Source organism: Streptomyces sp. NPDC089919, assembly GCF_040684615.1.
GTDB lineage: Bacteria > Actinomycetota > Actinomycetes > Streptomycetales > Streptomycetaceae > Streptomyces.
In genome coordinates, this window is sequence record NZ_JBFBGK010000067.1 from 1 (window position 1) to 47,272 (window position 47,272).

At 72.0% G+C, this 47,272-nt stretch carries 28 protein-coding genes, 3 tRNA genes and 1 pseudogene; 17 read left to right on the forward strand and 15 right to left on the reverse strand.

From position 1 onward, the window contains the following. Positions 1-94 precede the first annotated feature (94 nt). Positions 95-730, reverse strand: a pseudogene (locus AB0O40_RS24450) (FAD-dependent oxidoreductase); the annotation flags it as partial. 168 nt (positions 731-898) lie between these two features. On the opposite strand from AB0O40_RS24450, the gene AB0O40_RS24455 reads away from it, so the two are divergent. From AB0O40_RS24455 to AB0O40_RS24470, 4 genes are all read left to right on the forward strand, one after another. Further along, positions 899-2,215: a ferredoxin reductase family protein gene (locus tag AB0O40_RS24455; protein WP_365045529.1), complete on the forward strand. Its 1,317-nt coding sequence runs from the start codon at positions 899-901 to the stop codon at positions 2,213-2,215. Between the two features lie 300 nt (positions 2,216-2,515). Next, positions 2,516-3,301 (forward strand): TSUP family transporter, encoded by a 786-nt coding sequence (locus tag AB0O40_RS24460; protein WP_365045532.1) that lies wholly within the window; start codon positions 2,516-2,518, stop codon positions 3,299-3,301. Between the two features lie 261 nt (positions 3,302-3,562). Further along, positions 3,563-4,150 (forward strand): hypothetical protein, encoded by a 588-nt coding sequence (locus tag AB0O40_RS24465; protein ID WP_365045534.1) that lies wholly within the window; start codon positions 3,563-3,565, stop codon positions 4,148-4,150. Positions 4,151-4,249: 99 nt separating this feature from the next. Continuing rightward, positions 4,250-4,876: a class F sortase gene (locus AB0O40_RS24470; RefSeq protein ID WP_365045537.1), complete on the forward strand. Its 627-nt coding sequence runs from the start codon at positions 4,250-4,252 to the stop codon at positions 4,874-4,876. A 340-nt stretch (positions 4,877-5,216) separates the two neighbouring features. Here the strand turns inward: AB0O40_RS24470 and AB0O40_RS24475 are convergent, their stop codons facing one another. After that, positions 5,217-6,515 (reverse strand): HAMP domain-containing sensor histidine kinase, encoded by a 1,299-nt coding sequence (locus AB0O40_RS24475; protein ID WP_365045540.1) that lies wholly within the window; start codon positions 6,513-6,515, stop codon positions 5,217-5,219. Positions 6,516-6,520: 5 nt separating this feature from the next. Further along, positions 6,521-7,246: a hypothetical protein gene (locus tag AB0O40_RS24480; protein ID WP_365045542.1), complete on the reverse strand. Its 726-nt coding sequence runs from the start codon at positions 7,244-7,246 to the stop codon at positions 6,521-6,523. A 266-nt stretch (positions 7,247-7,512) separates the two neighbouring features. On the opposite strand from AB0O40_RS24480, the gene AB0O40_RS24485 reads away from it, so the two are divergent. Further along, positions 7,513-7,932: a gamma-glutamylcyclotransferase family protein gene (locus AB0O40_RS24485; protein WP_365045545.1), complete on the forward strand. Its 420-nt coding sequence runs from the start codon at positions 7,513-7,515 to the stop codon at positions 7,930-7,932. A 78-nt stretch (positions 7,933-8,010) separates the two neighbouring features. Here AB0O40_RS24485 and AB0O40_RS24490 read toward each other — a convergent pair whose 3' ends face one another. The 3 genes from AB0O40_RS24490 to AB0O40_RS24500 all read right to left on the reverse strand — a co-directional run bounded on the left by AB0O40_RS24490 (position 8,011) and on the right by AB0O40_RS24500 (position 11,665). Further along, positions 8,011-10,137: a molybdopterin oxidoreductase family protein gene (locus AB0O40_RS24490; RefSeq protein ID WP_365045547.1), complete on the reverse strand. Its 2,127-nt coding sequence runs from the start codon at positions 10,135-10,137 to the stop codon at positions 8,011-8,013. A 101-nt stretch (positions 10,138-10,238) separates the two neighbouring features. Continuing rightward, positions 10,239-11,006, reverse strand: coding sequence for a glucose 1-dehydrogenase (locus tag AB0O40_RS24495; RefSeq protein WP_365045550.1), 768 nt, complete (start codon positions 11,004-11,006; stop codon positions 10,239-10,241). A 44-nt stretch (positions 11,007-11,050) separates the two neighbouring features. Then, entirely contained in the window at positions 11,051-11,665 is a 615-nt protein-coding gene (locus AB0O40_RS24500) for an ElyC/SanA/YdcF family protein (RefSeq protein ID WP_365045597.1), read from the reverse strand. Between the two features lie 382 nt (positions 11,666-12,047). On the opposite strand from AB0O40_RS24500, the gene AB0O40_RS24505 reads away from it, so the two are divergent. From AB0O40_RS24505 to AB0O40_RS24525, 5 genes are all read left to right on the forward strand, one after another. Continuing rightward, positions 12,048-12,770, forward strand: coding sequence for a CbiX/SirB N-terminal domain-containing protein (locus AB0O40_RS24505; RefSeq protein WP_365045553.1), 723 nt, complete (start codon positions 12,048-12,050; stop codon positions 12,768-12,770). Positions 12,771-12,815: 45 nt separating this feature from the next. Continuing rightward, positions 12,816-14,156 (forward strand): deoxyguanosinetriphosphate triphosphohydrolase, encoded by a 1,341-nt coding sequence (locus AB0O40_RS24510; protein ID WP_365045555.1) that lies wholly within the window; start codon positions 12,816-12,818, stop codon positions 14,154-14,156. An 88-nt stretch (positions 14,157-14,244) separates the two neighbouring features. Next, positions 14,245-15,534 carry an FAD-dependent oxidoreductase gene (locus tag AB0O40_RS24515; protein WP_365045558.1) on the forward strand — a complete coding sequence of 430 codons (1,290 nt, stop codon included), beginning with the start codon at positions 14,245-14,247 and terminating at the stop codon, positions 15,532-15,534. 34 nt (positions 15,535-15,568) lie between these two features. Next, positions 15,569-17,464, forward strand: coding sequence for a DNA primase (dnaG, locus tag AB0O40_RS24520; RefSeq protein ID WP_365045561.1), 1,896 nt, complete (start codon positions 15,569-15,571; stop codon positions 17,462-17,464). 192 nt (positions 17,465-17,656) lie between these two features. Continuing rightward, the gene (locus AB0O40_RS24525; RefSeq protein ID WP_365045564.1) at positions 17,657-18,778 is read left to right on the forward strand and encodes an RNA polymerase sigma factor; all 1,122 of its coding nucleotides are present in this window, start codon (positions 17,657-17,659) and stop codon (positions 18,776-18,778) included. A gap of 59 nt (positions 18,779-18,837) precedes the next feature. Here AB0O40_RS24525 and AB0O40_RS24530 read toward each other — a convergent pair whose 3' ends face one another. From AB0O40_RS24530 to AB0O40_RS24545, 4 genes are all read right to left on the reverse strand, one after another. Next, positions 18,838-20,760: an ABC transporter ATP-binding protein gene (locus AB0O40_RS24530; RefSeq protein WP_365045567.1), complete on the reverse strand. Its 1,923-nt coding sequence runs from the start codon at positions 20,758-20,760 to the stop codon at positions 18,838-18,840. After that, complete coding sequence (locus AB0O40_RS24535; protein ID WP_365045569.1) at positions 20,757-22,490, reverse strand: ABC transporter ATP-binding protein; 1,734 nt, start codon at positions 22,488-22,490, stop codon at positions 20,757-20,759. The genes AB0O40_RS24530 and AB0O40_RS24535 overlap by 4 nt, the downstream gene beginning before the upstream one ends. Before the next feature lie 143 nt (positions 22,491-22,633). Next, positions 22,634-24,085: an FGGY family carbohydrate kinase gene (locus AB0O40_RS24540; RefSeq protein ID WP_365045572.1), complete on the reverse strand. Its 1,452-nt coding sequence runs from the start codon at positions 24,083-24,085 to the stop codon at positions 22,634-22,636. A gap of 30 nt (positions 24,086-24,115) precedes the next feature. Continuing rightward, positions 24,116-24,391: a YtxH domain-containing protein gene (locus AB0O40_RS24545; protein WP_365045575.1), complete on the reverse strand. Its 276-nt coding sequence runs from the start codon at positions 24,389-24,391 to the stop codon at positions 24,116-24,118. A 203-nt stretch (positions 24,392-24,594) separates the two neighbouring features. Here AB0O40_RS24545 and AB0O40_RS24550 point away from each other — a divergent pair. The 3 genes from AB0O40_RS24550 to AB0O40_RS24560 all read left to right on the forward strand — a co-directional run bounded on the left by AB0O40_RS24550 (position 24,595) and on the right by AB0O40_RS24560 (position 25,010). After that, a tRNA-Asn gene (locus AB0O40_RS24550) sits at positions 24,595-24,667 on the forward strand. A gap of 5 nt (positions 24,668-24,672) precedes the next feature. Beyond that, positions 24,673-24,748, forward strand: a tRNA-Asn gene (locus AB0O40_RS24555). A gap of 185 nt (positions 24,749-24,933) precedes the next feature. Then, positions 24,934-25,010, forward strand: a tRNA-Ile gene (locus tag AB0O40_RS24560). A 2,069-nt stretch (positions 25,011-27,079) separates the two neighbouring features. Here the strand turns inward: AB0O40_RS24560 and AB0O40_RS24565 are convergent. Together AB0O40_RS24565 and AB0O40_RS24570 are read right to left on the reverse strand one after the other, a co-directional pair. Continuing rightward, a complete protein-coding gene (locus AB0O40_RS24565) occupies positions 27,080-27,343 on the reverse strand; it encodes a hypothetical protein (RefSeq protein ID WP_365045577.1) in 264 nt (87 codons plus the stop codon). A gap of 13 nt (positions 27,344-27,356) precedes the next feature. Beyond that, positions 27,357-34,076, reverse strand: a complete 6,720-nt coding sequence (locus tag AB0O40_RS24570; RefSeq protein ID WP_365045579.1) for a polymorphic toxin-type HINT domain-containing protein — start codon at positions 34,074-34,076, stop codon at positions 27,357-27,359. Positions 34,077-34,529: 453 nt separating this feature from the next. On the opposite strand from AB0O40_RS24570, the gene AB0O40_RS24575 reads away from it, so the two are divergent. The 3 genes from AB0O40_RS24575 (at position 34,530) to AB0O40_RS24585 (ending at position 40,829) form a co-directional block, all read left to right on the forward strand. Next, positions 34,530-37,886 (forward strand): VCBS repeat-containing protein, encoded by a 3,357-nt coding sequence (locus tag AB0O40_RS24575; protein ID WP_365045582.1) that lies wholly within the window; start codon positions 34,530-34,532, stop codon positions 37,884-37,886. Positions 37,887-38,152: 266 nt separating this feature from the next. Then, positions 38,153-39,691 carry a VCBS repeat-containing protein gene (locus AB0O40_RS24580; RefSeq protein WP_365045584.1) on the forward strand — a complete coding sequence of 513 codons (1,539 nt, stop codon included), beginning with the start codon at positions 38,153-38,155 and terminating at the stop codon, positions 39,689-39,691. Positions 39,692-40,217: 526 nt separating this feature from the next. Beyond that, positions 40,218-40,829 (forward strand): dihydrofolate reductase family protein, encoded by a 612-nt coding sequence (locus tag AB0O40_RS24585; protein WP_365045586.1) that lies wholly within the window; start codon positions 40,218-40,220, stop codon positions 40,827-40,829. On the opposite strand, the gene serS is transcribed toward AB0O40_RS24585, so the two are convergent. The 3 genes from serS to AB0O40_RS24600 all read right to left on the reverse strand — a co-directional run bounded on the left by serS (position 40,826) and on the right by AB0O40_RS24600 (position 45,399). Further along, positions 40,826-42,118, reverse strand: coding sequence for a serine--tRNA ligase (gene serS, locus AB0O40_RS24590; RefSeq protein ID WP_365045589.1), 1,293 nt, complete (start codon positions 42,116-42,118; stop codon positions 40,826-40,828). The genes AB0O40_RS24585 and serS overlap by 4 nt on opposite strands. Positions 42,119-42,272: 154 nt before the next feature. Then, a complete protein-coding gene (gene metG / locus AB0O40_RS24595; protein WP_365045592.1) occupies positions 42,273-43,985 on the reverse strand; it encodes a methionine--tRNA ligase in 1,713 nt (570 codons plus the stop codon). Positions 43,986-44,277: 292 nt separating this feature from the next. Beyond that, on the reverse strand, positions 44,278-45,399 hold the full coding sequence (locus AB0O40_RS24600) for a glutamate--cysteine ligase (protein WP_365045594.1): 1,122 nt from the start codon (positions 45,397-45,399) through the stop codon (positions 44,278-44,280). 305 nt (positions 45,400-45,704) lie between these two features. On the opposite strand from AB0O40_RS24600, the gene AB0O40_RS24605 reads away from it, so the two are divergent. Next, positions 45,705-47,051: an MFS transporter gene (locus AB0O40_RS24605; RefSeq protein WP_365045600.1), complete on the forward strand. Its 1,347-nt coding sequence runs from the start codon at positions 45,705-45,707 to the stop codon at positions 47,049-47,051. Positions 47,052-47,272 lie beyond the last annotated feature (221 nt).

Consider the following 47,272-nt stretch of genomic DNA (forward strand, 5'->3'; position numbering starts at 1 on the left):
GCCCGCCGCGACGCCCTCACCCGCCGCATATGGCGCTTGAGGCGCGGGGTCCGGGGCGGAGCCCCGGGGAGCCCGGCCCCGCAGGGCTCGTCACCAGGCCGCGGACCCGGCATTCCGTGTGCGTTTCGACGCCGAGCGTGGACAGGTGCGCGGCGACCAAGGACGAGGATTCGTCGTCGAGTTGGCGTTCCATCAGGCGGGTTCCCTGCGTGGCCAGGACCACCTGCGCCCCCCGCGCGGCCAGCGCCCGCGCCGCGGAGACGCCGAGCAGGCCGCCGCCGATCACCACGGCCCGCAGCCCCGGCCGCACCGCCGCCGACAGGGCCAGGCAGTCGTCCATGGTGCGGAAGGCGTGCACGCCCTCGGGCAGTTCCCGCCCGCCGGGCTCGAACAGGCCCCGCAGCGGCGGCAGTACCGGGTTGGAGCCGGTGGCCAGCACCAGCCGGTCGTACCGCAGCAGTGCGCCGTCGTCGCAGTGCACCGCCCGGGCCGCCCGGTCGATCCGCACCGCCCGCACCCCGCGCCGCAGCCGCGCCCCCGCGGCCGGCAGGGCCGCGACCTCCGGGGCGTACCGGCCCGCGAGGATCTCGGCCAGCAGCACCCGGTTGTAGGGCGGGTGGCTCTCCTCGCCCAGGACGGTCACCTCCGTGCCGGGCGGGCCGGACAGCCGCTGGGCCAGCCGGAGCCCGGCCAGTCCGGCGCCGATCACCACCACACGTTCCGAGGTCATGCGAGGAGCGTGCGGCCCCGCTGTTTCCCGCCCGCATCGCCTCTGTTTCCCGCGGGGAACGCTGCCCTCCCGGCCTCCGGGCCCGCCGTGTGAGGCCCGCTTTAAGGCTTCCTCAAGCGGTCCTTAAAGATCACCGCACCCCCGCTGACCTGCCCTAGCGTGCCCGTCATGACCTCCGGACCCGAGCGCCCCGCCCGACTCCTGCGGGCCGGTGTGCTCGCCGGCGCCGGTGCGGTGGTCGTCCTGTGGGGCGTCCAGGTGCACCCCTCGGCCCGCCTCGACGCGCTCTTCGCGACCGCCGCCCACCTCACCGGCCTGCTGGCCGGCTACGGCGTGCTGGTGATGCTCTTCCTGATGGCCCGGGTGCCCGCCGTGGAGCACGGGGTGGGGGCGGACCGGCTGGCCCGGTGGCACGCGGCCGGCGGCCGCTGGGTGCTGGCCTGCTGCGCCGGGCACGCCCTGTTCGCCCTGTGCGGGTACGCCGTGCACACCGGGCTGGACGTGCTGCGGGCCGCCGGCGGCCTGCTGGGCTATCCGGCGCTGGCCGCGGCCGCCGGCGGCGCCGGGCTGCTGGCCGTACTGGCCGGCTGCTCGGCCCGCGCGGTGCGCCGGCGGATCCCGCACGAGGCCTGGCGGGCGGTGCACCTGCTCGGCTACCCGGCGGTGGCGCTGGGCTTCGCGCACCAGCTCGCCGGACCCGACCTGGCCCCGGTCACCGCGGTGGCCTGGTGCTGGACGCTGGCGCACACCGCGGTCGCCGTGCTGCTGCTCTGGTACCGGGCGGTGGTGCCGGTACGCCAGGCCCTGCGGCACGGGCTGCGGGTGGCGCAGGTGCGGTACGAGGGGCCCGGGGTGGCCTCCGTGACGGTCCGCGGCGAGGGGCTGGCCGAACTGCGGGCCGAGTCCGGGCAGTTCCTGCGCTGGCGGTTCCTGTGCCGGGGGCTGTGGCACACCGCGCTGCCCTTCTCGCTGTCCGCCCCGGTCCGGGACGACACCCTGCGGATCACCGTCAAGGGACTGGGCGCCCACTCGCGGCGGGTGCGGCGGCTGCGGCCCGGCACCCGGGTGCTGGCCACCGGCCCCTTCGGGGCGCTGACCGCCCGCCGCCGGACCCGCCCCAAGGTGCTGCTGATCGCCGGCGGGGTGGGCGTCACCCCGCTGCGGGCGCTTTTCGAGACCCTGCCCGGCGGCCCGGGGGAACTGACCCTGCTCTACCGGGCGGGCGACGAGGGGGCGCTGGTGCTGCGGGAGGAGCTGGAGGCGGTGGCCGTCGCCCGCGGCGCGGGACTGCACTACCTGCTGGGGCCCTCGGACGCGGCCTACGACCCGCTGGCCCCGCAGGCGCTGCGGGAGCTGGTGCCGGACCTGGCCGCGCACGACGTCTACCTGTGCGGGCCGCCGGCGATGGCGGCCGCGACCACCGCCTCGCTGCTGCGGGCGGGGGTCCCGGCCGACCGCATCCACAGCGAGTGCTTCACCTTCTGACCCGGCTCGCGTCCCGGACCGCCCCGGAGCGGCCGTCTTCCCCGAGGAGTACCGGCATGGCCCGTCACCGCCGACCCGCCCGCGTCCGGGCCGTCGTCACCGCCGTCCGGGGCCTGCCCCCGGGCCGCCGCTTGGCCGCCGGGCTGGCCCTGGCCAGCGCGCTGGCCGCGACCGGGCTCACCGCCACCGTCGCGCCGGCCGCCCCGGCGGCCCCGGACCGGACCGGCGAAAGCTCAAGCACAGCGCAAATCCCCGGCGATCGATGGACGGTGCACGGAAACCCTCCGTAGGGTCCTGACCATGCCCGACATATCGCTGACCATGATCGTTGTGCTCTGCCTGGCGGCGGCCGGGGCGGGCTGGGTGGACGCCGTGGTCGGCGGTGGCGGGCTGATCCAGCTCCCCATGCTGATGCTCGGCCTGCCCGCGCACCTGGCCCCCACCTACGCGCTGGCCACCAACAAGGCCGTCAGCATCGTCGGCACCACCGGCGCGGCCGTCACCTACGTCCGCAAGACCCCGGTGGACGTGAAGCTCTCCGTCCGCATCGGCCTGGCCGCACTCCTCGGCTCGATGGGCGGGGCGCTGCTGGCCGGCGGCATCAGCAAGGACGTACTGCGCCCGGCGATCATCGTGGTGCTCGTGCTGGTGGCCGGCTTCGTGATCTTCCGGCCGGGCTTCGGCACCGCCCCGGCCACCGGCCCGGTCTCCCGGCAGCGGATCCTGCTGGCCATCGCGCTCGCCGGGCTCGGCATCGGCTTCTACGACGGTCTCTTCGGCCCGGGCACCGGCACCTTCCTGGTGCTGGCGCTGACCGCGCTGCTCCACCTCGACCTGGTCACCGCCTCCGCCACCACCAAGATCGTCAACGTCTGCACCAACCTCGGCGCGCTCGCGATGTTCTCGTACCAGGGCTTCGTGCTCTGGCAGCTGGCCGGGCTGATGGCCCTCTTCAACCTGACGGGCGGGATGCTCGGGGCGCGGATGGCCCTCAAGAAGGGCAGCGGCTTCGTCCGCGGCGTGCTGCTCACCGTGGTCTGCGTCCTGGTCGTCAAGCTGGGCATGGACCAGTGGATGGCGGCCTGACCGGGCTCCGGGGCGTGCGGTCTGACCGGCCCTCGGTACGTGCGGTCTGACCGGCCCTCGGTACGTGCGGCCGGGTGCCCCTCCCTCACCCGGATAGCCTGCCCGCACCCAAACGGCGGCACAGAGCCTCCGACCCCCTCCCTGACCTGCGAAGACCCCCATCCGCCGACCCGCCGCCCCAGCCCCCCGCACCCCCCTCGGAAGGCGCCCCGGCCCCCGTCGGCTTTTCCTCGGAGTGACACCCGCGCCCCGAGGAGCGACATGCGCACCCCCCGCACCGGATTCCTGCTCGCCACCGCCCTGCTCGGCGCCGCCCTGCTGGGCCCCGTCGGGGCCGCCGCGGCCGAGGAGTTCGCCGACCTGGAGATCGTCCCCGGCTCCGCCGCCCCTGGCGCCACCATCACCGTCAACACCACCGCCTGCGGCCGCGACGGCACCGCGGACGGCGACGCCACCACCGTCGGCGGCGGCCGCTTCCGGCTCGCGCCCACCACGCACAAAGAAGACGTGGTGGGGCAGTTCCGGGTCGCCCCGGACACCCCGCCCGGGACCTACGCCATCGGCGCGACCTGCACCAACGGCAAGTTCGCCACCGGCGACCTGACCGTCACCGGCCGGGAGCAGCCGCCGGACCGCTCCGGCACCGGTCGGGAGCACCCCGGCGACCGTCCCGGCGAGCACCCCGGCACCGGCCGGGAGCCGCGGGGCCATGTCGCCACCGGCGTCGGCGGCGGCACCACCACCGAGTCCAACCCCGTCAAGATCGCGGCAGGCGCGGCCCTCCTGGCCGTCGCGGCCGTCGGCGGTGTACGGGTCCTGCGTCGCCGGGCGAGCGGCACGCGGACCTAGCCCGCCCCCCCGTCGCCCGGCCCCGCGGATCCCCCCTCCGCGATGCCGGGCGACGGTCCGTCCTCAGGCCGAGTACGACACCAGCGAGGGGGCCGGTCCATGCGCCGTGATCCACGCACCGCCGGTCGCGGCGGGCTGCTCGCCATCGTCGCCTGCACCGGCATCTGGCTGATCGGCAGCGGATCCGCCGAGCAGATCGCCCCGCCCCAGCCCGCGGCCGCCGAGGCCCGGGCCGCGCAGGCCGACTTCGGCCGGTCGCTCACCCCGCTGCCCGCCTCCGCCCCGCTGCGCATCCGGATCCCCTCGATCGGGGTGGACGCCCCGCTCGCCGGGCTGGGCCTGCGCCGGGACGGCGGGCTGGAGGTGCCGCCGCCCGAGCGGCGCGACCTGGCCGGCTGGTACCGGGACGGGACCCCGCCCGGCTCGGTCGGCACCGCGGTCGTCGCCGGGCACGTGGACAACGCCCAGGGCCGGTCGGTCTTCTACGACCTCGGCGCGGTGCGCCGGGGCGCGGCGGTCGAGGTGACCCGGCGGGACGGCCGCACCGCCGTGTTCACCGTGCACGCGGTGGAGGTCTACGACGCCCGCCGCTTCCCGGACGCCCGGGTGTACGGACCCGCCCCGCGCGCCGAGCTCCGCGTCATCACCTGCGGCGGCGGCTTCTCCCAGCGGACCGGGTACAAGGGGAACGTGGTGGTGTTCGCTCATTTGACGGGTACGTACTGAGGTCGGGCTCGGGGGGCTTCGGGGCGGGCGGTCGGGGTGTGCGGGTCCCCGCCGCTTGAGCGGCTGTGGCTGTGGCTGTCAGGCCCTGTGGCAGGACCAACCCTGGGACTTCGCGGCTTCGCCGTCGCCTGCGGCGATCCCAGGCCCGGTCCCGCCGCCGGACCAGCCTGCCACGACCCGTCAAGCGGCTACCCCGCACATCCCGACCGCCCGCTGCCACGCGTAACGGGTTGGGCTGGGAGCGGCCCGGGTCCGGCTGCCGCGGGGGCGTCGAGCGGGTGCGCCGCGCATCCCGACCGCTTGCGGGCACGGCGTACAGGGGACGAGGGCCCGGGCTCCGTCAGGCCGTGGGGAGGGTCAACTCCGCTCGGGCGCCGCCCTCCGGGGGGTTGGTCAGTTCCAGGCGGGCGCCGACCACGGCGGCCTGGCCCTGGGCGATGGTGAGGCCCAGGCCGGTGCCCTGGCCGCGCTCGGTGGCGCCGGTCAGGAAGCGCTGGGGGCCCTCGCGCAGGAGGTTCGCGGGGTAGCCCGGGCCCCGGTCGGCGACCGCGACCGTCGCGCCGGAGACCACGACCTCGACCTCGCCCCGTCCGTGCCGTTCTGCGTTGACCAGCAGGTTGGTCAGGATGCGCTCCAGGCGGCGGGAGTCGGTGCGCACGGGGGTCGCGCTGGCTTCGCCGGTCATGCGTACCGGGACGCCCGCGCGCGCCACCACGGACGCCACGAGCGGGCCCAGGGCCCCGACCTCCAGGACGGCTTCCTCCCGCCGGGCGTCCAGCCGGGCGACCTCCAGCAGGTCCTCGGTCAGCGTGCGCAGGGCCGCGACCCGGTCCCGGACCAGCTCGGTGGGGCGGCCCGCGGGCAGCAGTTCGGCCGCGGTGTGCAGGCCCGTCAGCGGGGTGCGCAGTTCGTGCGCCACGTCCGCGGTGAAGCGCTGCTCGGCCTCCAGCCGCCGCTGCAGGGTGGCCGCCATGGTGTCGACGGCGCGGGAGAGTTCGGCCACCTCGTCGCGGCCGCCGGGGGTCTCCGGGGCGCCGATCCGGGCGTCGAGCTCGCCCTGGCTGATCCGCCGGGCCGTCTCCGCGGCCGTCCGCAGGTCCTTGCTGAGCCGGCCGGCCAGCCAGGCGCCGCCCAGTGCCGCCAGGGTCACCACGCCGGCCCCGGAGGCGATCAACTGGCGGTCCAGCTCGGCCAGCTCCGCCCGCTGGGCCGCCAGCGGCTGCTTGACGGACAGGACCTGCCGGCCGCCGATCGGGCGGGCCGCCCAGACCGCCGGATCCGCTCCGTCCAGTCGCAGGTAGGTGGTGCGGGAGCCGTTCAGCGCCGCCTCGCGGAGCTCGGCCGGCAGCGCCGGGTCGTCGATCGCGGCCTGCGCCTCGTTGCTCGTACCGGGGTCCAGCCGGCCGGTCACCTCGTACAGCTGGCGGACCCGGATCAGCTGGTCCCGGGCGTGGTCGCGGGCGGCGGCCACCACCTGTTCGGTGCGCGCCTGGTGGATCAGCGCGCCGATGGCCACCGCGACCAGCGCGCAGCCCACCGCGAGCAGCACCGCGATCTTCCAGCGCAGCCCCAGCCCCCGGAGCAGGGCCCGGCCGGGCGCCAGGAAGCGTCCGCAGCGCGGCCGGCGGCCGGGCGGCACGGGCCTCACCGGCCGGCCCCGGGCGTGCGGGAGGACCCAGGGCGGGCCGGCCCGGAGGGGCCGCCGGTCGGCTCGGTCCGGTCCGGGACGTGCTTGCCGTACCGCTTCTCGTCGCTGAACACCGACAGCCGTACGCCGTCCCAGCGGTAGCGCACCGCCTGCTCCGCCCCGTCCGACGCGGCGGTGCGCACCAGCAGGTCGCAGCCCAGGGTCTCCACGGCCACCTGCCGCCCGGAGGTGTAGAGGACCGGCACCACCCGGTCGCCGACCGCCCGGTAGACGGCCACCGCCGACCGGCCGCTCTCCAGGTCCGCACCGATGATCAGCTCGGGCCGTCCGTCGCCGGTCAGGTCGCGCAGCACCGCCGGCCGGATCCCGGCCCGCCCGGGCCCGGTGATCTTCCCGCGCGCCGCGAACGGCTTCATCCGCCGGTCCGCCCCGACCACCTTCATGGGGTCCAGCTCCGCCAGGCCGCCGGCGGGCACCCGCGGGGCGTCGGGCAGCGGCTCGGGCGCCGGCTGCCGGGTGGCGACCTCGGCCCCGGGGGAGTGGGCGTCGCGGCCGTCCCAGGCGGGCCACAGGTGCTCGGGCCGGGGCTGGGCGGAGACGGCGGGCGCGGGCTCGCCGCGGCCCAGCCCGCCGGGTGAGGCGCAGCCGGCGGCCAGTACGGCGGCGGCCAGCACGGCGGCCCCGGCCAGGGCCGGGAGCGGGCGGCGGGGAGAAGGGATCATGAGGGGCGCCGGAGGGTAGGGGGAGGGGGGTTCCGGCCGGGGCGGGACCGGGGCGATCATCGGTGGGCGGCGCCCGTCACGGGGCGCCGGGCGGCCGGGTGACCGCCGTGGGCACGACGCCGTGGGAGTGCCGGGGCCGTCCGTCCGGCAGGCCCGGCCTCCCGTTGTAACCGAGGGAGGTACCCAGTGACATCGGTCGATCGGCCAGTCCCGCAGACCGGCCCGCCCGGGCCCCCGGTCGCGGCCACGGCGCGGGTGGGCGCCCCGTGAGCGAGCCGGAGCTGCCCTTCTTCGCCTACGGGACGCTGCGCCCGGGTGCGTACAACCACGATCGCTACCTGGCCGGCCGGACCGCCGACGAGGAGCCCGCCCGGCTGGCGGACGTGGTGCTGTACGAGGGGCCCGGGTACCCGTACGCCGTGGAGCTGGCGGGCTCCGAGGTGGCCGGGACGCTGATCACCCCGGCGGCGGGCCGGTACCGCGAGGTGCTGGACGTACTGGACCGGCTGGAGGAGTACTACGGGCCCGGGCGCCCGTTCAACGTCTACGAGCGGGTCACCTGCCGGGCGGTCCGGGCGGACGGCACGGCCGTGGCGGCCTGGGTGTACCTGGCCGCGGCCCCGGTCGCCCGGCGGCTGCGGGCCACCGGGCGGCAGATCGCCAGCGGGGACTGGTTCGTGCGGTAGCCCCGGCGGATGCGCGGCGGGCCGGGCCGGGGGCGGGGCCGGGCGGCTCAGCGGGCCTCCGGCACCGGCTCCGGCGGCTCAGCCGGCCTCCTCCACCGGCTCCACCCGGACCGCGCAGACCTTGAACTCCGGCATCCGGGAGACCGGGTCGAGCGCCGGGTTGGTCAGGCTGTTGGCGCGCCCCTCGCCGGGCCAGTGGAAGGGCATGAAGACCGTGTCGGCCCGGATGGCGTCGGTGATCCGGGCCGGCGCCACCGCCCGGCCGCGCCGGGAGACCACCGCCAGCGGCCGGCCCTCCACCGCCCCGATCCGCTCGGCCAGCCGCGGGTGCAGCTCCACGAAGGGCCCCGGCGCCGCCCGGTTGAGCTCGGCCACCCGGCGGGTCTGGGCGCCGGACTGGTACTGGGCCACCACCCGGCCGGTGGTCAGCAGCAGCGGGTACGCGGCGTCCGGCAGTTCGGCGGCGTCCCGGTGCGCCACGGGCACGAAGCGGGCCCGGCCGTCCTCGGTGGCGAAGCGGTCGAGGAAGAGCCGGGGGGTGCCCGGGTGGTCCGGGGCGGGGCAGGGCCAGAAGACTCCGTCCTCGCGCTCGATCCGGCCGTAGTCGATGCCGGCGTAGTCGGCCGGGCCGCCCGCCGAGGCGCGGCCCAGCTCGGCGAAGACCTCCGCCGGGTCGGTGGGGAACTTCTTCTCCAGGCCGCCGCCGGGCTCCGGGTCCAGCCGGGCGGCCAGGGCGTTCAGGACCTCCAGGTCGCTGCGCACCCCGGGCGGGGGAGTGAGCGCCCGGCGGCGCAGCAGCACCCGGCCCTCCAGGTTGGTGGTGGTGCCGGTCTCCTCCGCCCACTGGGTGACCGGCAGGACCACGTCGGCCAGGGCCGCGGTCTCGGAGAGGACCACGTCGGCGACGGCGAGGAAGTCCAGTGACCGCAGCCGCTCCTCGACGTGGGCGGCGTGCGGGGCGGAGACCACCGGGTTGGAGCCCATGAGGAGGAGGGCGCGGGGTCCGGTGGCGGTGCCGAGGGCGTCGAGGAGTTCGTAGGCGCTGCGGCCGGGGCCGGGCAGGGTCTGCGGGTCCACGCCCCAGACCTCGGCGACGTGCGCGCGGGCCGCCGGGTCGGTGAGCTTGCGGTAGCCGGGCAGCTGGTCGGCCTTCTGGCCGTGCTCCCGGCCGCCCTGGCCGTTGCCCTGGCCGGTGAGGCAGCCGTAGCCGGAGAGCGGCCGGCCGGCCCGGCCGGTGGCCAGGCACAGGTTGATCCAGGCGCCGACGGTGTCGGTGCCCTTGGACTGCTGCTCGGGGCCGCGGGCGGTGAGGACCATGGCGGACTCGGGGGTGCAGAAGAGCCGGACCGCCTCGCGGAGCCGGGGGACCGGCACACCGGTGACCCGCTCGACCAGCTCGGGCCAGTGGGCCATCGCGGCGGCGCGGGTCTCGGCCCAGCCGGTGGTGCGGGCGGCGATGAACTCCTCGTCGGTACGGCCCTCCGCGACGACGAGGTGCAGCAGGCCGAGGGCGAGCGCGAGGTCGGTGCCCGGGCGGGGGGCCAGGTGCAGGTCGGCCTGCTCCGCGGTGCGGGTGCGGCGCGGGTCGACGACGATCAGCGTGCCGCCGTTCTCCTTGAGCTCGGTGAGGTAGCGCAGGGCGGGCGGCATGGTCTCGGCCAGGTTGGAGCCGACGAGGATCACGCAGCCGGTGCGGGGCAGGTCCGCGAGGGGGAAGGGCAGTCCCCGGTCGAGGCCGAAGGCCCGCTGGTGGGCGGCGGCGGCCGAGGACATGCAGAAGCGGCCGTTGTAGTCGATCTGGGAGGTGCCGAGCACGATCCGGGCGAACTTGCCCAGTGCGTAGGCCTTTTCGTTGGTCAGTCCGCCGCCGCCGAAGACCCCCACCGCGTCCGGGCCGTGGCCGGTCCGGACGCGGGCGAGGCCGTCGGCGACGGCGTCCAGGGCCTCCTCCCAGGTGGCCGGCTCCAGCGCTCCCGTGGCGTGGGTGCGGATCAGGGGCGTGGTCAGCCGGACCCGGTCGGAGAGCACCGCGGGTGCCGTGCGGCCCTTCCCGCACAGCGCCCCCCGGTTGACCGGGAAGTCCGGCCGTTCCACCACGGTGATCCCGCTGCCGTCGGCGGCGTCGGGCGCCGTTGCCAGACGCATGCCGCACTGGAGTGCGCAGTACGGGCAGTGGGTCGGGGTGGAACCGGGATCGGTGCGCATGCCCCCAGCGTCCGCCGCCCGTGTTTCCCCCGCCCCCGCCCCGCGTTACACCCCCGGTACACCGACCTCCCCGCCGCCCCGCCCCCACCGGTGAGGCCGGCTCACCGGTCCGTCGCCCGTTTCGCCGGTGGGCCGGCCGTCCAGCCGCCGTCCACGGCCAGTTCGGCGCCCGTGATGTAGGAGGCGGCGTCCGAGAGGAGGAAGACGACGGCGGGGGCGACCTCCGGTGGGGTGCCGACCCGGCCCATCGGGGCGCCGGGGAAGCCGCCCTCGCCCGCCCGGACGCCGGTGGGCTCGGTCATGGGGGTGAGCGTCATCCCGGGATGGACGGAGTTGACCCGGATCCCGGCCTCGGCCAGCTCCACCGCACCGATCTTCGACAGCCCCCGCACGCCCCACTTCGCGGCTCCGTACCCCGCGGTGCGGGCCAGACCGGTGAGGCCGGCCGCGGAGGAGACGTTGACGATCGACCCGCCCCCGCCGGCCCGCAGCAGCGGGACGGCCGCCTTGATCCCGAGGAAGACGCCGACCAGGTTCACTTCCACCACCCGGCGGAAGTGCTCGGCGCTCTCCAGCTCCAGCATCCGGCCGGTGGCGATCCCGGCGTTGTTGACCAGGCCGTCGAGCCGGCCGAACTCGGCCAGGGCGTGGTCCAGGACCGCCTGCCAGTCGTCCTCGCTGGTGACGTCGTGCCGCATGAAGCGGGCCCGCCCGCCCAGTCCGGCGGCGGTGGCCGCGCCCTCCGCCTCGAGCACGTCGGTGACCAGCACCCGGCCGCCCGCCGCGACCACCGCCGCAGCGGTGGCCGCCCCCAGCCCCCGGGCCCCGCCCGTGACGACCACGACCTTGCCGTCCAGCTCCACCGTCACTCCCTCCGCCCCTGCCAATGTGACTGATCGTCATATTGGCATCGTCAGTGCGGGGATGCGGCCAGGATCCGGGATATGCCGGGCTCCTTCGGGCCCAGGAAGTGCGGGTCCGGCTGGAAGGCGGCGTCCAGGGCGGCCTTGCCGGCGGCGAAGACCTCCCGGACCCCGCCGTAGTACCAGGTCGCGTCGTGCTGGTCGTCCACCCCCACGCCGTACGCGTCGATGCCCGCGGCCCCGCAGAGCGCCACCGCGCGGTGGATGTGGAAGCTCTGGCTCACCAGCACCGCGCGCTTCACGTCGAAGATCCGCCGGGCCCGCACGCAGGAGTCCCAGGTGTCGAAGCCGGCGTAGTCGCTGACGATCCGCGCGTCGGGCACCCCCTGGCCCTTGAGGTAGGTCCGCATCGCGTCGGGTTCGTCGTACTCCACCCGGCTGTTGTCGCCGGTGACCAGCACGGCCCGGACCCGCCCGGTGCGGTAGAGCTCGGCGGCCGCCTCCAGCCGGCGCGCCAGGTAGGGCGTCGGCCGGCCCCGCCACAGCCCCGCCCCGAAGACCACCGCCACGTCCGCCGCCGGCGCGGTGGCCGTGCTCCGCAGCCGGTCCGCCGCCGCCACCCGCGTCCAGGTCGCCGGCAGCAGCGCCAGGACGCACAGCACCATCAGTGCCTGGACCGCCCTGCGGCGCCCCCGCACCGTCCTCGTCCACTTCCACACAGCCGCCCCCCGGAAGGCTCCGGCCCGCTCCCCTCGCGCGGGACCCGTCGCAAGATCGGACGAGCGGAGGCCCCGCGCAGTTCCGCGACCGGCCCCTTTCACTCGTACGAATGATCGGGTGAGCAGCCGGAAAACACCCGTCACCCCCGCGCAACGGCCCGGCAATCTGAGCCCTCCAGGATCGGTCCATGACGGAACAGGTGCACCCTTCCGCATTCCCGGTCCTGCCCCCGACCCTCCCGTTCGACAGTGCGGCCGAGCTCTTCGGCCGCATCACCGTCCAGCTGGGCAGCCAGCTCGACGGCCTGCGCCCACCCGGAGCCCGCCCATGCAGCAGCCCGTCCTCGTCGCCGTCGCCCACGGCAGCCGCGACCCGCGCGCCCTGCGCACCGCCCGTGCCCTCCTCGAGCGGGTCGCGGAGCTGAGGCCCCGCCTGACCCTGCGGCTCGGCCACGTCGAACTGGCCGAGCCGCTGCTCGACGACACCCTGCGCGAACTCACCGGCGAGGCCGTGCTCGTCCCGCTGCTCCTGGGCCGCGGGTACCACGTCAAGCACGACCTGCCCGCGGCCGCCGCCCGCGCCCCCCACCTGCGGGTGCGCATCGCCGCCCCGCTCGGGCCGCACCCGCTGCTCGTCGAGGCCCTGCGCGAGCGCCTGCTGGAGGCCGGCTGGTCGGCCGGCGACGCGGTGGTCCTGGCCGCCGCCGGCTCCCGCGACCCCGAGTCCGCCGCCGACGCCCGCCGCACCGCCGCCCAGCTCGCCGAGCGCCTGGGCGGGGTGCCCGTCATCCCCGGCTACGCCTCGGCCGCCGAGCCGGCCGTCCCCGACGCGGTGCGCGCCCTGACCGCCCGCGGCCACCGCACCTTCACGGCCTCGTACTTCACCGCCCCCGGCCGGTTCGCCGGCCAGGCCGCCGCCGCGTCCCCCGGGTCGGCCGCCGGCCCGTTGGGCGACCACCCGGCGCTCGCCCGCCTCGTCCTGCACCGCTACGACCGGGCGCTGGCCCTGCCGTACGTCGCCGCCCGCCCCGCGGAACTCGCGGTCGCCTGACCGGACTGATCCCGGATTGTCGGTCGGTCCGGTTACCGTCGTGGCATGGAAGGCACCGCGTACGACCCGGCCACCCACCCCACCGACCCGCCGCCCGCCGCGCCCGAGGCCTACGGCCCGGCCGACACCGACCGCTGGGCCGCCGAGCCCGACAAGCGCCCCGGCCGCACCGCCTTCCAGCGCGACCGCGCCCGCGTGCTGCACTCCGCCGCGCTGCGCCGGCTCGCCGGCAAGACCCAGGTCGTCACCCCCGGCACCCGCTCGCAGGACTGGGACGCCAGCCCCCGCACCCGCCTGACCCACTCCCTGGAGTGCGCCCAGGTGGGCCGGGAGCTCGGCGCCGCCCTCGGCTGTGACCCGGACCTCGTCGAGACCGCCTGCCTCGCCCACGACATGGGCCACCCGCCCTTCGGGCACAACGGCGAAGAAGTGCTCAACGACTTCGCCAAGGACTGCGGCGGCTTCGAGGGCAACGCCCAGTCGCTGCGGCTGCTCGCCCGCCTCGAGCCCAAGAGGTTCGTCCCCGATCCGGCCACCGGCCGGCCCGTCAGCGTCGGCCTCAACCTGACCCGCGCCGCGCTGGACGCCGCCACCAAGTACCCCTGGCCGCGCGGCGCCCACCCCACCGACCCCGACTCGGTCAAGTTCGGCGTCTACGAGGACGACCTGCCGGTCTTCACCTGGCTGCGGCAGGGCGCCCCCGCCGACCGCACGTGCTTCGAGGCCCAGGTCATGGACTGGTCCGACGACGTCGCGTACTCCGTCCACGACTTCGAGGACGGCCTGCACGCCGGGCACCTCGACCCCAACCTCCTCTTCGCCGAGCCCGAGCGGCGGGACATCTGGGAGGTCGCCATCGGCCGGTACGTCCCCGCCGGCACCGACCCCGAGGAGCTGCGCGAGGCCCTGGACCGCCTGATGGAAGAGGAGTGGTGGCCGCACGGCTACGACGGCTCGGCCGTGGCCCAGGCCCGCCTGAAGGACGCCACCAGCCAGCTCATCGGCCGCTTCTGCCTCGCCGCCGAGGGCGCCACCCGCGAGGCCTACGGCTCCGGCCGGCTGACCCGGTACGCCGCCGAGCTGGTCGTCCCCCGCGCCGCCCGCATGGAGTGCGCCGTCCTCAAGGCCGTGGCCGACCTGTACGTCATGCAGCGCGACGAGCAGGAGCGGGTTCGAGCCGAGCAGCGCATCGTCCTGGCCGAACTGGCCGAGGCCCTCAGCGCCCGCGCGCCCGAGGGACTGGACCCGCAGTTCCGGGCCCTCTTCGACGCCGCCCCCGACGACAAGGCCCGCAAACGCGCCGTGATCGACCAGATCGCCTCGCTCACCGACTCCTCCGCGCGCTCCCTGCACGCCCGTCTCACGACGCGCCGGGGGGTGAGCTGATCGGGCCACTCCCCCTTCCCGAGGCAGGCTCGGTGCGGGACGCTCGCATGTGGCCGTACGTGGCCCACAGGTTATGAGGAGGCATCAGGTGGTCGACGCACACCGGACGTTCGTCATCGTCGGCGGAGGACTGGCGGGGGCCAAGGCGGCCGAGACGCTCAGGGCCGAGGGTTTCACCGGCCGGGTGATCATGATCTGCGACGAGCGCGAGCATCCCTACGAACGCCCGCCCCTGTCCAAGGGCTACCTCACGGGCAAGGAGGAGCGCGACAGCGTCTTCGTCCACGAAGCCGCCTGGTACGCCCGCAACGACATCGAACTGCACCTGGGCCAGCCGGCCGTCCGCCTCGACCGCGAGGCCAGGACCGTCGCCCTCGGCGACGGCACCGTCCTGCAGTACGACCGGCTGCTGCTGGCCACCGGCGCCGAGCCGCGCCGCCTGGACATCCCCGGCACCGAGCTGGCCGGCGTGCACCACCTGCGCCGCCTGGCCCACGCCGAGCGGCTGCGCCGGGTACTGGCCGCCCTGGGCCGGGACAACGGCCACCTGGTGATCGCGGGCGCGGGCTGGATCGGCCTGGAGGTGGCCGCCGCCGCCCGCGGCTACGGCGCCGAGGTCACGGTCATCGAGCCGGAGGCCACCCCGCTGCACGCCGTCCTCGGCCCCGAGCTGGGCCGGATCTTCGCCGACCTGCACGCCGAGCACGGCGTCCGCTTCCACTTCGGCGCCCGCCTCACCGAGATCACCGGCCAGGACGGCATGGTGCTGGCGGCCCGCACCGAGGACGGCGAGGAGCACCCGGCGCACGCCGTCCTCGCCGCGATCGGCGCGGCCCCCCGCACGGCCCTGGCCGAGGCCGCCGGCCTGGCCCTGGTCGACCGCGCGCACGGCGGCGGCATCGCGGTGGACGCGAGCCTGCGCACCTCCGACCCGGAGATCTTCGCCGCCGGCGACGTGGCCGCCGCCCACCACCCGCTGCTGGGCCACCGGCTGCGCGTGGAGCACTGGGCCAACGCGCTCAACGGCGGCCCGGCCGCCGCCCGCGCCATGCTGGGCCAGGAGGTCTCCTACGACCGGGTGCCGTACTTCTTCTCCGACCAGTACGACATGGGCATGGAGTACTCCGGCTACGCCCCGCCCGGCTCGTACGACCAGGTCTTGATCCGCGGCGACGCGGCCAAGCGCGAGTTCATCGCCTTCTGGCTCTCCGAAGGGCGGGTGCTGGCCGGCCTGAACATGAACGTGTGGGACGTGGTCGCCGACATCCAGACCCTGATCAGGAGCGGTGCCCGGACGGATCCGGCCGCGCTGGCCGATCCCGCGGTCCCGCTGGCCGGCCTCGCCGAGGCCGCGGCGGGCGGTGGGAAGGCCGGCTGACGGGATTGTCGTGACCCGGCCGTAGACTTCACGGGTGGCTGGCAGGATCAACGACGACGACGTGAAGGCGGTACGGGACGCGGTCCCGATCGACGCCGTGGTGTCCGAATACCTCCAGCTGCGCAATGCCGGCGGCGGGAACCTCAAGGGCCTGTGCCCCTTCCACGACGAGAAGTCCCCGTCCTTCCAGGTCAGCCCGAGCAAGGGGCTCTACCACTGCTTCGGCTGCCAGGCGGGCGGGGACACCCTCGACTTCGTCATGAAGATCGACCACCTCTCCTTCTCCGAGGCGGTCGAGCGGCTGGCCGGCCAGGCCGGCATCACCCTGCGGTACGAGGAGGGCGGCTACACCCCCGGCCAGAGCGGGCGCGGCGAGCGCATCCGGCTGGTCGAGGCCCACAAGGCCGCCGCGCAGTTCTACATCCAGCAGCTGGAGGGTCCCGAGGCGGAGATCGCCCGGGCCTTCCTGGCCGGTCGCGGTTTCGACCAGGCGGCCGCCGCCCACTTCGGCGTCGGCTACAGCCCGGCCGGCTGGGACCACCTCACCCGCTTCCTGCGCGGCAAGGGCTTCACCGACAAGGAGCTGCTGCTCTCGGGCCTGTCCCAGGACAGCCGCAGCGGCAAGCCCATCGACCGCTTCCGCGGACGTCTGATGTGGCCCATCCGCGACATCAGCGGCGAGGTGGTCGGCTTCGGCGCCCGCAAGCTCCGCGACGACGACAACGGCCCCAAGTACCTGAACACCCCCGAGACGGCGATCTACAAGAAGTCCCAGGTGCTGTACGGCATCGACCTGGCCAAGAAGGAGATCGCCAAGACCTCCCGGGCCGTGGTCGTCGAGGGCTACACCGACGTCATGGCCTGCCACCTGGCCGGGGTCACCACCGCCATCGCCACCTGCGGCACCGCCTTCGGCGGGGACCACATCAAGATCCTGCGCCGGCTCCTGATGGACAACGCCACCGCCGAGGTGATCTTCACCTTCGACGGAGACGCGGCCGGCCAGAAGGCCGCGCTGCGGGCCTTCGAGGACGACCAGAAGTTCGCCGCCGAGACCTCCATCACCGTCGCGCCGGGCGGCATGGACCCCTGCGACCTGCGCCTGGCGCAGGGCGACGCGGCCGTGGTCGGGCTGGTCGAGGCGCGCACCCCGCTGTTCGAGTTCGCGCTCCGGCACATCGTCGCCCGGCACAACCTCGAGAACCCGGCGGGCCGGGCCGCCGCGCTCGACGAGGCCGCGCCGGTCGTGGCCAACATCAAGAACATCGCCATCCAGCACGAGTCCGCGGTCCAGCTGGCCGGCATGCTGGGCATCCGCGACGAGCAGTTCGTCGTCAAGCGCGTGGCGCAGCTGGCCCGCTGGGCCCGGGAGCGGGGCGCCAAGCCGGACCGGCCCGCCCGCGGCGCCGCGTACGCACAGGCGCCCGCGCCCGCCGCCCGGCCCTCGGGCCCCCCGCTGAACCTCCGCAACCCGGTCCACGTCACCGAGCGGGAACTGCTCAAGCTCGCCCTCCAGCGGCCCGAGCTGGTCTCCCCGGCCTTCGACGCCTACGGCACCGACGAGTTCACCGCCCCGCCCTACGCCACGGTCCGCGAGGCCATCGCGGAGGCCGGCGGTGCCGCCCAGGGCGGCGAGGACTACCTGGCCAAGGTCCGCGAGGCCGCGCCCGACGACACCGTCCGCGCGCTGGTCACCGAGCTCGCCGTGGAGGCCATCCACGCCAAGTCGGTCGACGAGGTCTACGCCGGCGTCCAGCTGGTCCAGGTACGGCTGCGCGCCGTGGACCGCCGGATCCACGAAGTCCAGGGCACCATGGCCCGGCTCGGCGGCCAGGGCCCCGCCGAGCGGATCGCGGCCGTCGAGCAGGAGCTGTGGGTGCTCCAGCAGTACCGCCAGTCCCTGCGCAACAAGGGCGCCGAAGCCCTCTAGCAAGGGCGCGCGGGCCCCTCCCGCACGCCCCGGCCGCACGCCCGTGCGAGGCTTCGGCCCGCCCGGCGGGGGGTAACCATCCGGTCACGCACCGGACTCAAAAAGTGTTCGCACGCCCCTCGTGGCGGCGATGTGTCGTACCCCACACTGAGTTGCGGTGCCAGAGTCCTCGGAGCCCTGGAGGTCGCCCCCGTGCAGACCCAGATCCTGACCGAAGCCGTGACCGCGCAGAGCCGGGGCGACGAGCACCCCGAGGCGGCCCGGGACAGCGCCGGCGGACCGGCCGGCGAGGCCGCGGACGGCGCGGAGCCCGAGCCCGGACCGGACGACGGACCCGAGCCGGACGACGAGGCACCCGACCCGGCCGAGGCCGCGCGGGCCGCCCGCCGCACCGACACCGGGGGCCCCTCCTCGGACCTGTTCCGCCAGTACCTGCGCGAGATAGGCAGGATCCCGCTGCTCACCGCGGCGGAGGAGGTGGAGCTGGCCCGCCGGGTCGAAGCCGGCCTGTTCGCCGAGGAGAAGCTCACCGGCACCCCCGACCTCGACTCCCAGCTCGCCGTCGACCTCGACCGGCTGGTCGTCATGGGCCGGATGGCCAAGCGCCGGCTGATCGAGGCCAACCTCCGCCTGGTGGTCTCGGTCGCCAAGCGGTACGTCGGCCGCGGCCTCACCATGCTCGACCTGGTCCAGGAGGGGAACCTCGGCCTGATCCGCGCCGTCGAGAAGTTCGACTACGCCCGCGGCTACAAGTTCTCCACCTACGCCACCTGGTGGATCCGCCAGGCCATGTCCCGGGCCCTGGCCGACCAGGCGCGCACCATCCGCGTCCCGGTCCACGTCGTCGAGCTCATCAACCGCGTCGTGCGGGTGCAGCGCCGGATGCTCCAGGAGCGCGGCTACGAGCCCACCGCCGAGGAGGTCGCCGGCCACCTCGAACTCGCCCCGGAGAGGGTCAGCGAGGTGCTGAGGCTGGCCCAGGAGCCGGTCTCGCTGCACGCCCCGGTCGGCGAGGAGGACGACGTCGCCCTCGGCGACCTGATCGAGGACGGCGACGCCGCCTCGCCCGTGGAGTCCGCCGCCTTCTTCCTGCTGCGCGAACACCTCGAAGCCGTGCTCTCCACCCTCGGCGAGCGCGAGCGCAAGGTCGTCCAGCTGCGGTACGGCCTGATGGACGGCCGCCCCCGGACCCTGGAGGAGATCGGCCGGATCTTCGGCGTGACCCGCGAGCGGATCCGCCAGATCGAGTCCAAGACCCTCAACAAGCTCCGCGACCACGCCTTCGCCGACCAGCTCCGCGGCTACCTGGACTGAACACGCCGGCGGGGGTGGGGCGATGCGCCCCACCCCCGCCGTGCCGTGCCGCGCCCGGGTCAGTCGACCTCGGCCACCGCCTGCGCGAACTGCGCCGCGTACAGCCGCGCGTACGCCCCCTCGGCGGCCAGCAGTTCGTCGTGGGTGCCCTGCTCCACGATCGAGCCGCTCTCCATCACCAGGATCACGTCCGCGTCCCGGATCGTGGAGAGCCGGTGCGCGATCACGAAGGACGTCCGGCCGTGCGCCAGGCGGGCCATCGCCTTCTGGATCAGCACCTCGGTACGGGTGTCGACCGAGCTGGTCGCCTCGTCCAGGACCAGGATCACCGGGTCCGACAGGAACGCCCGGGCGATGGTGATCAGCTGCTTCTCGCCCGCGCTGACCCCCTGGCCCTCGTCGTCCAGCACCGTGTCGTAGCCGTCCGGCAGGGTGCGGATGAAGCGGTCCGCGTGGGCCGCCCGGGCCGCCTCCTCGATGTCGCCCCGGCCGACCTCGCGCGAGGCGCCGTAGGCGATGTTCTCCGCGATGGTGCCGCCGAACAGCCAGGTGTCCTGGAGGACCATGCCGATCCCGGACCGCAGCTCCTCGCGGGTCATCTTCGCGATGTCCACCCCGTCGAGCGCGATCCGCCCGCCGGTCACCTCGTAGAAGCGCATCAGCAGGTTGACCATCGTGGTCTTGCCGGCGCCCGTGGGGCCGACGATCGCGACCGTGTGCCCCGGCTCGACGGCCAGCGACAGGTCCTCGATCAGCGGCTTGTCGGCCTCGTAGCGGAAGGCCACCTTCTCGAAGGTCACCCGGCCGCGCAGCTCCTCCGGCCGCTCCGGCACCGGCGCGTCCGCCTCCTGCTCCTCCGCGTCCAGCAGCTCGTAGATCCGCTCCGCGGAGGCCACGCCCGACTGGATCAGGTTGGCCATCGAGGCCACCTGGGTCAGCGGCATCGAGAACTGCCGGGAGTACTGGATGAAGGCCTGCACGTCACCGATGGAGAGGGAGCCCGAGGCCACCCGCAGCCCGCCCACCACGGCCACCAGCACGTAGTTGATGTTCGAGACGAACATCATCACGGGCTGCATCAGACCGCTGACGAACTGCGCCTTGAACGACGCGGCGTACAGCGCTTCGTTCTGCTCCTTGAAGGCCTGCGCCGACTCCTCCTGGCGGCCGAAGACCTTGACCAGGGTGTGGCCCGAGTACATCTCCTCGACGTGGGCGTTCAGCTTGCCGGTGGACTTCCACTGCGCCACGAACTGCGGCTGCGACCGCTTGCCGATCTTCGTCGCGATGACGATCGACAGCGGCACGGTCACCAGCGCCACCAGCGCCAGCAGCGGGGAGATCCAGAACATCATCGCCACCACGCCGACGATGGTCAGCAGCGAGTTGAGCAGCTGGCCCATCGTCTGCTGGAGCGTCTGCCCGATGTTGTCGATGTCGTTGGTGGCCCGGCTCAGCACCTCGCCGCGCTTCTGCTGGTCGAAGTACGACAGCGGCAGCCGCGCCAGCTTCGCCTGCAGCTCCTCGCGCATCCGGAAGACCGTGCCGTTCATCACCCGGTTCGAGAGCCGGGTGGCGACCAGCATCAGCAGGCCGCCGACGGTGAACATGGCCAGCGCGAACAGCGACACCCGGCCCACGGCGCCGAAGTCGATGCCCTGCCCGGGCGTGAAGTCCGTCCCCGCGAGCATGTCGGCCATGCCGCCCTGGCCGCGGGCCCGCAGACCGTCCAGGGCCTGCGCCTTGGTCAGCCCGGCCGGCAGCTGCCGGCCCACGATCCCCGCGAAGACCAGGTCGGTGGCCTTGCCCAGGACCTTCGGGCCGACCACCGAGGCGCCGACGCTGCCGACCACGGCCAGCACCATGCCCCAGACCCGGAGCCGGTCGTGGCCCAGCTGGCGCAGCAGCCGCTTCCCGGACCCCTTGAAGTCCATGGACCGCTGCGCCGGCCCCATCATCATCCGTCCGCCGGGCCCGCTCATGCGGCTTCCGCCTCCGTCAGCTGGGAGAGCACGATCTCCCGGTAGGTCTCGTTGTCCGCCATCAGCTCGTGGTGCCGGCCGACGCCCACCACCCGGCCCTCGTCCAGCACCACGATCCGGTCGGCCTCGCGGATGGTCGACACCCGCTGGGCGACGATCACGACCGTGGCGTCCTCGGTCTCCCGCGCCAGCGCCGCGCGCAGCGCCGCGTCGGTGGCGTAGTCGAGCGCCGAGAAGGAGTCGTCGAACAGGTAGATCTCGGGGCGCTGCACCAGCGTGCGGGCGATCGCCAGCCGCTGCCGCTGCCCGCCGGAGACGTTGGTGCCGCCCTGGGTGATCGGGGCGTCCAGGCCGCCCTCCAGGCGCTCCACGAACTCCCGGGCCTGCGCGACCTCCAGGGCCTGCCACAGCTCCGCGTCACTGGCGTCGGGCCGCCCGTAGCGCAGGTTGGTGGCCACCGTCCCGGAGAACAGGTACGGCTTCTGCGGGACCATGCCCACGGTCCGGGCCAGCAGCCCCGGCTCGATCCGCCGCACGTCCTCGCCGTCGACCAGCACCTCGCCGCCGGTCGTGTCGAACAGCCGCGGGACCAGCCCCAGGAGGGTGGACTTGCCGCTTCCGGTGGAGCCGATCACCGCCGTGGTCTCGCCCGGCCGGGCCACCAGGTCCACGCCGATCAGCACCGGCGCCTCGGCGCCCGGGTAGCGGAAGTCGGCGCCGCGCAGCTCCAGGGAGCCGCGCATCGCCAGGCTGCGCACCGGGTCGGTGGGCGGCACCACGGACGTCTCGGTGCCCAGCACCTCCTCGATGCGCTCCGCGCAGACCTCCGCGCGCGGCACCATCATGAACATGAAGGTGGCCATCATCACGGACATCACGATCTGCAGCAGGTAGGCGAGGAAGGCGGTCAGCGCGCCGATCTCCATGCCGCCGCTGTCGATCCGGTGCGCGCCGAACCAGATGACCGCCACGCTCGAGAGGTTCACGACGACGATCACGGCCGGGAACATCAGCGCCAACAGCTTGCCGGCGGAGAGCGAGACGTCCGTCAGGTCGGTGTTGGCCCGGCCGAAGCGGTCCTGCTCGTAGCCGTCGCGGACGAAGGCGCGGATCACGCGGTTGCCGGTGATCTGCTCGCGCAGCACCCGGTTGACGGTGTCCAGCCGCTTCTGCATCGAACGGAAGAGCGGGCGCGTCTTGTAGACGATCGAACCCACGGCGATGCCGAGCACCGGGACGACCGCCAGCAGCACGCTGGAGAGCTTCACGTCGAGGGAGAGCGCCATGATGATGCCGCCGACGCACATGATCGGCGCGGAGACCATCAGGGTGAAGGACAGCAGCACCAGCATCTGGACCTGCTGCACGTCATTGGTCGTGCGGGTGATCAGCGAGGGCGCCCCGAACTGCCCGAGCTCGCGCGAGGAGAAGCTCTGCACCCGGTCGAAGACGGCGGCCCGGACGTCCCGCCCCAGGGCGGCGGCGGTCCGCGCGCCGAAGTAGACGGCGCCGACGTTGCACGCCAGCTGGACCAGGCTGATCCCGAGCATCAGGGAGCCGAAGCCCAGGATGTAGCCGGTGTCGCCCTCGATGACACCGTTGTCGATGATGTCGGCGTTGAGGGTCGGCAGGTAGAGGGTCGCGCTGGTCTGCAGGAGCTGCAGCAGCACCAGCAGGGCGATCGGTTTCCGGTACGGGCCCAGATGGGTCCGCAGAAGTCTTATGAGCACGCGCAGGCTCCGGTTCGGCAAGATCGGGGGTCAACCCATCTTCAGCCACGGAGCAGCATGATCCCCACCGCTTTTCGTAAAACCGGGTCAAAAGGCTGACGTCGGCGGGGACCGGGCGTACGCCTCCCCGGTCCCCGCCGCCGTCAGGCCCCCGGCTCGAAGGCCCCGGGGTGGATCTGCTCGCGGGTGGCGGCGTACTGCTGGCGCACCGCCTGGCCGGCGGCCAGGTCGTCGCCCGGCTCGAACACCTGGGCCACCGCCCCCTGCCAGGCCGGCGGGGTGTGCGGGGCGAGGCTCCCCTGCTGGACGCCGAGCGCCCAGGCCGCCTGGCGGGCCGCGCCCAGCGCCGCGTAGTCCGCCGGCTGCGGGACCACGACCTGGGTGCCGAAGAGGGATGGCGCCGCCGCCTGCACGGCCGGCAGCTCGGCCGCCGCGCCCAGCAGGAAGATCCGCCGGATCTCCACCCCGCGGCCGCGCAGCACGTCCAAGGCGTCCACCAGTCCGCAGAGCATCCCCTCGAAGGCGGCCCGGGCCAGGTGCTCGGGCTTCATCGAGTCCCGGCGCAGGCCCGAGAGGGTGCCCGCGGTGTGCGGCAGCGCCGGGGTCCGCTCGCCCTCCAGGTACGGCAGCAGCACCAGCCCGTGGGCGCCCGGGGTGGACTTCAACGCCAGCGCGCTCAGCCCCTCCAGGTCGGTGCCCAGCAGCTCGGCGGTGCCGCGCAGGGCCCGGACCGCGTTGGAGGTGTTGACCACCGGCAGGTGCATGCCGGTGGCGTCGGCCAAAGAGGTGATCATTCCGGTGGGTTCGGTGAGCGCCTCGTGGTGCACGGCCATCACCGAGCCGGAGGCGCCCAGCGAGACCACCGCGTCGCCCGGGGCCAGGCCCAGGCCGAGCGCGGCGGCCTGGGTCTCGCCGGTGCCGGCGGAGATCAGCAGCCCCTCGGGGGTGGTGCCGGCGGCCTCGGCCGGACCCAGCACCTCGGGCAGCATCGCCCGCTGGCCGAGCGCCAGCTCGACGAGGTCGGGGCGGTAGGCGCCCTGGGCGGCCGACCAGTAGCCGGTGCCGGAGGCCGCGCCGCGGTCGGTGGTGCGGCGGGCGGGGCGGCCCAGCAGCTGCCACACCAGCCAGTCGTGCGGCTGCATGACCATGGCGGTGCGGCGGGCCGCCTCGGGTTCCTGGCGGGCCAGCCAGCGGAGCTTGGCCACCGGCTGGGCGGACTGCGGGACGCAGCCGACGGCCTCGGCCCAGGCGCCCCGCCCGCCCAGCTCCTCGATCAGGTCGGCGGCCGCGACCTGGGCGCGCTTGTCGTTGCCGACCAGGGCCGGCCGGACCAGCGCGCCCTTCGCGTCGAGGGGGAGCACGCCGTGCTGCTGCGCGGAGACACCGATGGCCTGGACGCCCTCCAGGAGCCCGCCCCCGGCGGCCTCGCCGAGGGAGAGCAGCCAGGACTGCGGGTCGGTCTCGGTCGGCTTCGCCTCCCCGGCCGGCTGTGGGTGCGCGGCGTACCCCTGCCGCAGGACGGCACCGGTGTCGGTGTCACAGACGACGATGCGAGTGAAGGCGGAAGAGCTGTCCAGCCCGGCGACTATCCCCATGCCCACGATTCTGCCGCACGGACGGGGCGGTCAGGTGTTGCTGGTGCCCCAGTCGTCGTCACCGGCGGCCGAGCCGTTGGCCATGGCCCGCATCCGGTCCGGGAGGTGGTCGCCCACCGCGGCGAAGGCCTTGCCGGCGTACTGGCGGCCGGTCTGGGCCGCGGTCTCGGCGGCGTTGCGCACGACGGGGCTGTGGGCCAGGTCGTTCGCCGACTTCTTCAGCCTCTCGTAGCGCTCGCGCCCGGCGGCCGTGCCGAGCACGTAACCCAGGGCCAGTCCGGCGACGAACGTGAGCTTGTAACGCATCCCTGCCACCCTCTCGCATCGCTGCTGCATGCCCGCTGCATGCGTCTGCATCGGTGCCCGGCCGCCTACCCGTCGGGGGCCGTGATCACCCGGGGCGATACCGATTGGCGGAGCACCCCCCTGCTTGCGCTAATGTATGTCTCGCAGCGGACGCCCGCCCCCCGGCAAGGCCGGAGGAGGGTCTGTTCGTCGCAACGCAGCAATCCCCTGTAGCTCAATTGGCAGAGCAGCCGGCTGTTAACCGGCAGGTTACTGGTTCGAGTCCAGTCGGGGGAGCGCGATCCCCTGTAGCTCAATTGGCAGAGCATTCGGCTGTTAACCGGAGGGTTGCTGGTTCGAGTCCAGCCGGGGGAGCCAGACGAGAGAGGACCCCCAGTCGGGTCCTCTTTCGCGTTTCTCCGGCCGCCATCGGGAACCGGGCAGCCCTCAGCGCGGTCTCCATGGACAGCGAAGCCGATCATGCGGGGCATCCGGAGCAGGAGATCGTATGAGCGGCTATGCTGCGGCAGACGGCGCGCACAAATGTGCGCGACGCGCCGTGAGGGGCGGTAGCTCAGCCGGTTAGAGCAGCGGACTCATAATCCGTCGGCCGTGGGTTCGAGTCCCACCCGCCCCACCACGAAGCAGACATGCAGGAACGTTCTGACCTGCATGTCTGCCTTTTTTGCTCGTCCAGCATGTGGGCTCGGCGTCTCACAGACGGCTGTTGAGGGCTCAAGGGGACAGTGCGGGGACGAGCTTGCGCCCCATTTGGCACCTTTGGTCGCCATCGAGCGGCTAAGGGTTGATATGGCCGCTCGGGACGTTACGGGCCGAGGGCGGTCCGCCTGCTGCCGGGCACCGTGCCCGTCGTGCCGAGAGGGCAGAGCGGAGCGTCGGGCCGCAGCTGAGGCCTGCGATGCCGCACTGGCCTGGCGGGTGCAGGAGGTCTCGGGGTGTGGAACCGTAAGACAAATTGGCCTTGTACCAGGGAGCCGCCGCGGGTGAGTCGTACTGCATCCACTGGATCTAGGTGAACTCGAGGCTGAACAGGCGCGAACTCGGCTCCGCGGTGGAGTGAGACATGACGGGCTGTTCGGACCGTAACCGGCTGTGCTCGCACCGGTCCGCCACGCAGGTACCTGCCACGGATCGAAAAGCCCCTGTCGGCAGGAGAACCGAACCGCCCGGACGATCTCGACGCCATCCACCCGACGCCGACTGAGGAGTTCAGCCTGCGGCAAGACGACTGGCTACGGAAGCGTGCCGGGGCGTAGGTCGCTATGACGGCACAGCCCGCAGCGCCTCCAGGCGTGCTGGACTGCTACAGCCACCGCGTGTACTCGGGCCGTTCGAAGTGACTTACCGATGAGCGTTCCGGCGCGATCAGAGGACTCGTAAAAGTGTCGGTTGGGAACTCTGCTACCCGAGTGGGCGAGAAGATGTCATCGGGCCACCTGCATAAGGGTTAAGCAAGAGGGGCGCACGAGCAGGTTGTTCAGGTGAAGGATGGGGCACTGGCTGCATCCGAACCGCCTGGCTAGGCTTTTTGTGCCTCTTGTGCTGCTCCTGTGTGCGATGGAGCAGTAAGGCCCGCAGCGTGCGCATGAACGGACGGAACGCGAGATCGGTCCGGTCGACGACCTCTTCGAGGCTGCCGTGACCGCGGCACCGCGGACGGGCTGCCAATCGAGGCTGGCGGCCCTCTCGCGCGCGAGAGACAACACCTCGCGGGTTTGTGTGGAACGGCGTCCGCGAGCTCGCTATCGACCGTGTAGGGGAGGGCGGGTTTGTGGTGCGGGGCGACGTCGCAAAGGTACTCCTTGCACGCCTCCATGCTCTGGGCTGGCCAGCCCCGACCATCCTGGTCGCCGCGGATAGACACTAGGAAGCCGTGCTGGGGGGCCTGCCCCGAGACGGCGTCGGTGTCCGTCCGTCCGGCCGACGTGTTACCCCCGGCTGCCAACCACCGACGCGGCGTGCCCTGCCACCTAAGAAGACGTCCTCCGGAAAGAGTTTTCTCCTGATAGAGATGTTTGGGGCGCTGCCGTTTCAGGCCTTGCTGGAGAGGAGACTGCTGGGGGACGAGGCGAGCAGCTCACTTACACGTTTCTGCGGACTCGGACACGTGAAGCATCTGGGTTGCTCGCCTCGAGCTGTGGGTTTTTCGGACACGCCCGGGTGGACGTTCAGGATTACCGATCGGCGGCTTCCTGCTGTATCACCATATCTCGGTATCGCTGACACGAACATTGTTATGTCCGCCGACGCCCCTGATCGATCAAGGCCGCTCGACGGCGCAGCGTCGTGGGAGAATGTTGAACCCTTCTCGCCGGGGTTCCGGCGGATGGCCTCGACGCCCATGCCGATGTAGCGCCGTGGTCGATATGACTGCTGTGCGGTAGCCGGTGCCACAACACGCTTCACCCTCCATCTCACGATCGATTTCCTGGAGGCAGAGGTACTGTGACCGCCTTGGCTCGAGAAGTCCTCTCACAGACCTACGCTGGATCCCCGCCAAGCGCCTGCCGGGCAGCAGAGCGATCGGCCCGAGGAGCCGCTGCGGAAGAGACTTCGGATGCCGACGCTGTTCGCGGGCACCTCGACAACCGACGCTGTGTCGGGCTCGCCAGCCTAACGAGGCGGGAAGACGAGAAAGAGGTTCTACGGGGAAGGAATTCCCCGTAGAACCTCCCAGGTTTAGGCGAGTCAGTTGTGCTCCGCTGATCTCTTCGCGCGAGCAATATCCAAGTCGGCCGCGATCGCGCTCAGCCGGACAGGGGTGCGCGTATCGTCAATCACGGCAGCCCGGAGCACCGCTCCGGTGATTATGGATTGATCGCTTGTGCCCCAAAAAGGATTCTTTGTGTTGTCGACGAATCCTGGCGTCCCATCCTGGAGTTCGACTTCCAAGCCCCAAGGTCGAATTGCCGTGACGGTCACGTCAAACTCGCAATGAAGGATAGATTTCACGCCCCCAGTCTCCCTATTTTTGCAGCCACTCACGGTTTATTGTCAGTGAATTAAATTCATCGAGTCGGTCGAACGGGATTTCGAACTCTATTCGGGGGGCCCCTCCAGGGCCCTGCCAGTCATATCTTTTGGCGGTTTCCCCGAACGTGCTCAAGAAGGAGGGGTGCATCTCGTATCGTATCATTCCCGGTGCGTAAGGTCCTCGCCCTTGATATTCGGCGGCGACGCTCCTCTCGCCGAAATAAATCTTCCCGTTGCTGGCGGCGTCCTGCATGGCTGGATTCGGCCCTTGCTTTAGTTCGAATTCTCTGTCGATCGTCTTGGGGGTCCTGTAGATATTGACAGGATCGTCGCACTTGTTATGCACCAGGATCGACGCGGACCCTGCCATCACATAATACGTGTGCAGATCCCTGACGGTGAAGTTATATGTTTTTACTCGATCTGTATATCGGGAGTTCCCTGTGACGGTGACAGTCTTACCTGTGGCCGTCCGGAGGGTCATGCCGGGGCGCAGTTCGCCTGCTTTGACCCACCTGCCCTCAGAAGGCGACCAGAAGGGATGCTCGCGCGTCGCAGTCAGAGACTTCGTGCCGTTGGGAGTCTCGATAGAGAGACGGTTGAGTTGCCGCTCGCCCTCTGATCGTATGAGTTGAGTCACCTCTCGGGGTCCAGAATCCCCGGACTCCGGGTCACTCGCGTAGACCTTGTCGCCTACTTCAATATCCTCAATGGCCTTGGACGTGCCATCGGCCATGAGTACGAGAGTTCCGGCCAGGAAGCAATTGCCGCCGCCTTCCTGGACAGACCCGCGGGCCACGCCGCGGGCGCCGCCGACCATGCCGCGGGCGCCGCCGACCATGCCGATCACGCCGTATGACCCGCCGGTCATACCGGTCATGACGCCGGCTTTGTACATGCTGTTGCGGAGGCCGCATACCCATGCCGAATCGCCCTCCGGGCATGGCAGGTCAGGGATTTCGGCTGCGGTTGGTACCTGCGGCTCGGATGAGAGCTTCGGGTTGCAGTAGGCGGGGTAGCCGCTCGGTGAGCACGGGGGCGGTTCCGGGGCCTTTGCCTTCCCCTTGCCGCTGTTGCCGTTTCCGTTGGTGCCGGTGGGTGCGGGGTTGCTGTGCCAGCCAGTCTGGCATTCGGGGTCGTGGCCGCATTCGTCGTTGCCGCTGGTGCTGCGGTCGCCGTCCCTGTTGTCGGTGCCGTCCTCGTTCCAGTCGTCCGGGTAGCAGGCGGCGCCGCCTTCGCCGCACATCTGCTGCAGGCCCGTGGGGTCGGAGCCGGTGACGGGGCTGTTGTTGGCGTAGGCGTAGCCGTTGAGGGACTGGGGCTGGTCCAGGGTCAGGATCGGGTCGACGCTGATGAACTGGCCCAGCTTGGTGTCGTACTCGCGGGCGCCGATGTGGGTGAGGCCCGTGGTGGCGTCGATGTCGCCGCCGACGAATCCCTTCTGGCCGGGCCAGAAGGCCGGCGCGGCGCCGCGTTCGCCGCCGTAGGGGAGCTGCTTGCGGCGGTTGACGGCGAGGTTGGCCGCGGTGACGGACAGAGTGTTGGTGCCGTGGTGGTCGGCGATCAGGAAGCGGACGTAGCCGTCGCTGGAGCGGATCGCGGAGCCGCCGGGCACGCTGTAGTACCGGTTGCCGGCGAGGGCGTTGCTGGACTTGGTCAGGATGAGTTCCTGGCCGCCCGGCAGATAGAGGGTGGTCTTGGCGGGTTCGCGCTTGAGGAGGCGGGTGCCTTCCGCGTCGTAGAGGAACGACGTGGTGGACCCGGACAGGGTGGAGGTGGCGAGCTTGCCCTCCTCGTTCCACGTCAGCGTCTGGGTGGCGCCGACCGCCGGGTTCTTGGTCTCGAGGTTGCCGGTCTTGTCGTAGGAGTAGGTGTCCGTGCCGTTGGTCCCGCCGGTGGCGGTCACACTGCGCACGCCGTGAGCCTGGGCCGCGCCAGCGGCTGTCGGGTAGGCGTACGTCCGCTTGGTGTCAGCAGTGATCGGGCCGGCCTTGTGCTGGGTCTCCGTGGCGCGCTGGCCGGTGTCGGTGAAGGTCCAGCTGGTCCAGTACGGGTCGACGGTGCCCAGGACGTCGGTGCCGGCGCCGGTGGTGGGCTTGGTGGTGCAGGTGCCCGCGGTGGTCCAGGCGTCGGTCAGCCGGGCTGCCCAGTCGTAGTCGTAGCACTGGTCGTCCTCGACCGACGCGTCGTTCTGGAGGTCCCGGATCCGGGTGACGTTGCCCGAGTCGTCGTAGGTGTAGCGGATGTCGGACAAGGTGGCGGGTGCCGTGGCCTCGCGGTCGACGCTCGTGGTCGCCACCCGGCGGGTAGCGGCCTCGTAGGTGAGGGACTGGGTGACGCGCTTGCCGAGGTTGCCGAGCTCGGCCTGGGCCAGCTCGCCGAACGGGGTGTACTTGGCACCGCGCAGGTAGACCTGCGAGAGGTTGCCGTCGACCAGGGCCAGCTGGTCCTGGGCGCCGTAGTTGTTGGTGACGGTCTCCGCGGGCAGGGCGGCGGCCGCGTCCGAGTTGCCGGTCGAGTACTTGACCGTCTCCGGCAGGCCGTTGACGTCCGTGGCGGTCGTGGCGACCGTGTAGGTGCCGGCAAGCTCCTCCTCGCCCGTCACCGTGGGGACGGTGAGCTTGGCGCCGGTGGCCCGGCCGCCGACGTCGTAGCCGACCACGGAGGTGGTGTAGGCGGCGGTGCCGTCGTAGCGGGTGGAGGTGGCCGGCAGGCCCTTGCCGCCGGTGACGGTGTCGTAGGTCCACTGGGCGAGCTTGGTACCGGTGACCGACCCCTTGCGCAGGCTGGTCTTACGGCCGAGTTCGTCGTAGGTGGTCGCGAGGGTGTTGCCCTCGGCGTCCTTCACCGTGTCGACGCGACCGTCCGACCCGAAGTGGGTGGTGGCCAGACCCTTGTCGGGGTCGTTGGCGGTGAGTTGACGCCCGCGCAGGTCGTAGGTGTAGCTCCAAGCGTTGCGGCCGGAGTTGTCGCTGACCTTGGCCAGGCGGCCGGCGGTGTCGTACTGGTAGGTGTGCTTCTCGTACTTGCTGGACGCGGCCCCGATCAGGGGGTTGCGGTCCTTGTACTGGCGCCGCTCGACCACCCGGCCGCGGGGGTCGGTGACCGAGAGGGTCGCCGGGCTGCCGTCGGGAGGCAGGACGGCTGACCAGTCGGTGCCGTAGGTGTTCTTGGTCGACCACTTGGCGACGTTCAGCGACAGCAGGGTGCTGATCGTGGCGCGGCCGCGGTTGTCGTAGTCGGTGGTGCTGGCGCTGGGGACCTGGTTGTCGGTGACGACGAACGGTGTCGTCGAGACCGCGTCGCTGTTGTAGTAGGGCGCGTTGGTGCGCGCTACCCGGCCGTGGTCGTCGTAGAAGGTATCGCTGACGATGCGGCCGGCGACTCCGATGGAGTCTGACTGGGTCTGCCGCTGGCGCAGCAGGGAGTCGTACAGGGTGACGGAGGTGCCGGTCGTGCCGTCCTCGTAGAGGCTCTTCGTCGTCACCGCGGACTGCGCCGTGGACGACATCTTGTAGGTGAAACTGACGTTCGGGTCTGCTGTCGTGGCCCGGCCCTTGGCCCAGCCCTTTGTCAGGCGGCCGAGCGAGTCGTACGCGGAGTTGGTGCTCCGGCCGTTCGCGTCGGTGGTCTTGAGGGTGAGGCCCCGCAGACCGTCGAACGTGGTGGTGGCGGTGTTGCCCTTGGGGTCGGTGACCTTGATGGAGGTGGGCTGGGCACCGGTTTCGGGAGTGTAGTCAGTGGTGGTGGCTTCGCCGTCTTCACCGGTCGACGTCAAGGCACGGCCGTACTGGTCGTACGTCGACTGCGCCGTGGTCTGCCAGTCCAGCAGGCCGCCCGAGTCCAGCCCGGCGGCCTCTTCCGCCTTGGTGGCGTTCGCGAGGCCGGGTTTGGGGGCTACTCCGTACGCCTGGCCGTCGAAGTAGCTGCGCGCGGCTCCGGTGACCTCGGCGTTCGGAGAGGTATCCGAGCAGGGGGAATGGCTGGTGGTGACCTTCTTGGCGGCGTAGTTGATCAGCCAGTTGGTCGTGTCCGGTGTGACGTAGGACGTTTTGGTGCACTGGGCTTCGGTCGTGCCGCCGACACCGTCGTCGCCTTCGGTGAGCTGGAGCCCGTACGTGGGGTCGTAGGTGCGGGTGGTGGTGTTGCGGCGCCAGGTGCTGCCGTCGTCCAGCAGCGTGTCGCTGAGGGTCGTTGCCGTACCCGACAGGTGGGCGGTCTTGGCCGGCAGGTCGGGTGCCGGCTTGCTGGGCTGGTCGGGGTCGGTGATGCCCTTGACCGGCTGGGTGGCGGTCTCGCCGGATACCCAGGGGATGTTGGTCGTCTTGGTGACGTACGGGCCGGAGGCGCCTTCGTAGGTGCGGGTCTGCGCGGTGCGGCCGGCGAAGTCGGGCCGGTCCGTCACGCCGAAGTCGTCACCGCCCATGCCGGTGTAGTAGGTGGTGCCGGTCTTGGTCTGGTTGGTGGTGCCGACGTAGGTGTTGACCGCGGTGTAGCCCTGCCACTGGTTGTAGGTCCGGTGCTTGTCGAGGGTGAATTCGCCGTCGTCCTTGCGCCAGTTCGGCGTGGCGTAGGTGTACTTGGTGGTCTTGGACGGGGAGCCGGTGCCACCGGTGGTGTCGTCCTCGGTCACCTGGGTGACGACGTACTTGTGGAACCAGTCTTTCTCCGGGTCCACGGCGCCGTCACGCGTCCACCACGAGGGGTAGCACCGCTTGGTGTTCTTGTCCGCGGCGGGCAGGGTCGAGGTGGTGCACTCGGTCGGGCTGTAGGTGACCAGGGTCTGGCCGCCGGTCTCGTTGGTGATCTTGGTGATGCGACGCTTGTTCAGCGGTGGCTTGCCGTCGGCGGCATCGACCCGGTTGGGCATCAGGGTGCCGTCGAAGGTTGTCGCCGGCAGCGTCAGGTCGCCCAGGCCGCCGGACTTGCCGGTGCGCTGAATGGACTCGAACCACAGGGCCCGCCGCCCGGTGTCACCCGTGGTCGGCCACGACTGGGCCAGATTCCAGGAGTCGACGGTGGTGAGCGTGGTGCCGACCAAGGCGTAGGTGTTGATGGACTTCAGGCGCTTGGTGGACCAGTAGGTCGGAGCGGATTGCCAGCATTTGGTGCCGCTGGTGCACAGCAGGTCGACGGGGACGTCCGGGGCCCAGTCGTCCTTGTGTGCCTCGTCCAGGGTGCAGGTCTCGGCCTCGCAGCGGTCGGAGAGGCCGAAGGTCACCCGGCCGGCCGGGTTCGCGGTGTCGTAGACCTTGCCGGCCCGCAGGCCGTAGTCGATCTGGGTCAGGACGCCGTCACGGGTGTAGGCCGAAGGGCTGTCGGTCTTGTTGTTCTTCGCGTAGTAGCCGATGTACTTCGTGTAGTAGTAGGCCATCGCGTTGCCGTGCGGGTCCACGACGTAGTCGAGGTTCCAGCGCCAGCCCTGCTGCTCGGCCGAGGAGGCGAAGTCGCTGGCATGCCCGGGCTCGCCGGTGTGGTTGCCGAAGACGGGGACGGTGTTGACAGACTTCGTTTCCCGCTTGCCATCGGTCCAGCCGGGCAGACGGTTCTTGCCGAAGAAGTACTGGGTGCCGTCGGTCGTGGTGACCTTCCAGTACTCGAAGTCGTCGTCGCCGGAACCGTTGTCGGTCGCGTCGTACAGGCGCTCGACGCGGGAGCCGTCGTCGCCGGAGAGCTTCCAGACCTTCTTGCCCGCGTCCCAGACCAGCTCGTTGCTGGAGCCGTTCAGCGACAGGGTGGCGTTCTCCGACTTCCAGCAGAGGTCGCCGACCTTCTCCGTGTTGTTCGCGCCGCCCTGCTTGTCGTTCTCACAGGCGGCGTAGGTGCGCTCGACGTAGCCGGGTGAGTAGTCCCAGCCCTCACCGATCCACGAGGACTGGTTGTTCGTCGACGCGGTGCGGCCGTCGATGGAGGAGGAGCTGTACGAGAGGTTGATCTTCGGGGCCAGGCCGCCCGGGGCCGACGGTACGCCGATCGGGATGTTCCAGCCGAAGCCGCCCGAGTTCCCGCCCGCCGACCACGAGCCGCTCGGCGAGAGGGAGGTGGCCTTGAAGGAGCCGTCGTCCCCGCTCGAGCCCGCCTCGGCGGACAGGAGCGCGATGCCTGCGCTCTGCGCGACGAAAGGGGAGGAGCCGGCCTTGCCCGTGGTGGGCCCGCTCATCGGGAGCGGCACGGTGGCCGTCAGGGTGCCGGCCTTGCCGTTGTTGCGGGTGTCGAGCGGGGTCCGCTGGAGGCACTCGGGCTTGTTCGGCGTGGTCAGGGCACACGCGGGAAGGCTCACCAGGCGCAGCCGGGAGGACCAGCCGCCGCCGTAGGCGTCGCGGAAGGCCTTGTAGTCCAGCTCGACGCGGGCCTTACCCGGCGCGGCCGAGCCGTCGGTGCGCTGCACGGAGAGCAGAACGCCCTTAACTCCGGCCTTGGCCGTGGCGGTGCGGTCGGCGACGGAGACGCGCACCTTGGCCGGTGCGCTCGTCGCGCCGCCCTTCGCACCGGGCGCCGCGGCCACCTTGACGGGCGTCCCGGCTGCGCTGGTGAAGGCTTCGGCCAGACGCGCCGTCCGTCCTGCTGCGGCGGGAGCGGCGAGGTCGACGTCACGGCTCGCCGCGGCCGGCCAGCGCACGGCAGTGGGCTTCCACACCTCGCGCGCGGCCGGCGCGGACTTCGAGTGCGGGAGGACGAGGTCGTGCCCGTCGACGGACTTCACCTTCTCCACGGCGCGCAGCTTGAACGCTGCCGGTGCCGCTGCCCAGGCAGGTGCGGACAGGAGCGAGACAGTCAGGGCTGTCGCGGTGACGCCGACGACGGAACTTCGGAGTCTGCGACTTCTCCTGCCGCCCCACCCCCGTTCCCTGGATCGCTCTCGGAAAGACGGACGGACGGTTTGCATGCCCCACCCCAGATAAGCAACGGATAACTAACTTCCGCATCCAACCTGTTTGCCCGTTTACGGGCAAGCGTCAGTTTGGTAACGCTCTGACCTGCGAGTTTGTGTGGCTGAAATGATGTCATGTCCGAATATCCGCGAATGATCAACTATGGGATTTGCGGGGTGAATCGGACTTTCCGGAGATTGTTTGCATCTGGAAGTATGCGCCTCGTAATCGGCAACTAATTTGCGTACTGTGCCTACCGCTACACCACTCCACGTATCGAGAGAGCACCGCGTATGAGTCAGACCACCTCGCGCGGCAGCCGCTCCAGACGCCCCCTGGCGATCCTCCTTGCCCTGGCGTTCCCCGCTGCTGCCCTCACCGCCCTCGCCCCCGCAGTCGCGGCGGCCCCGACCACCGAGCCGGCAGCCGAAGCAGACGGCCAGATCGCCTCGGCCTCCGAAGCGGAAGCGTTCGGCCTCGCGGCCAAGACAGGCCACCGCATCGAGATCGTCGACCGCCGGGAGGAGAGCGTCGAGACCTTCGCCAACCCCGACGGCTCCATGACGCGGCGCCAGTACACCCGGCCTGTCTGGACGCGCTCCGACCTGACCTGGCGCAAGACCGACCCGACGGTCGAACGGCGCGAGGACGGCTCGCTCGGGCCCAAGGCCACGACCTTCGACATCACCTTCTCGACGGGTGGCACGACGCCTCTCGTCACGATGAAGGACAACGGGAAGAGCCTCTCCCTGAAGTGGCCGACCGCCCTCCCGGAGCCGGTGGTGGAGGGGAACACCGCGCTCTATAAGTCGGTCCTGCCCGATGTCGACCTCACCCTGACCGCTGACGTCGACGGCTTCGCCCAGCACCTGCTCGTCAAGACACCGCAGGCCGCCGCCAACCCGGCGCTGAAGAACATCAAGCTGGGCATCGAGTCCCACGGCGTGACGCTCGACGACACCGCCGGCGATGTCCTTCTCGCCAAGGACGACCAGGGCAACGTTCTCTTCAAGGCGCCGCAGCCCAAGATGTGGGAGCAGCCCGCCGCGACCCCGGAGGCAGCGCAGCGCGATGGCGCCGCCAAGACGGCCGCCCAGTCGAAGACGACGACGGCGAAGACGGCGAGCTACACCACCACGAAGGTGGTCCTGTCACCGGCTGCCGACGCGGCGCCCACCGGACAGCCCGAGAGCGCCCCCGTCGCCACGGACGTCACCGGCTCCACGCTCACCCTCACCCCCGACGCCGACCTCATGGCCACGGCGGACCAGTTCCCGCTGGTCATCGACCCGGTCTTCTCGGGCGGTGGCACCGACGGATGGGCGGTCATCTACTCGGCCACGCCGAACGACGACTACCCCAACGGCATCGGCTGGAAGTCCGACAACCCCGCCGACGAGCCGCGGGTCGGCTACAACGGCTCCGGCAACACCAGCTCGTTCTTCGCCATGGACACCTCCGGCCTGTACGGGGCCACCATCACGAGCGTCACCTTCGCGGTCGCTGAAACCCACTCCTGGGGATGTGACGCTTCAGCGGCCGGCCCCACCGAGCTGTGGAGCTCCAAGAAGCTCTCCCCGGTACCGACCTGGAGCACCCAGGACAAGTACTGGGGATCCAAGCTCGACTCGGCCTCGTACGCGCACGGCAACCCCATCTACTGCCCGGGCGTGGAGGGCCACGACTACAAGTCCACGGCCCTGACCAACTACGTCCAGCAAGCCGCCGACGAGGGCTGGGACCCGCTCGTCCTCGGCCTGCGCACCCCGGACTCGTACCGGGGCAACGTCAACAGCTTCAAGCGGTTCCAGAACAACCCGAACCTGGAAATCACCTACAACTTCAAGCCCGAGGTCCTCGACGCCGACGCCTTCGAAGGCACCTGGACCCCCGGCGGCGACGGCAACAAGCCCGTCGCCTGCGGCGCCACCATCGGCAACAGCGGCCTCGCCCTGACCGCCAGGCTCCGCGACAAGGACGGCGGCACCGTCACCCCCGAGTTCGTCGTCACCAACTCCAGCGGCGCCTCCGTCCCGGTCAGCTACGCCACCAAGGTAGCCAGCGGACAGACCGCCACCGCGACCGTCCTGGCCAAGAACCTCACCAGCGGCACGTACAAGTGGAAGGTCCGCGCCACCGACGGCGAAGGCCCCGCCAGCGCCTACACGGCCGACTGCTCCTTCACCGTCGACCGCATCGGCCCCAAGAACAACGTCGATGTGTGGACCGAGGACGGCGACCCCATCCCGGCCGCTGCCCGCTTCAAGGCGCGCACCACCGTCCGCCTCAAGCTCCACAACCCCGCGGGCGACCTCGCCGGCTTCTGCTGGGCCATGGACCGCCCGCTCTCCGTCTCCAGCACCCGCTGCTCCAACGGCAACTGGGTCCCGGTCGGCTCCAGCGGCTACACCGCCTACATCGACGTCGTCCCCACCGGTAAGCCGAGCAGCACGCTTTACGTACTCGCCTACGACCAGGCGGGCAACCACTCGCCGACGGACGGCGACGAGGACACCACGACGCTGCGGACCAGTCCGCCCGACTACATCTACGAGCCGGGCATCACGCCGAACACTCCCGGTGTCTACCCGCACGACCGTCTCGGCGACCTCGACGGCGACGGGCACGCGGACATGCTGGCCACCGACACGCTGGGGCGCCTACGCCTCTACAGCGGCGACGGCACCGGCAAGGTCGACGCCTCCGTCTTCGTGGGCACCAGCGGCTGGGGCAGCGCGCTCATCGCGCACGGCGGTGACTTTGCCAACTTCGCCAGCTCTACCTCTGCGCCCGACGGCTACGAGGACGTCCTCGCCCGCCTGAGCGACGGCAATGCGTACATGTACGGGAGCAACGGACGCGGGGAGCCGATGTACCTGACCCGCCGACTGCTCGCTCCGCCATCCAGTAGCGCGAATGCGGGTGGCTGGAAGAGCGTCCGGCAGATGATCCTCCCGGGTGACCTCGACAAGCGCACCTCCAGCGACTACACGAACGGCAACGACCTCGTCACCGTCCAGTGTGTCGACACCGGCTGCACGGACGCCAAGGTCATCCTCTACTCCGGCAAGACCGCAGCGGACGGCGGCGCAAACCAGGCGACTCCGTTCGACTTCGACGTCAAAGAAGACAACGTGATCGGCAGCGGCACCGCATGGTTGAACCGCACGATCCTCGGTACCGGTGACCAGGATGGGGATGGTCTGGGCGACATCCTCGCTCGGGACGACGACTCGCATCAGCTCATCCTGTTCCACGGCCAGAAGAGCAGCTCCGGTGCGTACGGCCTCGACTTCGACAACCGCGTCATCTACGGCACCGGCGGCTGGCACAAGGCGAACCGGCCACTGCTGACCTCCGCAGGCAACGTACAGGGGTCGGTCAAGACGAAGTCCGTGTCGCTCGACGGCGTCACCACGTACTTCAAGCAGTTCGTACCCACCGCCGGCGAGAGCGCCGGTGACCTGTGGGCCACCACCGCCGCCGATCCCGACCTCGTGGTGCCCTACGTGAAGGACGACGGCACGGCGGCCAGCACCACTTGCCCGACCGGCTGCCTGCTGTTCTACCCGGGCGGCGAGACCACACACCGCTCCCCCCGGTTGGTCGGTACCGGCTCGTGGACCACCACCATCACCGGAATCTTCTGACACCCTTCGTCCCTTCAACCGGATGCCCCCCGCTCCCAGGAGCGGGGGGCATCCGGGCAGGAGTCCTCTTGCACAGCATGCTCCGGCGTACGGCAGTCATTGCCACTACCGCCGCCACATTCGTGTCCGCCCACACGGCCATCGGATCCGCCTCGGCCGCAGAAGAGCCGTGGGCCTTCACGGCCTTGGACGTCGTCGTCGCTCCGGGAGGCTTCTGGGAGGCCGATCCCGTCCAGACGGCCGGTAGCTTCAGGCCCAGGGGCACCATGGTCGTCGCTGTCTCCGGGAAGCCCCTGACCGGAACGGTCCGCGCTCTGCCGGCCTCGCTGCACCTGAACCCCACGGAGTGCGAGCCCGTCCCCGGCCGCTCGGGGATCTACACCTGCGAGCACAGCATCCCCTACTCCCAGTACAGCCGCCTCACCTTCCACGTGGACGAGAAGGCGGCGGACGCCGAAGCCCACTTCGGGTTCGTCTTCGTGCGGCCCGGCGGCGACGTCAAGGCAGCGATCAAGGACGTGGTGACGGCCGACGCGTCGCCCACCGACGCCGCTCACGGGCATGGGGCGCTCAAGGTCGTCACGAAGGCCACCGCAGCCGCGCGCAACACCGTCACCTTCGACACCCCCAAGGTTCCTGCCGGACGCACCGTCCGGCACCGGCTGCGCATCCACGTCACGGACCCGGGCAAGGTCTACACGTGGTACACGACCGCCGACGGACAACCCGAATGGCGTCGGGACGAGGTGCTCGTCAAGGACCTGAAGGCCACTTCGGGCGCCTCGTGCACCATCGACACCCACCACATCATGGAGATGACGAACAACCTCGCCTGCACGGTCGGCCCTGGTGACCACACCATCGAGTACACGGTGACCACGCCCGCCGGCCTGCCCGCCTGGAAGCTCGAGACCCATGTCGGACACGACATCTACGACTCCGCTCCCTACGGCAGCTCCCTCGACCGCGCGGCCACCTTCACCGCGGGATCCGGCGAACGGCACCTGCGACACGAAATCGTCGCGCGCGACGCTTCCGGCACCTTGAAGCGGGTCTGGGGTAAGGGAAGCCCGGCCAAGCCCTTCAGGTACACCCAGACCATCGGTGGCGGCTGGGGCGTCTACGACCAGATCACCAAGCTCGAACCGGTCAGCGAGAACCTCTACTTCTACGGCAGCCCGGTGCCGGCCGGTGCCGAGCGCGGGCACGGCGACCTGGTCGCACGAGATGCCGGCGGAAGCCTCTGGTACTACCAGCGCCAGTTCGACTTCGAGAAGCCGTACAAGGCCCGCACGAGGATCGGCACCGGCTGGAACACCTACACCACGATCACCGGCGCAGCAGACCTCGACGGCGACGGGAAGTCGGACCTGCTGGCGCGGGACAAGGCCGGTGTGCTGTGGCTCTACAAGGGCACCGGCAGGGCCACCGCCCCCTTCACCACCCGTACCAAGGTCGGTGCGGGCTGGGGGACGTACAACACGCTCACCGGATCGGCTGACCTGACCGGCGACGGCAAGGCGGACCTCCTCGCCCGGGATGAGACCGGTGTGCTGTGGCTCTACAAGGGCACCGGCAAGGCCTCGGCGCCGTTCGCCGCAAGGACGAAGGTCGGCGGGGCCTGGCAGGGCTACAACGCCCTGTCCGTCGTCGGCGACGTCACCGACAACGGCAAGGCCGACCTCGTAGCCCGGGACAAGTCCGGCGTCCTCTGGCTGTACAAGGGAACGGGCCAGGCCAAGAACCCGTTCATGACGCGGACGAAGGCCGGCAGCGGCTGGCAGGGCTACAACAACCTCGCTTGAGCGGGCGTCCGAGCCGAGATCCTGGACAAGAGACGTGAGGTTGAGCAGGCCATGAGGCTCCCCCCTCGAAGCGAGGGGGGAGCCTCTCCGGATTGGAAGCGGATTCCGTTGCTCGAAAGTTGCAGCCCTGTCCCTGACCGTGGTCTATGCGAGATCGGAAAGCGTGGGGCCACGCCAGAGGACCGTGCGGGGACGCCAAGGGGACGCAAGGGCAGGAAGAGGCTGGCAAAAGCCGGAGCGAACAGGCGCATCACGTACTGTCTGACCTGCGAAAACGTCACGCATAGGCGCGAATGCGCAAGGGCCGCCAAGATCCCGAGAGGACTCATAATCCGTCGGCCGTGGGTTCGAGTCCCACCCGCCCCACTGCAAGCCGCAGGTGAAGAAACGATCTCACCTGCGGCTTCGGCGTTTCCGGGGACCGCTCGGCCGGTCCGGCGATGGGCCGTTCGCGCGTCTCGGGGGTGGGGTGGGTCCGGGGGCGGTCTACTGGGGGTGTTGGCCCGGTGCGGCGGTTGGAGTGGGTGTGAGGCGGATCAGGGCGCAGTTGTTCGCGGCGGTGGACGGGGTCGTGGAGGCGCCGGACCAGTGGCACTTCCCGTATTTCGACGACGCGATGGGCAGTGCGGTCGAGGCGACGCTGGGGCGGGCGGACACGCTGCTGCTCGGGCGGAGGACGTACGACAGCTTCGCCGGGGCCTGGCCCGGGCGGGAGGCGGCCGGGGAGGCGGACGCGCCGTTCGCCAAGCGGCTGGGGGACGCGCGCAAGATCGTGGTGTCCCGGAGCCCGCTGACCTTCGAGTGGCGGGGCAGCGAGCAGCTGGCCGGGGACCTGGTCGAGGGCGCCGCCCGGCTCAAGGAGGAGCCGGGCGGGGACGTCTGGATCAGCGGGTCGGTGTCCGTGGTGCGGCAGCTCATCGCCGCCGGGCTGCTGGACGAGCTGAACCTCTTCGTGCACCCCATCGCCGTGGGCAGGGGGATGCGGCTCTTCGAGGAGACCGGCACCGCCGTCCCGCTGGAACTGCGCTCGGCCGAGACCTTCCCGTCGGGGGTGCTGAACCTCTTCTACGCCCCGGCCGCGGCGCCCGCCGCGGCCGGGTACGAAGAGGCCCGCACCCACCTGTCCCAGGAGGACTAGGCCTCCGGGAGGCCCTTCGCGGAGATGCGGCGGAAGCCGAGGTACGGGGCCAGGGACTCGGGCAGCAGGATCGAGCCGTCCGCCTGCTGGCACTGCTCCAGGAGGGCCGCCAGGGTGCGGCCGATCGGCAGGCCCGAGCCGTTCAGCGTGGCGGCCGGCTTCGGCTTGCCGTCCTCGCCGCGGGTGCGGATGCCCGCCCGGCGGGCCTGGAAGCTGCCGAAGTTCGAGACCGAGGAGATCTCGCGGTAGGTCTGCTGGCTCGGCAGCCACACCTCGATGTCGTACGTGAGCTGGGCCGAGAAGCCCGTGTCACCGGCGGCCAGCCGCACCACGCGGTAGGCCAGGCCCAGCTCCTGGAGGCAGGCCTCGGCGTGGCCGACCATCGTCTCCAGCTCGGCGTCGGCGGTCTCCGGGTCGACGATCTTGACGATCTCGACCTTGGCGAACTGGTGCTGGCGGATCAGGCCCCGGGTGTCCCGGCCGTACGAGCCGGCCTCGGAGCGGAAGCACGGGGTGTGCGCGGTCATCGCCACCGGCAGCTCGGCCGCCGGGATGATCTCGTCGGCGTAGAGGTTGGTCAGCGGCACCTCGGCCGTCGGGATCAGGAACAGCTCCCGCTCGGCGACCCCGGTCTTGAACAGGTCCTCCTCGAACTTCGGCAGCTGCCCGGTGCCCGTCATCGTCTTGCGGGTGACCAGGAACGGCACCGAGTGCTCGACGTAGCCGTGCCGGCGGGTGTGCAGGTCGAGGAAGAGGGTGGCCAGCGCCCGCTCCAGCGCGGCGCCCGCACCGCGGGTGACGGCGAAGCGGGGACCGGAGAGCTTGGTGGCCCGGGCGAAGTCGAGCAGCCCGGTGGCCTCGCCGAGGTCGACGTGGTCCTTGGGCTCGAAGTCGAAGACCGGCGGGGTGCCGACCTTGCGGACCTCGACCGCGTCCGCGTCCGAGTCGCCGTCCGGCGCCGCGTCGTCCGGCAGGTTCGGGATGGTCAGCAGCAACTCGCGCAGCTCCTCCTGGGCCTGCTCGCCGGCCGCCTCGACGTCGCGGATCTGGTCCTTGAGCTCGCGCGCGCGGTCCTTGAGGCCGGAGATGTCCCCGCCCGCCCGGGCGGTCTGCTGCACCTCGCTCGCCACCCGCTTGGCCTCGGCCCGCAGTTCGTCGGCGGTACGGATCCCCTGGTTGCGCCGGGACTGGAGGTCCTCCAGCCGGGCCAGGTCCAGGTCGTAGCCGCGGCGGGCGAGCCGGCGGACAGCTTCGGCACCCATGTCGAGCAGGGCGCGGGCGTCATGCATGAGGGATCCTTCGGGCCGTGGGTCAGGCGGTTTCAGCAGACCCCGACGGTAGCAACCGGGCGGGCACCCGGCGGTCCGCCCCCCGGCCCCGCGAAGGCGGGGACCCCGCCCGGCAGGCAGCCGGACGGGGTCCTCACGACGATCAGGGGACGGCTCAGGCGTCCGAACCGCCGAACCGGGTCCGGTAGGCCTCCAGGTCCTCCTCCGCGATCTTCGCGAAGAGCACCGGCGGGACGGTGAACGGGGTACCGGCCGGCACCGTGTCCAGGGCCTTGGCCTGCTCCGGGGTCACCCAGGTCGCGGTGTCGCCCTCCAGGGCGAACGCGGAGCGCATGGTGCGCGCCGAGGCCGGGATGAACGGCTCGGAGACCACCGAGTAGAGGTGGATGAGGTTCATGGCGGTGCGCAGGGTCAGCGCCGCGCCGTCCAGGTCGGTCTTGACCTCCAGCCAGGGGGCCTTCTCGTCGAGGTAGGCGTTTCCGGCCGACCACAGGGCGCGCAGCGCGGCGGCCGCCTTGCGGTACTGGAGGGTGTCCATGTGGCCCTCGTACTCGGCCAGCAGTCCGGCGATCTGCTCGCCCAGCTTGGCCTCGGCCTCGCCGGCCGGGCTGCCCGCCGGGACCTCGTCGCCGAACTTCTTGCGGGAGAAGGTCAGCACGCGGTTGACGAAGTTGCCGAGGGTGCCGCCGAGGTCCTTGTTGACCGTGGCGGCGAAGTGCTCCCAGGTGAAGGACGAGTCGTCGGACTCCGGGGCGTTGGCGATCAGGAAGTACCGCCAGAAGTCGGCCGGCAGGATCTCCAGCGCCTGGTCGGTGAAGACGCCGCGCTTCTGCGAGGTGGAGAACTTGCCGCCGTAGTACGTCAGCCAGTTGAAGGCCTTGACGTAGTCGACCATCTTCCACGGCTCGCGTACGCCGAGCTCGGTGGCGGGGAACATCACCGTGTGGAACGGGACGTTGTCCTTGGCCATGAACTGGGTGTAGCGGACGTCCTCGGCCTCGTACCACCACGACTTGTAGTCGCGGTTCTCCGGGTCGGCGTCCGCCCACTCCTTGGTGGACGCGATGTACTCGATCGGGGCGTCGAACCAGACGTAGAAGACCTTGCCCTCGGCGGCGAGCTCGGGCCAGGTGTCGGCCGGGACCGGGACGCCCCAGTCGAGGTCGCGGGTGATGGCGCGGTCGTGCAGCCCCTCGGTCAGCCACTTGCGGGCGATGGAGGACGCGAGCTGCGGCCACTCCTCCTCGTGCTCCGAGACCCAGGCCTCGACCTCGTGCTGGAGCTTCGACTGGAGGAGGAAGAGGTGCTTGGTCTCGCGCACCTCCAGCTCCGTGGAGCCGGAGATCGCGCTGCGCGGGTCGATCAGGTCCGTGGGGTCGAGCACCCGGGTGCAGTTCTCGCACTGGTCGCCGCGGGCCTTGTCGTAGCCGCAGTGCGGGCAGGTGCCCTCGACGTAGCGGTCCGGCAGGAAGCGGCCGTCGACCGGGGAGTAGACCTGGCGGATCGCCCGCTCCTCGATGAAGCCGTTCTCCTGCAGGCGGCGGGCGAAGTGCTGGGTGATCTCGCGGTTCTGCTGCGAGGAGCTGCGGCCGAAGTGGTCGAAGGACAGCGCGAAGCCGTCGTAGATCGCCTTCTGGGCGTCGTGCGCCTGGCCGCAGAACTCGGCCACCGACAGGCCGGCCTCCTTGGCCGCGAGCTCGGCGGGGGTGCCGTGCTCGTCGGTCGCGCAGATGTAGAGGACGTCGTGACCGGTCTGGCGGAGGTACCGGGCGTACACGTCCGCCGGAAGCATCGACCCGACCATGTTGCCCAGGTGCTTGATCCCGTTGATGTAGGGAAGCGCGCTGGTGACCAGGTGTCGAGCCATCCTTGGATGCTCCATTTCGTACGTACGGCGCCGGCGGGGATGCCGCGGCGGGCCCAAGTCGGGAGGCCTGCGGCGGACCGACCGCGGTGGGTCCGGCCGGGACCGGCACGCGCCGGTGGGCGGTGACGGGCCGGGGTGCAGGCCGCCGTCATCGTATCGAACCCGGGCACACGCCCGGCGAGCCGTTTTGCCCCTCGGACCGGCGGGGGCCGCGGGCGGGCCGCGCGGGGCGGCGGTCCGCGGGGCGGGGACCGGCCCCCGCCCGGCGCGGGGGCGGGCGGGGGCCGGCCGGTCAGTCCGCCTCGGTCGCGTCCGCGAGGTGGTGCAGGACGTCCGAGAGGTTGCCCCGGCGGGCGAAGACGGCGCGCTGCCGGTGGGCGCCCGAGCCCTCGCGCAGGAGCGTGGCCAGGGTCGCCGACGCGTGCTCCAGGTCGCCGGCCGCGGCCAGTTCGGGGGCCAGCAGGTCCAGCAGCCCCTCGGCGAGGGCCGCCGCCGGGAGCTCCGTACCGGTGAAGGGGTCCAGCCCGTACCCCTCGAGGCCGTCGTGCGCGGCCCGCCAGCGGGCCAGCCGCAGGACGTCCTCGCCCACCGGGGGCGCCGGTTCGCCGGCCCGGATGTCCCGCAGGGACACCGCGACCAGCGCGCGCCCGAGTGCCGCGTGGAGGACCGCCACGTCCAGCTCGGGGGACATGTCGGGGGCCCGGATCTCGAGCGTCGGCCAGGTCCCGGAGGGGCGGAGGTCCCAGTAGACCATCTTGGTGTCGAGCGCGGCCCCCGAGCTGATCAGCAGGTCCACCGAGGTCCGGTAGTGGGCGGTGGAGGTGAAGTGCGGGGGCAGGCCCGCCGAGGGCCAGGTGGCCCAGGCCATCGCCCGCCAGCTGGCGTGGCCGGTGTCCCGGCCGCCCCAGAACGGCGAGTTGGCGCCCAGCGCGATCAGCGTGGGCAGCCAGGGCCGGACCCGGTTGGCCACCTCGACGGCCGTGTCGGTGTCGAGGGTGCCGATGTGGATGTGCCGCCCGCAGCCGACGAGGTTGTCGGTGAGGGCGCCGAACCGCTGGAACTGCTCGCGCTGGCGCGGTTCGTCGTCGTTCAGGTGCGGTGGGGTGCGCACCGGCAGGACCGGTGAGGGGCTGGCCAGCAGCCGGCAGCCGTGGGCCCGGGCCGCCTTGGCCAGCACCCGCCGCAGGGCCGACAGCTCCTCGCGCAGCCGGTCCGCGGTGTCGGCGACCGAGGTGGCGATCTCCACCTGGTAGCGGGTGCCCTCCGAGTGCACCAGCCGGCCGGTGCCGACCGCCGACAGGACTTGCGGGGCGAGCGGGACGACCTGCCAGGTGTGCGGGTCGACCAGAAGGAACTCCTCCTCGACTCCGAGGGTGAGCGGGGGCACCGGGGCGAGGTCCGGGCCGTCATCCACCGGGGTCCGGGCCGGGCCCGGGACCGGGGACCACGTACGCGCTGTGCTCTTGCCAGGTTCGATCACTACGCCTCCCTGGACATACGAGTCGCTTTCATGATGAGCCGACCGACGGGGGCGCAGCGAACGTCTATTCGGTCAATCGACGGTGAACGCGGGAGCACGGGTGGCGGGCCGGTGCCCCTTGCGGAGGCTCCGGGCGGCCCCGGGCGGGGGCGTACGGGGTGCCGGACGAGGCCGGGCGGGACGGGTGGAACTCCAGCGCGGCACGAGACGCAGGCGGTTTACCATCCCGTGTGACTGGAATGACCTCCGAGCAGCAGCCCGAACGGGCGGAATCGAGCCGTCCCCCGATACCGGAGGGGGCGGACGACCCGGCCCCGGATCCGGCCGGCGACCCCGCCCCCGCCCCCGCGCCGGTGAAGCGGCGCATCCTCGCGGACCTCACGCCGCTGCGGACCTCCGCCGACTACCGGCGGCTGTGGATCGGCAGCACGGTCTCCTGGCTCGGCCAGTCCATGACCGCGCTGGCGGTCTCCCTCCAGGTCTACGACATCACCGCCTCCAGCTTCGCGGTCGGCCTGGTCGGCGTCTTCGCGCTCGTCCCGCTGGTGGTCTTCGGGCTGTACGGCGGCGCCATCGCGGACACCGTCGACCGGCGCAAGCTCGGGCTGTACAGCTCCGTCGGCTCGGCCCTGCTGTCGGTGGCGCTGGCCGGGGCCGCGATCGCCGGCTTCCACCACGTGTGGTTCCTCTACGCGATCGTCGCCCTGCAGGCGATGTGCGGGGCGCTCAACTCGCCCGCCCGCACCGCGATGATCCCCAAGCTGCTGCCGCCCGAGCAGCTGCCCGCGGCCAACGCGCTGACCTCGGTGACCACCACCTCCGGGATGATGTTCGGCCCGATGGCGGGCGGATTCATCGTGGGCCTGTGGGGCTACCAGTCCGCGTACCTGGTCGACTGCGTGACCTTCCTCGCCGCGCTGTACGCGATGTGGCGGCTGCCGGCGATGCGGCCGGAGGCGGAGTCCGGCACCGGCCCGCGCGGCCGGGCCTCGGTCGCGGACGGGCTGCGCTTCCTGGCCACCCGGCCGAACCTGCGCATGACCTTCTTCACCGACATGTGCGCGATGGTGCTGGCGCACCCGCGGGCGCTGTTCCCGGCCGTGGCGGTGATCTGGTTCGGCGGCGACGCGAAGACGGTCGGCCTGCTGGTGGCGGCGCCGGCGATCGGGGCGCTGCTCGGCGGCCTCTTCTCCGGCTGGCTGGGCCGGATCCACCGGCACGGGCTGGCGATCCTGCTGTCCGTGGGGTGCTGGGGGGCGGCCGTGGCCGTCTTCGGCCTGACCCGGAACCTGTGGCTGGGGCTGTTCTTCCTGGCGGTGGCCGGGTGCGCGGACACGGTGTCGATGGTCTTCCGCACCACGATGCTGCAGGCGGACACGCCGGACGACATGCGGGGGCGGTTGCAGGGGGTCTTCATCGTGGTGGTGGCCGGTGGGCCGCGGTTGGGGGACTTCCTGGCCGGGACGGTGGCCGACCTGACGTCTCCTGGCGTGGCCATCACCGGTGGTGGCATCGCGTGCGTCGTCGCCGTGGCCGTGCTGGGCCTCCGCCGCCGCAGCTTCGCCACCTACGACTCCCGAGCCTGACCCGGCCCGTGGCCCGGCCCGGCCAAGCCCGGCCCGTGGCCCGGCCCCACCGGGGACCCGGCCCCTACGGCCCGCCCACGCTGTACGCCCACCCGGTCGTCCGTGGTGTGTGGGGGAGCCCCTTGAGGGGGTGTGGCAGGCTGGTCCGGAGGCAGGCCCGGGCCTGGGATGGCCCGGAGGGCCACGGCGAAGCCGCGAAGTCCCAGGGGTGGGCCTGCCGC

Excerpts from the sequence above, each read along its gene's own strand:
- AB0O40_RS24545 (WP_365045575.1), bottom strand. The coding sequence starts at position 24,391 with ATGCGTTACAAGCTCACGTTCGTCGCCGGACTGGCCCTGGGTTACGTG.
- AB0O40_RS24510 (WP_365045555.1), top strand. The coding sequence starts at position 12,816 with ATGGAAGGCACCGCGTACGACCCGGCCACCCACCCCACCGACCCGCCG.
- AB0O40_RS24580 (WP_365045584.1), top strand. The coding sequence starts at position 38,153 with ATGGTCGTCGCTGTCTCCGGGAAGCCCCTGACCGGAACGGTCCGCGCT.
- AB0O40_RS24500 (WP_365045597.1), bottom strand. The coding sequence starts at position 11,665 with ATGGTGCTGTGCGTCCTGGCGCTGCTGCCGGCGACCTGGACGCGGGTG.
- AB0O40_RS24465 (WP_365045534.1), top strand. The coding sequence starts at position 3,563 with ATGCGCACCCCCCGCACCGGATTCCTGCTCGCCACCGCCCTGCTCGGC.
- AB0O40_RS24605 (WP_365045600.1), top strand. The coding sequence starts at position 45,705 with ATGACCTCCGAGCAGCAGCCCGAACGGGCGGAATCGAGCCGTCCCCCG.
- serS (WP_365045589.1), bottom strand. The coding sequence starts at position 42,118 with ATGCATGACGCCCGCGCCCTGCTCGACATGGGTGCCGAAGCTGTCCGC.
- AB0O40_RS24460 (WP_365045532.1), top strand. The coding sequence starts at position 2,516 with ATGCCCGACATATCGCTGACCATGATCGTTGTGCTCTGCCTGGCGGCG.
- metG (WP_365045592.1), bottom strand. The coding sequence starts at position 43,985 with ATGGCTCGACACCTGGTCACCAGCGCGCTTCCCTACATCAACGGGATC.
- AB0O40_RS24470 (WP_365045537.1), top strand. The coding sequence starts at position 4,250 with ATGCGCCGTGATCCACGCACCGCCGGTCGCGGCGGGCTGCTCGCCATC.
- AB0O40_RS24530 (WP_365045567.1), bottom strand. The coding sequence starts at position 20,760 with ATGAGCGGGCCCGGCGGACGGATGATGATGGGGCCGGCGCAGCGGTCC.
- AB0O40_RS24540 (WP_365045572.1), bottom strand. The coding sequence starts at position 24,085 with ATGGGGATAGTCGCCGGGCTGGACAGCTCTTCCGCCTTCACTCGCATC.
- AB0O40_RS24480 (WP_365045542.1), bottom strand. The coding sequence starts at position 7,246 with ATGATCCCTTCTCCCCGCCGCCCGCTCCCGGCCCTGGCCGGGGCCGCC.
- AB0O40_RS24455 (WP_365045529.1), top strand. The coding sequence starts at position 899 with ATGACCTCCGGACCCGAGCGCCCCGCCCGACTCCTGCGGGCCGGTGTG.
- AB0O40_RS24575 (WP_365045582.1), top strand. The coding sequence starts at position 34,530 with ATGAGTCAGACCACCTCGCGCGGCAGCCGCTCCAGACGCCCCCTGGCG.
- AB0O40_RS24505 (WP_365045553.1), top strand. The coding sequence starts at position 12,048 with ATGCAGCAGCCCGTCCTCGTCGCCGTCGCCCACGGCAGCCGCGACCCG.
- AB0O40_RS24490 (WP_365045547.1), bottom strand. The coding sequence starts at position 10,137 with ATGCGCACCGATCCCGGTTCCACCCCGACCCACTGCCCGTACTGCGCA.